Raw genomic sequence first — 55,058 nt, forward strand, 5'->3', positions numbered from 1 at the left:
GAAGATGCCGGGACCGGCGCGTTTCATCATCGTCACCGGCCGCCGTCCGGTCTCGACGCTCAGCTCTTCCTCCTTGACCTGCGGCTCATAGGCGAAGCCTGCTGCCGCCTTTGGCGGACGCAAGCCGGCTTCGATCCGGTAGCGGAACGTGATGGCCCGCTCCTCGTCCATCAGTTCCGTCTCGAGCCGGATGCGCGCCGGCTTGTCGGCACGTCGTCGACCGCTCCAGAGCGCCGAAGACATGCCGCCTTCCCTGGCGATCTCATGGGCAAGACTGCCGCGCACGGCGGCCTGCACCAGCTGCAGCGCGCGGTAGAGGTTGGATTTGCCCACCCCGTTTTCGCCGATGAACAGGTTGACACCGGTCAGATCCATACGGATCGATTTCAGGGAACGGTAATTTTCGGCGAACATCGAACGAAGCAGCATGGTTCTGCTTTAGCTCATTCCCGCCATCACATGAAGGGATCAGCAGGCAACGGCAGCGCGCAAAGCCGGCCGAAACACCGCATCGGCGTCGCGCGCCAGGTCGAGCACCGTGTGGCGTTCCAATGCCTTCGTCACATCGACAGCGTCACCGTCCAGAGCCTCCGGCGCAATGAGATTGCCGATGCGGAAATCGAAGAGATCGCCCTTCTTGTTGAGCAGTTCGTGGAACACCGTCATGTCGCGCAGCTCGGTCGACCATTTGGCAAACCAGTAGAACAGGCCAGAGTTGCGCGCGCTCATGTGCACCGGCAGGATCGGCAGGCCGTATTTGCGCGCAAAGCCGACCGCCGACGTCTTCCATGGCCGCTCGTTGAGACGGCCGTCGGCCCAGTAGGCGATGCGGCCGGAGGGAAACAGCACCGTCGCCTTGCCCTCGCCGATCGCCCGGTTGGTCACCTGCAGCGTCTCGCGGGCCTTGAGCTTGCTCTTGTGCTCCTCGCGCCATTCGACCGGGATGACCATCTCGACGAAGCGCGGGTTGACGCGGATCGCGTCGCGGTTGGCGAAGAACATCATGTCCGGCCGCCGGTCTTTTAGGAGATCGAAGACGGCAATGCCGTCGGCAATCCCGGTCGGGTGATTGCTCACCAGCAGGAACCCGCCCTTATCAGGAATGCGCTCCGCCCTGTCGACCCTCACGTCGAGCGACAGAAGCGAGCTCAGATGCTCGAAGGCCTGGAAGCCCGGCACGTTGGCCACGGCGTCTGCGAACTCCAGCGCCTTTCGATAGTTCAGAAGCGTGTAGAGAAAGGGCCGGATAACGGGCCACATCGGGCTCCTGACGATCCTCTGGCCGCGTTCGGCAATGAGTGTATCGACGATGTGGCCGGGCTGCCCTTGCGAGACCAGGGCGATTACTTCAGCAAAATGCGCGAATCCGTTCACCGAATCCCGTCCCGCCATGGCTTCATCCGATTCTTTACGGCTGAACATCGCAACTCAATATGATCGAAGGATGACAAATTCCAAGGGTACGTTAGCAAAAACATAAGAGACGTCAGGGCATTGTCGATGACCGACCACCTTGGAAAGCGACAATGAACGAGCTGCTCGTCATCGGCCATCCAGACCTGCTTGCGGAGCGCCAGAGATGGCTGCAAGGGCTCTTGCAGGAGCGCCGCCTGTCCGACAATACCGTCGATGCCTATGAGCGCGACACACGGCAATTCCTCACATTCCTCACCGGCCATCTCGCCGGACCGCCTCGTCTTTCAGACATCAGCACATTGCGGCCCGCCGACCTTCGCGGCTTTCTCGCCCAGCGTCGCAAGGGCGGTGCAGGCGCGCGCACGCTCGGCCGGGGCCTTGCCGGGCTGCGTTCGTTCCTGCGCTATCTCGAACGCAGCGGGCTTGCCAATGCCGCCGGTGCAGCCGCCGTCCGTTCACCGAAGCAGCCGAAATCCTTGCCGAAGCCGCTGACGGACCGCGAGGCGCTCAATGTCGTGACGACGGACGCACAGCTTGCCGAAGAGCCGTGGGTGGCTGCGCGCAACGCGGCCGTGCTGACGCTGCTCTACGGCTGCGGCTTGCGCATTTCCGAAGCGCTCGATCTGACGCCGGACGATTTCGCCGGCGCGCCCTCCTCCCTGCGCATCACCGGCAAGGGCGGCAAGACCCGCATCGTACCGCTGATGACTGTGGCGCGCGAGGCGGTTGCTACCTATCTCAAGCTCTGCCCCTACCATGCCGGCGCCGACGAGCCGATGTTCCGCGGCACCCGCGGGGCGAAGCTTCAGCCGGCGATCATCCAGCGCGAGATGCAGAAGCTGCGCGGCGCCCTCGGCCTGCCCGATACGGCCACGCCGCATGCGCTGCGCCACTCCTTCGCCACGCATCTGCTGGCCGGTGGCGGCGATCTCAGAACCATCCAGGAGCTGCTCGGCCATGCCAGCCTGTCAACGACCCAGGTCTATACCGGCGTCGACTCGACACGGCTTCTGGAGATCTATGACCGGGCACATCCGCGCGCCTGATTTTGGGCCGATCGGCAGATTAACCATATCCATTAAGGAAGCCGTGACCGACGAAGCGTAGGGTCCGCTAAACTCGGCAGAATATTAGGAAGTGATCATGTATTCGATCGCCAAGCCCGTCCGTAACCTCGCGGCCAGGGCCGCCGATATGGCCCTCTGGCTGATCGCGCTCATCCATCTTCTGCTCGCGGCAAGCCTCATTGCCGCGGTCGTCTCGATCTCGGATGCGAAGGCTGCAAGCGAAGCCGTCTGCGGCGGAAAAAACATCATCGCCGGCTTCGAGAAAACCGATCCCGCGAAACTCGCCAGGTTGAAAGCGGAAGCCGACGCTATCCCGAACGGCAAGGGCATTTTCTGGAGGATCGAGAAGGACGGCATCGCTCCCTCCTGGCTTCTCGGCACCATGCATGTCACCGATCCGCGCGTGCTCGCCATGCCAGCGGGTGCGTCCGATGCCTTCTCAAAGGCGTCGACCGTCATCGTCGAATCGGACGAGATCATCGACGAGAAGAAGTCGGCCGCCGCCATCCTGATGCGTCCCGACCTCACCATGTTTGCCGACAACAAGACCATCATCGATTTCCTCACCCCTGAAGACCGCGAGCGGCTCGAACGCGGCCTCAAGGAGCGCGGCATACCGCTGACGCTGGTCGCCAAGATGAAGCCGTGGATGATTGCGAGCTTCGTCGCGCTGCCCGCCTGCGAGATGACGCGCAAGGCCGCCGGCGCATCCTTCCTCGACAAGAAGCTCGCCGAAGACGCCGTCAGCCAGGGCAAGGCGCTGAAGGGGCTTGAAACCCTCATCGAGCAGCTGTCCGCCATGGATTCGCTGCCGACGGAACTGCACCTGCGCGCCCTCATCGAAACGCTCGCCCTTGGCAAGACGATCGACGACGTGCTCGCCACCACCACCGATCTCTATCTCTCCGGCGACACCGGCATGATCATGCCGATGATGAAGGCCGTGTCCGAAGACGTGGCAAGCGAAGACGCCAGCTACGCCGACTTCGAACAGCGCATCATCATCGACCGCAACAAGACGATGGCGACGCGCGCCGAGCCGATCCTTGCCAACGGTAACGCCTTCATGGCGGTCGGTGCCCTGCATCTTGCCGGCGACGAAGGCCTGGTCGAACTGCTCAAGCGTCAGGGCTTCTCCGTCACCCGCGCCAACTGAGGGGGGCAGAGCGTGCCGGCCATTGGCATTTGCCGCTCTCAGGCGCGTACGCTGGCGCGGAGATCCGCTTCGACGCCAGCCTCTTCGGCATGAGCGGCCTCGATCCTCGACAGGCGGCGATAGCCGGAAAGCGCAGCGACAAGGATCAAGACACCCGCTGCAACGGCGATGGCAAAGCCGGCCTGCACCCCGAAGCGCGCGACCACGCCCCCTGCCGCAGCCGCGCCGGCCGCCGCCCCGATCCCGAGACCGGTCGTCAGCCAAGTCAGCCCCTCCGTGAGTTTGGCCGGCGGCACGACGATCTCGCCCATGCTCAGAGCGACGATCATCGTCGGCGCGAAGAACACGCCCGACAGGAACATCATCGCGGCGAGACTGGTCACCCCACCGACCAGCAGCAGCGGCAATGTGCTGGCTGCCGTCATCCCCGCCCCGATCAGGAACAGCTTCGGCAGCGGCAAGCCGATCTTGATGGCACCGAATGTCAGGCCGGCGATGCAGGAGCCGAGCGCATAGAGGGAAAGAACCACGCTTGCTGCAGCCGGCTGACCTTCCGCCTCGGCAAAGGCTACACTGACGACGTCGATCGTGCCGACGATCACACCCATGCCGGCAAGCGCGAGAATCAGCACGTGCAAGGCCGGATAACGAAGTGCCGAGCCCGAGACGATGGTTTCGGGCGGTCGCACCGGCGGCTCGGTGCCTTTCTGCAGCACGAACGCGGTAACGCCAATGGCAAGAAATACCGCTGCGGCAAGGGGTCCTGCCTCGGGAAACAACCCGACGCTCAGGCCCACCGCAATGGGCGGCCCGACGATGAAGCAGACTTCGTCGAACACCGATTCCAATGAGAAGGCCGTCTTGAGTTCGGGGCGGCCGCGGTAGATCTCCGTCCATCGCGCCCTGGTCATGGCCGACATGCTCGGCGCAGAACCGGCGATGAGCGCAAAGGCGAACAGTGTCCAGTCCAGCGCTTGCCAGTGGGTCGAGATCAAAAGGCCCGTCGTGCCGATGATGCTGAGGGCGGCGGCAATCGGCAGGACGCGACCCTGGCCAAAACGATCGACAAGGCGCGAAACCTGCGGCGCCACGAGTGCCAAGGCAAGCGTAAAGGCCGCCGCAACGCCGCCGGCGAGGCCATAGGAGCCGCGCGACTGGGCCAGCATGGTGATGATGCCGATAGCCATCATCGACAGCGGCAGGCGCGAAACCAAGCCCGCCAGCGTGAAGCCTACCGTGCCGGGAACGGCGAAAATCTGTCCGTAAGGGTTTGCCATGAAAACTCCAGTGATACGCCCGACAGGCGCCAGTATTGACATACGCAATGTATGCGAGAGATATTCGCATACGCTCCGCATGTCAATTAACATACGAGGCGTATGCAAATCGGAGAACCATCGATGGCACGACGGGCGCGCAGCGAAATGATCGAGGAAACGACGGGTAAGCTTGTTGCCGCCGCGCGAGACGCCTTTGGTCGCTTGGGCTATGCCGAAACCTCGATGGACGACCTGACCGCCGCTGCAGGCCTGACGCGCGGCGCGCTCTACCACCACTTCGGCGACAAAAGAGGCCTGCTGCGCGCGGTGGTTACGGCAATGGATGCCGAGATAGATGCAAGGCTCAACGCCGTATCCGCGACGCCGGACCTTTGGGCGGGTTTCGTGGGTCGGTGCCGGCTCTATCTGGAGACCGCGCTCGACCCGGAGATCCAGCGGATCGTCCTAAAGGACGCGCCGACATTCCTCGGGCCGGACTATCTGGAAACGAGCAGGCATGCGTGCCACACGTCGCTGACCGCAAGGCTTTCAATGATGATGGCAAAGGGCGTAGTTCACCAAGGGGACGCCGAGACGCTGGCGCATCTGATCAATGGCGCGCTTGTGGATGCGGCGCTGTGGATTGCTGAGGCGGACGATCCGACCCCGCGCCTCGCCAATGCCATCGGCAATCTCGACCTGCTGTTGTCCGGGTTGAGGGTGCCGGATCGAAAGTGATGCAGTTCAGCGAGGCGGGCCCGCAGCGCCCGCCAGAAGCGTCGGCACGATGACCTTGTGAAACGGCATGACCGCCGCCAGGTAAACGCGCCCGAGCGTATTGTGGCGCCGGATCAGCGTCGTCATGCCGATGATCTGGTTGACGGCCGACCCCGCCCTGACGTCGACGACGATGCGAAAATCGAGATGAGCATCGTTAAAACCGAGCACGACCTCGTCGTCACTTCGAGACAGCACCGGAAACGGACCGATCAGGCCAAACTTGCCCGGTGAAGGCGCCTCGGACTTGAGGCCGACCACCGATACCATCCGGTTACGGAGTTGCAGCAAGGTGCGAACCCAGGCCGGCGAATTTCCGAGCGAGCGTTCGGCCGCCTCGACCGCCGTCAGCCCCTTTCCGTTCAGGGCAAGCTCGAAGCGATCAGCCCAATCGGCATCCGGCAGATGCGGGCTCGGCAGAAGAACGGTGACAGGTCTGGGTTTCATGATCCCTCGTGGCGGCAGCGAGAGCAAATCCAGGAAACGTGTGAAACGGTTTTCCGACTGGAAATGCTAAGAGCGACGGTTCTCCGTCGCAAGCCCATGGGGTCGATGATCGCGCCGAATGAAGGCGCGGAACAGGGGGCCGCTTGTCGCAGCCCCCTGCCAAATCGTCACATATGGATCGGCTTGAAGAAGGTCGACAGCGCCGCTTCCTTGACCGCTTCCGACATGGTCGGATGCGCGTGGCAGGTGCGGCCGAGATCCTCCGACGAGCCGCCGAATTCCATCAGCACGGCAATCTCGTGGATCATCTCGCCGGCGCCGAAGCCGACGATGTGGCCGCCGAGAACCCGGTCGGTTTCCTTGTCGGCGAGGATCTTGACGAAACCATCGGTCGCCTGCATCGCACGCGCGCGGCCGTTTGCCGTGAACGGGAACTTGCCGACCTTGTAGGCGATGCCGGCAGCCTTCAGCTCTTCCTCGGTCTTCCCGACGGAGGCGACTTCCGGCTGGGTGTAGACGACGCTTGGGATGACGTCGTAGTTTACGTGACCGGCTTGGCCTGCGAGAATTTCAGCGACAGCAACACCCTCATCTTCTGCCTTGTGCGCCAGCATCGGGCCGCGCACGACGTCGCCGATGGCATAGATGCCGACAACGCTCGTCTGGAAGTGATTGTCGATCTCGACGCGACCGCGCTGGTCCATGACGACGCCGGCTTCGGCAAGACCAAGACCATCGGTGTAGGGCTTGCGGCCGGTAGCGATCAGAACGACATCGGTATCGAGTGTGACGGCGTCACCGCCCTTGACCGGCTCGAAGGTCACCTTGGCACCCTTGCCGTCCTTGACGACGCCGGTCACCTTGGCGCCGAGCTTGAACTCGATGCCCTGTTTGGCCAGCATGCGCTGGAACTGCTTGGAGACTTCGCCGTCCATGCCGCCGAGGATGACGTCAAGATATTCGACAACGGTTACCTTGGCGCCGAGACGGGCCCAGACCGACCCGATCTCGAGGCCGATGACGCCGCCGCCGACCACGATCATGTTCGCCGGCACCTTCTCCAATGCAATGCCGCCGGTGGACGAGATGATCACCTTCTCGTCGATCTCGACCGACACGCCGGGAATGCCGGCAACGTCGGAGCCGGTGGCGATGACGATGTTCTTCGTTTCCAGAACCTGCTCTTCGCCCTTGTCGTTGGTGACGGAAACCTTGCCCTGGCCGAGCACCTTGCCCGTGCCCTGGATGCCGTCGATCTTGTTCTTCTTGAACAGGAAGGAAACACCCTCGACGTTCGACTTAACGGTCGCATCCTTGTGCGCCATCATCTTTTCGAGATTGAGCTTCGGCGCGCCGACTTCGACGCCGAGCGCATCCAGGCCGTGACCGGCCTGGTGGAACATTTCCGAAGCGTGCAGCAGGGCCTTCGACGGGATGCAGCCGATGTTGAGGCAGGTGCCGCCATAGGTGGCGCGCTTTTCGACGACGCCAACCTTCAGGCCGAGCTGTGCCGCCTTGATAGCGCAGACATAGCCGCCCGGGCCGCTGCCGATAACGATGAGATCATAAGCCATTGGATTATCCTTCCTTCAGGACGGTTACCGTCCGCCGCTGACATTGAGAATGGCTCCCGTCACGTAAGTCGCCTTATCGGACAGGAGGTAAAGAACCGCATCCGCCACTTCCTCGGCCGTGCCGGGTCGCTGGACGGGGATGGTTGACGCGAGATCGCGTGCCCGGTCCGGCAGGCCGCCGGACGCATGGATTTCGGTGTCGATGATGCCGGGGCGAACCGCGTTGACACGCACGCCTTCGGTGGCGACTTCACGCGCAAGACCGATCGTGAACGTGTCGATTGCGCCCTTCGAGGCGGCATAGTCGACATATTGCGCCGGCGAGCCGAGTTCGGCCGCAACGGACGAGATATTGACGATGACGCCGCCCTTGCCGCCATGGCGCGTCGACATGCGGCGAACCGCTTCGCCCGCGCACAGGATGGAGCCCGTCACATTGATGCGGAACATCCGTTCGAGCCGCTCGACCGACATTTCGTCGACGCGCTGGGTCGGGCCGACGATGCCGGCATTGTTGACCAGCCCGTCGAGCCGGCCGAAGGCCTCATCGACGGCGGCAAAGATCGACTTGATATCCGTGTCGGACCCGACGTCGCCCCTGACCGCGATCGCCGAACCGCCGCCTTGCCGGATCGCGGCAACAACCGCATCGGCTGCCTCGGCGTTCGATGCGTAGTTGACGGCGACGAACCAACCGGCCCTGGCGGCGCCAAGGCAGACGGCCGCCCCGATGCCACGGCTGCCGCCGGTGACGAGAACAACGGGCGCTTGCCTCATGCGGCGCACCCCTTGAGGGTGAAGGCATCCCAGCTGTCGACCTCGGCCTTGCCCTTGCCCCAGGCGCTCGATGCACGAAGGGCGGGGCCGAAATCGGGCAGCAGGATCTGGTGCGCAGCCGGCGCATCTTCGGCCGGAATTTCGGCGATCGCCCCCGTCTTGTCGACGGAATAGACCGGCCCCTGCCAGACAGTGCATTTCCGAAGCTCCTCGCCGGTGACGTCACCGGTAGGGCAATTGTGCATGATGATGCCGGTCGCACGCTCCGGCTCGCCCGTGGGCATAACGACGCCGTCGAGCAGCAGGTCCGGCTTCAATACCGCGACCTTGAAGTGATTGCTCGTCACCGCACTTTCCGATCCCACCGGTTCGAAGCGCAGCTCATAGGCGCCGTCGCGGTCGCCGTAGATGGCACGCGCCTGGCTGCATTCCTGGCCAAGCGCCGGCGTGACAGCCACGGTGCCGAGTGCAGCGACGAGCAGGGAGCGCGCAATGACCATCAGGCGGCCTTCTCGGTGGCGAGCTTCAGCCCGAGCGCGATGAACACCAGGCCGCTGGCGCGGTCGATCCACTTGCTGGCTCGGGTGAAGGCAGCGCGCATGCGCGGTGTGGTCATGAACAGGCTGACGCCGACGAACCACAGGATGAGGCAGGTTGCCATCACCAGGCCGTAGCCGAACTTGATCATGATCGGGGTGTGGGCGTGAACGACCGTCGAGAAGATCGACAGGAAGAAGAATACCGGCTTCGGATTGAGCGCATTGGCGGCAAAACCGAGGCCGAATGCCTTGACCGCGGACTGGCTCTTTGCCGGATCGCCTGATGGTGTCGCGTCGACCGAAATCTCCGTCTGGCCGGCCCGCAGCGCCTTGATCCCGATGTAGATCAGGTAAGCCACGCCGCACCATTTGACGATGTTGAACAGATAGATCGACTGCGAAATGATCAGCCCGAGACCGAGGATCGTATAGGTCACGTGGAACATCAGCGAGGTGCCGATGCCGAAGGACGTGATGATCGCCGGGCGGCGGCCATGGACAATCGACTGGCGCATGACCATCGCCAGATCGGCGCCGGGCGACACGATGGCAAAGGCGAAGATCGCCATCAGCGATGCAAGTTCGAGAAGATATTGGCTCATGATTGTGCGACCGGTGCGTTGAAGGCCCAGACGTGGCCGAAGGGATCCTTGATGCGCGCATAACGCGCCTGCCAGAACGTATCCTGCGGCTCCAGAACTGTCGATGCCCCGGCCGCCACGGCTCGGGCATAGGCAGCATCGACATCGGCCGCCTGAGGCAGGTTGATGCTGATCGCCACGCCGGTGCCGCCGACGGTCAGCGGCGACAGCACGCTGCCGCCGAACTCCGGAAACTCGTCATGCATCATGACCTCGCCGCCGAACAGCGCGAGGTTGGCATGCATCACCCGTTTGCCGTCTTCCGCCATCTGATGGAACGTGTTCACCGCGCCGAATGCCTTCTCGTAGAAGGCGATGGCCGCCAACCCGTCCCTGACGCAGATGTGTGCCTGAATAGGCGGTACGTCGGACCCGAATGCCATACCAGTCTCCTCTTGCTTGACCGCAGGGATGCTATGCCAAAAGCCGGACGACCATCAGCAGCAGAGCGATGATCGAGACGAACCAGACGATGGTGCGCAACACGGGAACGCCGGCCACGTAGAGCGCGGTGTAGACCATACGCGCAATCAGCCAGGTCACCGCCCCCAAGGCGCCAAGGCCGCCGGTCTTGCCGGTAACCGCTAGCGCAATGGCAAGAGCGACGAAGGCCGGATAGGTCTCCAGCATGTTGTTAAGCGACCGCAGCAGCCGTCCCGCCACAATACTCTTCGATACGCGCTGCTCGTCGCGCGGGCCGAGCAGGTACTTGATGCCGAGATCGCCGGAAAGGTCGAACGACAACGCCTGTACCAGAATGTGCGCGATCAACAGCACGACACTCCAGCCAAGCACCCAGATTTCAGTCGATACTGCCGCGGCTTCCATCACCCCTCGCAATCTCAGGCACAGTCAGGTCTGTGTGACGTCCCAGCTGGGGCGCGTTTCCTCGGCAAGACGATAATACCAGCGACGGCGGCTCATCAATGCCGCCGGCTGAACCGAGGACCGACGGATGCCCGCGGAAGCGGCCACCCGTCTTCATCAGGATTAGAGATCGAGAACGAGACGTTCCGGATCCTCGAGGCTGTCCTTGACGCGGACGAGGAAGGTAACCGCTTCCTTGCCGTCGACCATGCGGTGATCGTAGGACAGCGCCAGGTACATCATCGGACGGATGACGATCTGACCGCCGACCACGACCGGACGGTCCTGGATCTTGTGCATGCCGAGGATGCCCGACTGCGGAGCATTCAGGATCGGCGAAGACATCAGCGAACCGTAGACGCCACCGTTGGAGATGGTGAAGGTGCCACCCTGCATGTCAGCCATGGAGAGCTGGCCGTCACGGGCAAGCTTGCCCAGGCGGCCGATGTCCTTCTCGATCTCGGCGATCGACATCTGGTCGGCATCGCGAACGACCGGAACGACAAGACCCTTGTCGGTGCCGACGGCGACGCCGATGTGGCAGAAGTTCTTGTAGATGACGTCGGTGCCGTCGATTTCGGCGTTGACGGCCGGGATTTCCTTCAGCGCATGGGTGACGGCCTTGGTGAAGAAGCCCATGAAGCCGAGCTTCACGCCATGCTTCTTCTCGAAGATGTCCTTGTACTTGTTGCGCAGGCTCATGACCGCGCTCATATCCACCTCGTTATAGGTGGTGAGCATGGCGGCGGTGTTCTGCGCGTCCTTGAGGCGACGGGCGATCGTCTGGCGCAGACGGGTCATCTTGACACGCTCTTCGCGAACGACGTCCTCGGTGGTCGACGGCGCACGGGCCTGAACCTTGACCGGCTCGGAAGCGGCAGGTGCCGAAATGCCCTTGGCGACAGCGGCAAGCACGTCACCCTTCAGAACCTGGCCGCGCTTGCCCGAACCGTCGACCTGGTCGGCCGAGAGGTTGTTTTCAGCAAGCAGCTTGCCGGCGGACGGTGCCGGCGGCATCGACGATGCGGCGGGGGTTGCAGCGGCAACGGCGGGCTGGGCGGCCGGTGCGGCAGCAGCCGGCTCGGCCTTCTTCTCGGCAGCAGCCGGAGCGGCGGCAGCACCCGAACCGGCACCGATCTGGCCGAGCAGCGCGCCGAGACCGACGGTTTCGCCGGCCTGGGCAACGATTTCGGAGAGAACGCCGGCCGAGGGAGCCGGAACTTCGATCGTCACCTTGTCGGTTTCTAGTTCGAGCAGCGGCTCGTCTGCCTTGATGGCATCGCCGACCTTCTTGAACCAGGTGCCGACGGTCGCTTCACTGACGGATTCGCCAAGGGTGGGAACGCGGATTTCTGTTGCCATGATTTTTGTTCCGTTGATCAGATATCTGTTTCTATCGATTGGCTTGGCGCCAAGGGGGCAGGATCAGCCCCCCAGCGCGTCCTCGAGGAAGGCGGCCAGCTGCGCCATGTGCTTCGACATCAGGCCCGTTGCCGGCGATGCGGCAGCCGGACGGCCGGTGTAGCGCACGCGCTGATACTTGGCGTCGATATGGGCGAGCACCCATTCCAGGTACGGGTCGATGAACGACCAGGCGCCCATGTTCTTCGGCTCTTCCTGGCACCAGACCATCTCCGCATTGCGGAAGCGGCTGAGCTCGTTGATCAGCGCCTTGGCCGGGAACGGATAGAGCTGTTCGACGCGCAGCAGGTAGACGTCGTCGATGCCGCGCTTTTCGCGCTCTTCGAGCAGATCGTAGTAGACCTTGCCGGAGCAGAGCACGACGCGACGGATCTTGGAGTCTTTCTGCAGCTTGATCGGGCCGTCCTTGATGACCTCGGCGTCATCCCACAGCAGGCGGTGGAACGAGCTTTCGCCGGCCATTTCCGAAAGGCTCGAAACCGCACGCTTGTGACGCAGCAGCGACTTCGGCGTCATCAGGATCAGCGGCTTGCGGAAGTCACGCTTCACCTGGCGGCGCAGGATGTGGAAGTAGTTCGCCGGCGTCGTGACGTTGGCGACCTGCATGTTGTCTTCCGCGCAGAGCTGCAGGAAGCGTTCGAGGCGGGCGGAGGAGTGCTCCGGACCCTGACCTTCATAGCCGTGCGGCAGCAGGCAGACGAGGCCCGACATGCGCAGCCACTTGCGTTCGCCCGACGAGACGAACTGGTCGAAGACGACCTGTGCGCCGTTGGCGAAGTCGCCGAACTGTGCTTCCCACAGCGTCAGCGCGTTCGGACGGGCCAGCGAATAGCCGTATTCGAAGCCGAGCACGGCCTCTTCCGAAAGCATCGAGTTGATGACTTCGTAGCGTGCCTGGGTCGCAGCCAGGTTGGCAAGCGGGATGTAGCGGTCTTCGGTCTGCTGATCGTAGAGAACCGAGTGGCGCTGCGAGAAGGTGCCGCGTTCGCAGTCCTGGCCGGACAGTCGGATCTTCGTGCCTTCCGTGACGAGCGTGCCGAACGCCAGCGCTTCGGCCATCGCCCAGTCGATCCCCTCGCCGGTCGAAACCATGTTGGCGCGGTTTTCCATGAAGCGCTGGATCGTGCGGTGGGCGTTGAAGCCCGCCGGGATCTCGGCGATCTTGCGGCCGATTTCCTTGAGCTGCTTCATCGGCACGGAGGTCTTGCCGCGACGCTGTTCGTCCTGGTTGTCTGCCGAGCGCAGGCCCGACCAGACACCATCCAGCCAGTCGGCCTTGTTGGGCTTGTAGGACTGGCCAGCCTCGAACTCCTGCTCGAGATGGGCGCGCCAATCGGCCTTCATCTTCTCGACTTCGCCTTCGCTCATCAGGCCTTCGGCGACCAGGCGGTCGGAGTAGAGCTGGACGACGGTCTTGTGGGCGCGGATGACCTTGTACATCTTCGGCTGCGTGAACGCAGGCTCGTCGCCTTCGTTGTGACCGAAGCGGCGGTAGCAGAACATGTCGATGACGACCGGCTTGTGGAACTTCATCCGGAATTCGGTGGCGATCTTGGCAGCATAGACGGCCGCTTCCGGATCGTCGCCGTTGACGTGGAAGATCGGCGCCTCGATCATCTTGGCCACATCCGACGGATAGGGCGACGAGCGCGAGAAGGCCGGGTTCGTGGTGAAGCCGATCTGGTTGTTGATGATGAAGTGGACCGTGCCGGCAACGCGGTGACCGCGCAGGCCGGACAGGCCGAGGATTTCGGCAATCACGCCCTGGCCGGCAAAGGCCGCGTCGCCGTGCAGCAGGAGCGGCATGACCTTTGAGCGTTCGCGCAGCGGAATGATGTCGCCTTCGAACACGGTCGCCATCTGGTCCTGCTTGGCGCGGGCCTTGCCCATGACGACAGGGTTGACGATTTCCAGGTGCGACGGGTTTGCCGTCAGCGACAGGTGAACTTTGTTGCCGTCGAATTCGCGGTCGGAGGAAGCACCGAGATGGTACTTCACGTCGCCCGATCCTTCGACGTCGTCAGGGGCATAGGAGCCGCCCTTGAATTCGTGGAAGATGGCGCGGTGCGGCTTGGCCATGACCTGGGACAGCACGTTCAGGCGGCCGCGGTGGGCCATGCCGAGAACGATTTCCTTCAGGCCTTCCTGGCCGCCGCGCTTGATGATCTGCTCAAGCGCCGGGATCAGCGATTCGCCGCCGTCGAGACCGAAGCGCTTGGTGCCCTTGTACTTGACGTCGATGAACTGCTCGAAGCCTTCCGACTCGATCAGCTTCTGCAGGATCGCCTTCTTGCCCTCGGGCGTAAACTCGACACCCTTGTCCGGGCCTTCGATGCGTTCCTGAATCCAGGCCTTCTCTTCCGGGTTGGACATGTGCATGAATTCGACGCCGATCGTCGAGCAGTAGGTCCGCTCAAGGATTTCGACCATTTCGCGAATGCTCGCGTATTCGAGGCCGAGCACGTTGTCGATGAAGATCTTGCGGTCGAGATCCTTCTCCTCAAACCCGTAGTTCGAGGGTGAAAGCTCGTTGTAGTCATCGACCGGGGCAGCAAGGCCGAGCGGGTCGAGCTTGGCATGCAGGTGGCCACGCGCACGATAGGCACGGATCATCATGATGGCGCGAACGGAATCGCGCGTCGCCTGAAGGATATCCGCCGCGCTCACGGCTGTGCCGGTGACGGCGGCGGCTTCTTCCGCCTTCGCCTTCACCTTCTTCTCAATGACCTTTTCGACCGTGCCCCAATCGCCGTCGAGCGCAGAGACGAGTTCGCCGTTGGCGACGATCGGCCAGTTGGGCTTCTTCCAGGAGGCGCCCTTGGCTGCCTTCACCACATCTTCCGGCTTGTCGGCCAGCGCCTTGAAAAAGGCCTGCCATTCAGCCGAGACGGACGACGGATCCGTTTCGTAGCGTGCATAGAGCTGCTCGATATAGGCGGCGTTCGCGCCGTCCAGAAACGATGTGAGCTGGAATTGCTCGTTGGCCTCTTGCCTTGCCATGGGTTCTCGCGGACGTTTTGGTCCGCCTCCTGACTTAAGTTGGGATGCCGGGTTTTCCCGGTCGTTCATCATTGTCAGGCGCATCCTGTGCGCCCTGCTTTGCGTCATTGCAGCGCCGTGCGTCGAACATGACGCGCAAAGGACGCTGTAACACTTTCAACCTGCTGCATAATCTTGTCCTTAAATCGATGCCGACCGAAGGAATTGTGCAGGCAGTGCGCTCGTCGGGGCCGGCTCTGACGCCCAGCCCCGACGACACTATTCTGCGGTCAGCCCTTGAGGACTTCGACCAGCGTCTTGCCGAGGCGCGCCGGCGACGGCGAGACGCGGATGCCGGCCGATTCCATGGCGGCGATCTTGTCTTCCGCGCCACCCTTGCCGCCGGAAATGACGGCGCCCGCATGGCCCATGGTGCGGCCGGGAGGAGCCGTGCGGCCGGCGATGAAGCCGACCATCGGCTTCTTGCGGCCACGCTTGGCTTCGTCCTTCAGGAACTGAGCCGCTTCTTCTTCGGCCGAGCCGCCGATTTCACCGATCATGATGATCGACTTGGTCTCGTCGTCGGCGAGGAACATCTCCAGCATGTCAATGAACTCGGTGCCCTTGACCGGGTCGCCGCCGATGCCGACAGCCGTCGTCTGGCCGAGACCTTCGTTCGAGGTCTGGAATACGGCTTCATAGGTGAGCGTGCCCGAGCGCGAGAGAACGCCGACCGAACCCTTGCGGAAGATGTTGCCCGGCATGATGCCGATCTTGCACTCGTTCGGGGTGAGCACGCCCGGGCAGTTCGGGCCGATCAGGCGCGACGACGACTTGTCGAGGCGAGCCTTGACCTTGACCATGTCGGCAACCGGGATGCCTTCGGTGATGCAGACGATCAGCGGGATCTCGGCGTCGATGGCTTCGATGATCGCAGCCGCGGCACCTGCCGGCGGAACGTAAATCACCGAGGCGTTGGCGCCGGTGACGTCACGGCCTTCGGCAACCGAAGCGAAGATCGGCAGGCTTTCGCCCTTGGAGCCGGTCCAAGTCTCGCCGCCCTTCTTCGGGTGGATACCGCCGACCATCTGGGTGCCGTGGTAGGCAAGCGCCTGCTCGGTGTGGAAGGTGCCGGTCTTGCCGGTCAGGCCCTGTACGAGAACCTTCGTGTCTTTGTTGATCAGAATGGACATGGATCAGCTTTCCTCTTCCTCGATATCGAGGGAATCGAATTCCTCAAAAGCATCGCGCGACCAGCGGTAGCCTTTGCCAGACGTTTCCTGCTCAACGAGATGGCTTCGTAGATTTTTGGACCAGTTCGTATGGAACCAGTCGAACTGGCTATCCACCTTGGAGATCCCGAGTTCACCCTTCCAGACAAACAAGGTTTCGTCTTTCGACTTTTCCTTGAAGTAGGCCACGGCGTCTTCGTTGTCGGTGAAGTGCGCCCAACGCTCGGCAACCCCGTCTTCAGGTTCAGGAGACCTGTCCCAGCAAACGAAATAGCACAGATCGAGGTCGGTCTGGCTCGGGCCAAACGGTTGGCGCGCGATAGGCTTGCCCTGATCGGTCACGATGTCAGGCTCCCTTAACCGCTGCGACGATTTTCTGGGCGGCGTCGTCCAGATCATCAGCCGAAACCGTGTTCAGGCCGCTTTCATTGATGATTTTCTTGCCGAGCTCGGCGTTGGTGCCTTCGAGGCGAACGACGAGCGGAACCTTGAGGCCGACTTCCTTGACGGCGGCGATCACGCCCTCGGCAATGACGTCGCACTTCATGATGCCGCCGAAGATGTTGACCAGGATGCCTTCGACAGCCGGGTCGGCAGTGATGATCTTGAAGGCCGCAGTGACCTTTTCCTTGGAGGCGCCGCCACCGACATCGAGGAAGTTCGCCGGCTCAGCACCGTAGAGCTTGATGATATCCATGGTCGCCATGGCAAGGCCGGCGCCGTTGACCATGCAGCCGATGTTGCCGTCGAGCGCGACATAGGCGAGGTCGAACTTCGACGCTTCGATTTCCTTCGCGTCTTCCTCGGTCGTGTCGCGCAGTGCAACGACGTCCTCGTGGCGGAACAGTGCGTTGCCGTCGAACGAGACCTTGGCATCGAGAACGCGCAGGCGGCCGTTGGTCATGACGATCAGCGGGTTCACTTCCAGAAGGCTCATGTCCTTCTCGACGAAGGCCTTGTAGAGGATCGGGAACAGCGTCTCGGAATCCTTGCGGGCTTCGCCTTCGAGCTTCAGCGCGTCGGCAAGCGTCTTCAGGTTTTCGGCGGTAACGCCTGCTTCCGGGTCGATTGCGACGGTCACGATCTTTTCAGGCGTGTGTTCGGCAACGGCTTCGATGTCCATGCCGCCTTCGGTCGAAACGACGAAGGCAACCTGGCCGACGGCGCGGTCGACGAGGATCGAGAGATAGAGTTCGCGGTCGATGTCGGCGCCATCTTCGATGTACAGGCGGTTGACCTGCTTGCCGGCCGGGCCGGTCTGCTTGGTCACCAGCGTGTTGCCGAGCATGTCCTTGACGTTGGCGACAACGTCTTCGATCGACTTCGCCAGGCGAACGCCACCCTTGGCGTCGGCGCTGAGCTCCTTGAACTTGCCCTTGCCGCGGCCGCCGGCATGGATCTGGCTCTTGACGACGTAGAGCGGGCCCGGGAGCTTCTTGGCAGCGGCTTCGGCTTCGGCGGCGGAGAAGATCGCGACACCTTCCGCGACCGGCGCACCGTAGCTCTTCAGGAGAGCCTTGGCCTGATATTCATGAATGTTCATGGTGTTTTTCCTGTCTGGAGCATTTTGCGGGCAGGTGGCACACCTGTCCCAAAAAATGCGGCAAAAACAAAAGGTTGAGCGGATGCAACCATCCGCTCAACAGGACGCGATTACTGCTTCAGGCTCGGCGCGATGCCGATGCAGGCTTCGCAAAGGCCGGCGACCGAAGCAACCGACTTGTCGAAAGCTTCCTTCTCGGCCTTGTTGAGGTCGATTTCGATGATGCGCTCGACGCCGCCGGCGCCGATGACGGTGGGAACGCCGACATACATGTCCTTGACGCCATACTGGCCGGTCAGGTGTGCCGCGCAAGGCAGAACGCGCTTCTTGTCCTTGAGGAAGGCTTCGGCCATTTCGATCGCGGAAGCGGCCGGTGCGTAGTAGGCAGAGCCGGTCTTGAGCAGGCCGACGATTTCGGCGCCGCCGTCACGGGTGCGCTGGATGATTTCTTCGAGGCGTTCCTTGGTGACCCAGCCCATCTGGATGAGGTCGGTCAGCGGAATGCCGGCAACGGTCGAGTAGCGGGCGAGCGGCACCATGGTGTCGCCGTGGCCGCCGAGAACGAACGCGGTGACGTCCTGAACCGAAACGTTGAATTCCTGGGAGAGGAACAGGCGGAAGCGCGCGCTGTCGAGAACGCCGGCCATGCCGACGACCTTGTTCTTCGGCAGGCCGGAGAACTTCTGCAGCGCCCAGACCATAGCGTCGAGCGGGTTGGTGATGCAGATGACGAAGGCGTTCGGGGCGTACTTCTTGATGCCGGCGCCGACCTGTTCCATGACCTTGAGGTTGATGCCGAGAAGATCGTCGCGGCTCATGCCCGGCTTGCGGGCTACACCGGCGGTGACGATGCACACGTCAGCACCTTCGATGGCGGAATAGTCGCTGGCACCTGTCAGGTTCACGTCGAAGCCTTCGACCGGGGAGGACTGGCCGATGTCGAGGCCCTTGCCCTGGGGGATGCCGTCGGCAATGTCGAAGAGGACGATGTCGCCCAGTTCCTTCAGGCCGGCGAGATGCGCCAGCGTGCCACCAATCATCCCTGAACCGATAAGTGCGATCTTGTTGCGCGCCATGAAAGTGCTTCCTTTGTGATCCCAAACTGATCGAGGCCTGAAACGCCGCAAACGCCAAACCTTCGCCGGAAGCCATTAAACGGCAATCGTTAAAATATCAATCGATACTTTTGGATAGAGCAATTTCAATCGGTTAGATCATAAAATTCTTACGTAAACGTAAGAGTATCCGTCATTTGATCGTCATGAAATCGCAATATTTGCGGGATGCTCGGCAGCATATTCCTCGCTCTGCATCTCGATCAACCGCGAAACGGTCCGGTCGAACTCGAAGCCTTCCGTGCCCTTCTTCAGCGTCAGCAGGTTCTGCGGTTCGGCAGCAGCCGACGCAAAGAGCCGGGCTCCGCTGTCGTAGAGTGTGTCGACGAGCAGGATGAAGCGCTTGGTTTCGTTGCGCACATGCGGCCCGAGATGCGGCACATGATCGACGAAGAGGGTCGTATAACGCTCGAGGATCGCCAGATAGTCGGCAGCACCGAGCGGCTGCTGGCAGAGATCGGTGAAGGTGAAACGGGCAACCTTTCCGGCTGCGGCCGGCACGGGGATCTTGCGGCCCTTGCGTGGCACTTCGGCGGGAGCGACTGCAGTGCCTGCCGTTTCCCGGCTCCAGGCCTGCGCCATGGCGGCGTCGGCCTCGGGCCCGAGCGGTGAAATCCACACCGGGCTGCCGTCCGTCTTCATCAGGCGATAGTCGGTTTCGGTGTCGAGCGAAATGATCTCGGCGTTTGCCTTCAAGAGGTCGATGAACGGCAGGAAGAGCCCGCGATTGAGGCCATCGCGATAGAGATTGTCGGGCGCCACGTTCGAGGTTGCCACCAGCACGCAGCCCTTGGCGAAGAGTTCGCTGAAAAGCCGGGCGAGGATCATCGCATCGGCAATATCCGTCACGGTGAATTCGTCGAAGCAGAGCAGCCGCGCCTCGCCGAACAGCTCGGAGGCAACCGGCGGGATCGGATCGGCCTGTTTCGTCTCGCCGTTCTTCAGTTTCTGGCGGTGCTTGTAGATCCGCTCGTGCACATCGGCCATGAATTCGTGAAAATGCGCCCGGCGCTTGCGCTGGATCGGCACCGCCTCGAAGAACATGTCCATAAGCATGGTCTTGCCGCGGCCGACGCCGCCATGGATGTAGAGCCCCTTGACCGGCGGATGATCCTTCTTGCGCGAGGCAAAGAGCCAGCCGAGCGCATTGGTCTTGCGCGACGGCCTGCTTGCCAGCAGCTCGGCCGAAAGATGATCGAATCGCCGGGCGATCGCGAACTGGGCCGGATCGCGTTTTCGCTCGCCGCTCTGAACGAGTGTTTCGAGCTTGCGGTAGATGCTGTCGTCAGGATTGAGCACGTCTCACCCGAGGTGGACCGGAAAACAAGAAGCCCGGCGGTTAGCCGGGCTGAACCAGGTCATTAACGGCTGAGGCTGACCGGCTGGCCGCCATTGGTCGAGCCGTCGAAGCGCGCATCGGCCGTCTTGTAAAGGCGGGCGATGGCGTTGCCGGTGCGGTCCTTCAGCACGACCTGCTTGCCGGCCACTTCCCAGGAGCCCATAGCCGTCAGTTCGCCGGCGCAGCCACGCGTGCCGCCGCGCGAACCGCTGCCGAGGTTGGTGAGCGTCAGGAACATGTCGCAGGAGCTGCCGGCGCTCGAAACGCGCCAGTTACCGACCATCGATTCCTTGGTTACGTCGAGCGCATTGGTGGCCGCGGCCACCTGGGCGCCGGGCTGCTGCGCACCACCGGCTACCGCCGCTCCAGCCGTCGGTGCAGCCGGAAATTGTGACGTGTTGCCAGTGGGATCAGGGAGCTGGTTCGACGAGACCGACGGTACGGGCTGGGCCTGGAGGGGAGCAGGTGAAGAATCCTGGGAGCTGAAGCCACCCATGGATGTCCGCTGGCATCCGGTCAGCGCAAGCACAACCGCCAGCCCCGCCGCCGCATGAATAACCCGCATATCTTTACTCCCGATGTGTTCCGCGAACCATGATGCAACGCGATAATATAGGCCGAAATACAGCAAATCCACCTGTCAAATCAAGGGACGACGATTCGATGGCACCTGTTGCAGGATTGAAACGTCTGCGGGAACGGGACAATCGCGACTTCGAGACCCGTACCGTCTTGCTTCGGGTGAGCGAAATGACTGCCTTGCGCCGGCACAATCAACGATTGCCGACGGCAGACATGGCCGTCCCGTACCGCCTTCCCTTACCTGGCGGAGAGGAAACGCAAACGGCGGGCACAAGGCCCGCCGCAACATGCAATAGCGTTTGAAATGCCTCGGATCAGACCCGACGCTCGACCAGCATCTTCTTGATCTCGCCGATTGCCTTGGCCGGGTTGAGGCCCTTCGGACAGGCCTGGGCGCAGTTCATGATCGTGTGGCAGCGATAGAGGCGGAACGGATCCTCGAGATTGTCGAGACGTTCGCCGGTCGCTTCATCGCGGCTGTCGATCAGCCAGCGATAGGCCTGCAGCAGAACAGCCGGACCGAGGTAACGGTCACCGTTCCACCAATAGCTCGGACAGGAGGTCGAGCAGCAGGCGCAGAGAATGCACTCGTAGAGACCGTCGAGCTTCAGGCGGTCCTCATGGCTCTGCTTCCATTCCTTGGCGGGCGTCGGCGTCACCGTCTTCAGCCAAGGCTCGATCGAGCGGTGCTGGGCGTAGAAGTGGGTCAGATCCGGCACCAGGTCCTTGACGACGGGCATATGCGGCAACGGATAGACCTTCACCGTGCCGTTGACCTCATCCATGCCCTTGGTGCAGGCAAGGGTGTTGGTGCCGTCGATGTTCATCGCGCAGGAGCCGCAGATGCCTTCGCGGCAGGAGCGGCGCAGCGTCAGCGTCGGGTCGATCTTGTTCTTGATGTAGAGCAGGCCGTCGAGCACCATTGGGCCACAGTCGTCGATATCGATATAGAAGGTGTCGATACGCGGATTGTTGCCGTCGTCGGGGTTCCAGCGGTAGATGCGGTATTCGCGGACATTGGTCGCGCCTTCCGGCTTCGGCCAGACCTTGCCTTCGGTCATCTGCGAGTTCTTGGGGAGAGCGAGTTCAACCATGTGCCTAATTCCTCAAGATCAGTAGACGCGGGCCTTGGGCTCGATCTTTTTCGGATCGATGCCTTCGGCGATCAGGTCGGTATGAACAGGGCGATAGTCGAGCTTGACGTCGCCAGCCTCGTTGACCCAAGCGAGCGTGTGTTTGCGCCAGTTGACGTCGTCACGGCCGCCAAGGGCGCCGCCGGTATAGTCTTCGCGGGCGTGCGAGCCACGGCTCTCCTTGCGCGCTTCGGCGCCGTAGATCGTGGTGATGGCGTTGGCCATCAGGTTCTGCAGTTCCAGCGTCTCGACGAGATCGGAGTTCCAGATCATCGACCGGTCCGTGACCTTGACGTCGGGCAGTTCCTTCCAGATCGCCGAGATGCGCTTGCAGCCCGATTCCAGCGATTCCTGCGTGCGGAACACGGCGGCGTCCTCCTGCATGGCGCGCTGCATTTTTTCGCGCAGCACCGCCGTCGGCGTCGAGCCGTTGGCATGACGCTGGGCGTCGAAGCGGGCCATGATCTTGTCGCAGGCGGCAACATTGATCGCCGGTACCGCCTCGTTGCGGTCGATGACCTGACCGGCGCGGATGGCGGCGGCGCGGCCGAAGACCACCAGGTCGATCAGCGAGTTGGAGCCGAGACGGTTGGCGCCGTGCACCGAGGCGCAGCCGGCTTCGCCCACCGCCATCAGGCCGGGCGCGATGCGCTCGGGGTTCTGGCTGTCGGCATTCAAGACTTCGCCCCAGTAGTTGGTCGGCACGCCGCCCATATTGTAGTGCACGGTCGGCAGGACCGGGATCGGCTCGCGGGTCACGTCGACGCCGGCGAAGATCTTCGCCGATTCCGAGATACCGGGCAGCCGTTCGTGCAGCACGGCCGGATCAAGATGGTCGAGATGCAGGAAGATGTGATCCTTGTTCTTGCCGACGCCGCGGCCTTCACGGATTTCCATCGTCATACAGCGCGAAACGACGTCGCGCGAAGCGAGATCCTTGGCCGACGGTGCATAGCGCTCCATGAAGCGCTCGCCTTCGGAGTTGACAAGATAGCCGCCTTCGCCGCGTGCACCCTCGGTGATCAGGCAGCCTGCGCCGTAGATGCCGGTCGGGTGGAACTGGACGAATTCCATGTCCTGCAGCGGCAGGCCGGCGCGTGCGATCATGCCGCCGCCGTCGCCGGTACAGGTGTGCGCCGAGGTTGCCGAAAAGTAGGCGCGGCCGTAGCCACCGGTTGCCAGCACCACCATCTTGGCGGAGAAGCGGTGGATCGTACCGTCGTCGAGGTTCCAGGCAACGACGCCGGTGCAGCGGCCGTCATCCGACATGATCAGGTCGAGCGCGAAATACTCGATGAAGAATTCGGCGTTGTTGCGCAGCGCCTGACCGTAAAGCGTGTGCAGGATGGCGTGACCGGTGCGGTCGGCGGCAGCGCAGGTGCGCTGTACCGGCGGGCCTTCGCCATAGTTCTGCATGTGGCCGCCGAACGGCCGCTGGTAGATCTTGCCTTCCTCGTTGCGCGAGAACGGGACGCCGTAATGCTCGAGCTCATAGACCGCCTTCGGCGCTTCCATGGCGAGATACTGCATGGCGTCGACGTCGCCGAGCCAGTCGGAGCCCTTGACGGTGTCGTAAAGGTGCCACTGCCAGCTGTCCGGCGTCATGTTCTGCAGCGAGGCGGCGATGCCGCCCTGAGCCGCGACGGTGTGCGAGCGCGTTGGGAAGACCTTGGTGATGCAGGCCGTCTTCAGGCCCTGCTCCGCCATGCCCAGTGTTGCGCGCAGACCGGCGCCGCCGGCGCCGACGACGACAACATCGAAGGCGTGATCGACATACTGGTAGGCCTTGCCGTTTGCAGCGGGTGAACTGTTCGATGCCATGACGAAATTACCCTGCAAAAGCGATCTTCAGGATGGCGAAAAGACAGAGCCCGCCAACCGCGATCGTGAAAAATGTGTTGAGCATGAGAAGGGCGATCTTGGCGCCTTCGCCGTGCACGTAGTCCTCGATGATCACCTGCATGCCGAGCTTCATGTGGATCAGGCCCGAAAGCAGGACCAGCCCCATGACGACGGCGACGAAGGGGTTCGAAAGAGCCGAAACGACCTCCGCATAGGGAGCACCGGCATAACGAGCGAGGAAGATGACGAAGAAAATCAGCAGCGGAACGTTGGCGACCGCCGTGACGCGCTGGCGCCAGAAGTGATCGGTGCCTTCCTTGGCGGAGCCGTAGCCGCGGACCTTGCTGAGAGGTGTGCGCATGTTCATGGTCTTGTCCCCTCAGTACCGCACGAGATAGCCGACGACCCAGATCAGCACGGTGAGCGCCACCGAGCCGACGATCGTCGCCTTGGCCACCTTGGTGGCAAAGTGCTTCTCGTAGCCATAGCCGAGATCCCACATGAAGTGGCGCAGGCCACCGAGCATGTGGTGCACCAGCGCCCAGGTGTAGCCGAAGAGCACCAGCTTGCCGATGAGCGTGCCGAACAGCCAGCTGACCCAGTCATAGTACGCTTGCCCGGACGCGGCGGCGATCAACCACCAGGCAACGAGGATGGTGCCGAAATAGAGCGCGCCGCCGGTAATGCGGTGCACAATGGACATCACCATTGTCGGGATAGGCTTATAGATTTGAAGATGCGGCGACAGCGGCCGGCTTCTTGTGACATCCGTCATCGGAACCTCACGGAAATGCCCGGATTTACGCCCAAAAAAGTGGACGATTTTAGTCCGGTATCGCACCTGATTGTGCGCAATTCAGTCCTTCGGACCTTTAATCACCATATTGCTTAACGACAAGTGTGTTTGCAGTGCAAAATCAATTTAATCGATTAGACGAAAAGCGGCATTTTCAGGTCCGACCGAGACGTGGCGCCCAATTAACGATACGTGCGAAAACCATAACCAAATCCGTGACTTTCCCGCGGAACTGCCCCAAAGTGCACCTAACGATTTGTTAAGCGTTTTGCGGAGGGCGGGCAGAATGACTCTGTTGCGAGCAATCCATGCGACCAAAGTTTTAGCACTTGCGGGCCTGCTTGTCGCGACTGCCTGCCTGCCGGTCCGGGCTGGCGACTGGGGCGGACCACCGGAAGTGCAGACGCGCACCCGACACATCAGGCTGCATTCGCATCGTTCCTTTAGTCGCCACGAATTCGACCGCATGGGCTACCGCGAAGCTCATAGCCGCAATCGTCTGCCACGCAACGACTGGACCGCCGAGAACGGGCCGCCCGAAGTAAACACCCGGACCCGGCATATCCGCCTTCCCCGATACCGTCCTTTTGACAGGCACTATACCGAGCGCCTGCGCTATCGCGACGGCTGGGGGCGAGACCAGGCAGTGCGCAACATCTGGACATCAGGCGACCGCTACGATCATCGCCCGGATATCTACGGCGGCGATGGCTTCCCCGACACGATCGGCGGCATCGGCACCTATGCCGGCGGGATTTCAGCCTATAGGGATCCCGGCAACGGCATCTACTTCAGCCAGGAAGGCAACTACCGCTATTATGACGACGCGCAGTTTGCGCCGCCGCCGCAGGTGAAGCGCGCAAAGATCATCGTCGTGTCGCCGAGAACGCTCACGCGCGCTTGCGCCTGGGAGCACGGCGTCTGCGTGATCCGGCGATAACGGCGACGGCTCCTCATCGGAAAGCCGCGCAGGCCGACGCGCCGTCAGACGCCCATGGCGCCGATGATGGCACCCATCGCCGTCAGCACCAGCAGCCAGTGCATGCCGTCAATCAGCGACAGGCTCCAGCCGAATCCCTGATAGCGGTGATTGACGACCATGCTGGTTGCGACGAAACCGAGCCACAGGAAGAACGCCGAGACAATCCCGTTGAAAGCGGTGACCTGGCCCGGCCCCAGATGGCCGACGACACCGGCGACCATCGTTGCCATCACCAGTTCCGAGACAAAGGAAATCGCGAAAAGAACCGGCGACATCTGCGCCGTCGCGGGGTCGATGCGCGCCGCCTTCATCCAGGGTTTGCCGAGAACACCGTAATAGCCGGCGCCAATGACGAAGGCCGCAATGGCGGCAATCAACACCGCCAGATAGTTCATACCCGCAAAAGCCATCTTCGTTCCCCTCATCCCTTTATCGTTTTCAGGAAGTTGGAAGCGAATGCGTTGCCGCTGTCAATCGGGCACAGCAACAGCCCCTGATGCGCTGAATTGCCAGACCGTCGTGCGCTTGACCTCGCTGTCTTCAAGCGCCCTTGTGACCGGCACTTCGTAGGTCGCCAGCGCCGTCATCCTGTCGCGCGGACAATAGGAGCGGCCGGGATCGCCGACGATGACGGTCGCGCCGCCGGAACTGAGCGCCGTGAACCACGGCAGCAGGCGCTCGGCAAAGGACTTGTCGTAGAAGACATCGCCGGCAAGGTAGAGATCGGCGGCGAGATCGCGGCCGGTGATATCCTCTGCCGTGTAGGCAATCTCGACGCCGTTCAGTTCGGCATTGAGCCGCACCGCCGTTTCGGCCCAGGGATCGATGTCGGCGGCAAGAACCGAAGCCGCCCCCGCCTTCATCGCGGCGATCGCGACCAGCCCGGAGCCCGAGGCAAAGTCGACGACACGCCGGCCGCGCACGACCTCCGGGTGATCGATAACATAGCGCGCGAGCCCCTGCCCGCCGGCCCAGGCAAAGGCCCAGAACGGCGGCGGCAGGCCGATTTCCTCCAGCTCCTCCTCCGTTTTCAGCCAGAGTTCGTGCGCTTCCGTCGCCAGATGCAACCGGATTTCCGGTACATGCGGCGGCGACAGAACGCCGGTGTTGGCGCGGATGAAGCTTTCGGGATCGGTCTTCAAGAAACGCTCCGAGCGTGATCCGAAAAGTGGGAACCGGGTTTCTGACAAATCACGCGGAAAACAAAGCTACCGTGGCGGATTGTCGAACCCGGCCATGCGGCAGACCTCGATCCACTCGTCTTCGGTGACCGGCTGCACCGAAAGGCGCATGCTGGTGACCAGCGCCATGTTGGCGAGCTTGGGGTTATCCTTGATCTCCTTCAGCGTCACCGGACGCGGCACGTCGCGGACGGCGCGGATATCGACGCAGTCCCAGCGGGCATCGCCCTCGGCGGTTGAATCCGGATGCGACAGCGCGCAGACCTCGGTGATGCCGACGATTTCGAGCCCTTCGTTGGAGTGGTAGAAGAAACCCTTGTCGCCGATCTGCATCGCCCGCATGTTGTTGCGTGCGAGGTAATTGCGAACACCGGTCCATTCGGTGCCCTTCGCGCCAGCGTCCTTCTGCATCTGCCAGGACCACTTGAAGGGTTCGGATTTGTAAAGCCAGAACGCCATTCGTGTCTCAAGCCTCCGGGTTGTTGAAGACCCAGTTGAAGGCCTTGATTTCGACGTTGGAGAACAGGCCGGCCTTGGCATAGGGATCGGCTTCGGCGATGGCGCGTGCATCGTCGATCGTCTCGGCCTTGACGATCACCAGACTGCCGGTCGGCTTGCCATCGTCGCCGAGGAAGGGGCCGGCCATCTTCAGAACGCCCTTGGCATTGAGGTCGTTGAGATAGGCGACATGATCCGGACGCGTATCGAGCCGAAGCTGCAGCGCGCCTGGTTTGTCGGTGCATTGAAGTGCGAAGAGCATGGTTCCTCCTGAGTTTTCGTTTGGCGCGGGATGCGGGCGGAAAACCGCTTGGCACTTTTCCTCATCCCGCCGACCAGTTCATTCCTGGGTGATCGGACGGGACATCAATTGTTCAAGGGCGGTGCGCACATCGAGCTTGCCGTCGATGATGGCGGCGACCGCCTCGGTGATCGGCATCTCGACACCGAGATCGCGGGCGACGCGGGCGGCGACCGAGGCGGCAAAGGCACCCTCGACGAGTTCGCCCTGGCGTCCGTTGGCGCGGCCGTCCGTGCCAAGCGCAATGCCGAAGCGCAGGTTGCGCGACTGGTGGCTGGTTGCCGTCAGCACGAGATCGCCGAGCCCCGAGAGACCGCGAACGGTATCGGCATCGCCGCCTTCGGCGACCACGAAGCGAGACATCTCCGCAAGGCCACGCGAGATCAGCGCCGCCCGGGCGCTATCGCCGAGGCCGGCGCCCTCGACGATGCCGCAGGCGATGGCAAGCACGTTTTTCAACGCGCCGCCCAGTTGCACGCCGATGCGATCCTCTGAAGGGTAGAGACGGAAGGTCGGGCCGGACAGCGCCCCGGCAAGCAGCGTCGCCGTGTCGTTATCGCCAGCGGCAACCACCATCGCCGTCGGCAGCCCCTTGGCGATGTCGGCCGCAAAGCCGGGGCCGGAGAGCACACCGATGCCATGGCCCGGTAATTCTTCCGCCAGCACGTCTGTCAGGAGACGGCCCGTCGCCTGCTCCATACCCTTGGCGCAGGTGACGATCGTCGCCGCGGCATTGATCGACGGGCCATATTGCCGCGCGGCCTCCCTGTGCGCCTGTGAAGGCATCACGAACAGCACGATCTCAGCATCGCCGAGCACCGCGACATCAGAGCTGTGCTTGAGCCCCGCGGGCAGGTCGATACCCGGAAGCGCCTGTTCGTTGCGACCGGTTCGCCGGCATCCATCCGCAGTCTCCTCACGCCTGGCGAGAAGGGTCACGTCGCTGCCGGTGGCCGACGCGGCGACGGCTGCAAGCGCCGTGCCGAAGGCACCCGCACCGACCACCACGATCTTCGGGTTTGTGTTCATATCCTGTCCATCATGCCCTGGCTGATTTCCGTCATGCCTTGGCGCCGCGTTTGCCCGAACCGAGCAAGGTCTGTGCCTGTTGGTCGAGCGGCCAGCGAGAGCGCGGCGCGACGTCGAGACCATCCGCCGGCAAACCGGCGGCAAACCGTTCAGCCCCCGCCCAGGCGATCATCGCGGCATTGTCGGTGCACAGTTGCAGCGGCGGCGCGATGAAATCGAACCCGTTCTTGTCGCAGAGTTCCTGGAGCGTTGCCCGCAGCACCTGATTGGCGGCAACCCCGCCGGCAACGACCAGCGCCGGCTTTGCGACAGAGGCGTGATCCGCCTTGAACCGCTTCAATCCGCGCCCGATCCGATCCTTCAGCGTGCGCGAGATCGCGCGCTGGAAGGAGGCACAGATGTCGGCGATATCCTGTTCCGTCACCGGCTCCAGCGATTGCGCCGCCTGACGCACCGCCGTCTTCAGCCCCGAGAACGAGAAATCGAGCCTGGCGTCGCCGACCAGCGGGCGGGGAAAGTCGAAGCGCTCGGCATTGCCGCTCAGCGCAGCGCGCTCGACGGCCGGGCCGCCGGGATAGGGAAGACCGAGGAGCTTCGCCGTCTTGTCGAAGGCTTCGCCGAGCGCATCGTCGATCGTCGTGCCCCAGCGCTCGTAGTCGCCGACGCCCTTGACCAGGATCAGCTGCGTGTGGCCGCCAGAGACAAGCAGCATCAGATAGGGAAAGGTTAGACCGTCGGTGAGCCGTGCAGTCAGCGCGTGGCCCTCGAGGTGGTTGACGGCATAGAGCGGCTTGCCGGTTGCCCGCGCGATCGCCTTGCCGGTCATCAGCCCGACGATGAGGCCGCCGATCAGACCGGGACCACTTGTCGCAGCTATCGCATCGATGTCGTTAAGCGTCACGCCTGCGCGCAGCAGCGCCTCCTCGATCAGGGTATCGAGTGCTTCGACATGGGCGCGCGCGGCGATCTCCGGAACCACGCCGCCATAGGCGCTATGCTCTTCCAGCTGGCTCAAGACGACGTCGCCGAGGATGCTTCCGCGGCCGTTTTCGTCGCGCAACACGACGGAAGCGGCGGTTTCATCGCAGCTTGTTTCAATGCCGAGGATGCGCAAGGGTGGGGACATCAGGAACTACTCAAAGATTGCGGTCGCACCGAAAGGTGGGTACACGGAACTCCGGTAACAATGGATAGCCTTTGATGCAAACGAAACCTTTCCGGATCGGCACGCGCGGCAGCCCGCTGGCGCTCGCTCAAGCCCATGAAACGCGCGATCGCCTTGTCGCCGCGCATGGCCTGTCACCGGAAATGTTCGAGGTCGTCATTCTTTCCACCAAGGGCGACCGCATCACCGATCGGTCGCTGGCCGAGATCGGCGGCAAGGGCCTGTTCACCGAGGAAATCGAGCAGCAGCTCCTGTCGGGCGAGCTCGATTTCGCCGTGCATTCGTCGAAGGACATGCCGACCAAGCTTCCCGCTGGCCTGTTTCTTTCCGCCTTCCTGCCGCGTGAAGACATCCGTGACGCCTTTATCGGCCGCACCGCACCAAAACTCATGGAATTGCCTGAGGGCGCGACTGTCGGCTCGTCGTCGCTGCGCCGCCAGGCGCTGATCCGGAGGCTGCGGCCCGACATCAATGTCATCACCTATCGCGGCCAGGTCGAGACGCGGCTGCGCAAGCTCGCCGAGGGCCAGGTCGATGCGACCTTGCTTGCCTATGCCGGATTGAAGCGGCTCGGCATGACCGACGTGCCGACCGAACTGCTCGATCCGGAAGAATTTCCGCCGGCACCGGCCCAGGGCGCGATCTGTATCGAGAGCAGGACCGGCGACAAACGCGTCAACGACCTGCTCGCCGCCATCGACGATGCCAGAACCCATGAAGCGGTCGCCTGCGAGCGCGGCTTCCTGGCGACGCTCGATGGCTCCTGTCGCACCCCGATTGCCGGCCTGGCGGTCTCGGACGGCACGCATCTGCGTTTCTCCGGCATGATCCTGACGCCTGATGGTCGCACCCACCACCGCATCGCGGTCGAAGGCAAGGCTGCCGACGCCGAAGCCCTTGGGCAAAAGGCCGGCGAAGACATCCGCGCTGAGGCGGGACCGGGCTTCTTTTCGAGCTGGACGTGAACCATGCGGCTGCTTGTGACCCGGCCGCAGCCCGCCGCCGAGGCGACGGCCCGCCGTCTGGAGGTCATGGGCCATCAGCCGCTGCTGCTGCCACTGGCGCGAGCAGAACATTTGCCCCAGGCGGTGCGGAAAGCGCTCGAAGAACCGCATGCCGCGATTGCGCTGACCAGTGCCGAAGCCGTTCGGGTGCTGGCCGATCTTGGGGCGGATCTCGAGCCCCATAAAGCCGAACCTTGCTTCTGCGTCGGCGAGGCGACCGCCCGTGCGGCCCGCGATCTTGGCTTTATTTCTGTTTACCCGGCAGCAGGGACCGGCAGAAGCCTTGCCGAACTGATCGCCGCCACGCTTTCTGCATCGCAAACGCCCCTGCTCTATCTCGCCGGATCGCCCCGCTCCGACGGACTTGAAGCCACGCTGCAGCAGCTTCGCATCGTGCATGTCACGGTCGAATGCTACCGGATGCAGCCGATCGCCCATCCGCCGGGCATCTTGGCGCGCCTGACGGCGGCCGGCCAACTGGACGCCGTGCTGCTCTATTCCCACGACACTGCGCGACGCTTCGCCGCGCTGCTTGTCGAAGCCGGCCTTGAGCCCGCCGCCTTCTCGCCGCGCTACCTCTGCCTCAGCGCCGTCGTTGCCGAAGCGCTGCCGGATGGGACACCGGTCGAGGTCGCCACAAGACCCGACGAAGAAAGCCTTTTCAGCCTTCTCTAATGCTATTTCGATCAAAAACGGAACCAAGGGGGCTTTCCCTCACCGGCCAGCCTGACTAGGTTTGTTGCAAGAACCGACAGGCAACAACGGTAAGAGGTCACCATGGTATCGGAAAACCCGCCGCGCCGCTCGAAAGCCGAGAAAGAGCCGCTGACGATCGACCTTGAAGCGGAAAAGGCCGTAACGGAAAATGCCGAAGCAACGGCGAGCCCCGCGACAACCGCCGATGAACCGGCTGAAGCCCCTGAAGCCGATGGCGCGGCAGAAGCCCGCGTCGAAGAGGAGCTCGAAGAACAGCGCGCCGATGCGGCAGCCGCCGCCTTCACCGACGAGCCGCCACATGTCAGCCGCGAGCCTGATGCGACTGCCGTGCAGAAACCGCCGTCCAACTCCGGTTCACTGGCAGCCGGGATCCTCGGCGGCCTGGTCACGCTGCTCGGTTTCGGCGTGCTGCAATATGCCGGCTATATCCCGGCGCTGGGACCCGACCGTGGCGCATCGACCACGGAAGTGACGCTTTCGAGCGAGGTCCAGGCCCTGCGCGATCAGGTGGCCGGCATCCAGGCGCCAGCGGCTACCATCGATATCGCACCACTCGAGAACCGCCTCGCCGCGCTGGAACAGACGGCGGGCCAACCGAGTGCCGGCGAAGCGCCAGTTGCCGAGGTGACGGCTCTGCAAGCCGAAGTGACGAACCTGATGAAGGAGATCGCGGCACTGAAATCAGGCCTTGCCGAAGCGCAGCAATCGGCAACGGCGGCAAGAGCCGAACTGGCAAGCCGCATTGATAGCGCCGAGCAGAAGCTCAACGAGCCGGCCAACGATATCCAGGTTGCCAAAGCCGTTGCCGTCACCGCGCTCAAGACCGCGATCGATCGCGGCGGGCCGTTCCTGGCTGAACTCGATGCGCTTCGCAGCATCGCGCCTGACGAGACGGCCGTCGCCGGCCTCGCCCAGGATGCGACGACGGGCGTGGCAACACGCGCCGACCTTCGCCGCGACTTTACGACGGTAGCGGACAGCATGCTCGACACACTCAATCAGCCGGACCCGAACGAGGGCATCTTCGACCGCCTCGTCTCCAGCGCCATGTCAGGCATCCGCGTGCGCCCCGTCGGCAGCGTCGAAGGCGACATGCCGGAGGCCGTCGTCGCCCGCATCGAGGACAAGCTGAACAACGGCGACCTCAAGGGCGCGGCGTTGGAATGGGACGGCCTACCGGCTGCGGCAAAAACCGCCGGCGAAGCCTTCAAGCTCAAGCTTGACCAGCGTCTCCGGGTCGAAGGCATCATCGATGCGGCCGTCGCGGCGACGATGAACAAGTCCGGCACCCAGGGCTGAGGAAGACAGATATGATCCGCATTTTGATCTTCATCCTGATCGTGCTCGGTCTCGGCCTCGGCTTTGCGTGGCTCGCGGATCGGCCGGGCGAACTGTCGCTCGTCTGGCAGGGCCAGCTCATCGAAATGAGCCTGATGCGTGCCGCATCGCTGCTGATCTCGCTGGTCGCCGCCGTGCTGATCGCCATCTGGCTGGTGCGCACCATCTGGCTGTCGCCGCACACCGTCACCCGCTATTTCCGCGCCCGAAAGCGCGACAGGGGCTACCAGGCGCTGTCGACCGGTCTGATTGCCGCCGGCGCCGGCGACGCCAACCAGGCGCGCAAGATGACCGCCCGCACCCGCGGCCTGATCAACGCCGACCAGGAACCGCTGATTCATCTGCTTGAGGCACAGACCTTCCTGATCGAGGGCAAATACGACGACGCGCGCAAGAAATTCGAACTGATGGCCGACGATCCGGAGACGCGCGAACTTGGCCTGCGCGGCCTCTATCTCGAAGCCAAGCGTCTGGGCGCGCACGAAGCAGCGCGCCAATATGCCGAGCGGGCCGCCGAGAAGGCGCCGCACCTGCCCTGGGCGACGCTGGCGACGCTCGACAGCCAGAGCCAGGCCGGGCAATGGGATGATGCGCTTCGTCTGCTCGACCAGAGCCGCACGGCCCATGTGCTCGAACGCAAGGAGGCCGACCGCAAAAAGGCGGTGCTCCTCACCGCCCGCGCCATGACCCGCCTCGACGGCGATACCAAAGCTGCCCGCGACGATGCGCTGGCGGCGCTCAAGCTCGACGAACACCTCGTGCCGGCCGCGCTCATCGCGGCGAAGGCGCTGTTTCGCGAAGACAACCTGCGCAAGGGTGCGTCGATCCTCGAAAAGGCCTGGAAGCACGAGCCGCATCCCGATGTCGCCCGTCTCTACGTGCGGGCGCGCGGCGGCGACACGGCGGTCGACCGGCTGAAGCGTGCGAGAAAGCTCGAATCGCTGCGCCCGAACAATGCGGTGGCGATGACCGCCGTTGCCGAGGTGGCGCTCGAAGCGCGCGAGCTACTGCTTGCCCGCACCAAGGCGGAGGCCGCGGCCCGTCTGGAGCCGACCGAAGGCATCTTTCTGCTGCTTGCCGACATTGAGGAGGCCGATACCGGTGACGAAGGTCGCATCCGTCACTGGATGGCGCAGGCCCTGAAGAGCCCGCGCGATCCCGCCTGGACGGCCGATGGCGTGACCTCGCCGACGTGGCTGCCGGTCTCGCCGGTGAGCGGGCGGCTCGACGCTTTCGAATGGAAGGCGCCGGCCCTTCAGCTTGCAGCGCAGATCGAGGACGGCCATCTGAGCGCCGATCAGGCAATCCGCAGCCTGCCGCCTGTCGTGGCCGAGCACCATCCCGTCGCCCATGGCACGGCGCCGGCAAGAGAGGTCGTCGATACGCCTGTTATCATCGAGGCCGCACCCGAAACGCCGCGCGAGCGGGCCGAGCCGATCAAGGTGGCGGAACCCAAAAAACCGGTCCCGATCGCCGAGAAGACGCGCGAAAAGGACGGCACATCCAATGGCGAACAGGTCGCCGACCCGTTCTTCGGCCGTCCTCCTGATGATCCTGGCGTGCGGGAACCGGCTGCCGGCGAAAAAGTGGCGGAAAAGACCAGTTTCCGACTGTTCTGAGTTTGTGAGGGACTATGGGCGAAAACATGTTTGAACGGTTCCGGACGTTTCTCGAGGGCCTGACCGGCCCGACGACGCGGATCGAGAGGGGTGATCCGCGCGTTGCGGTCATCGCGCTCTGCATTCAGGTGATGGAGGCGGACGGCAAGATCCTTGCCTCCGAGCAGCGCAAGATGCGCGCCATCATCAAACAGCACTATGACCTCGACGATGCAGCACTCGGCGCGCTGGTCGAGGCCGGCAAGTCCGCCGAAAGCGACGCCATCGACTTCTATCAGTTCACCGCCGAAGTGAAGCGACACCTTTCCGAGGAGCAGCGTATCGAGCTGATCGGTATGCTCTGGGAAATCGTCTATGCCGATGGCGAGCGCAGCGAGATGGAAGACCACGTGATATGGCGGATCGCCGATCTTCTCGGCGTCTCCGGACGGGATCGGGTTTTGCAGCGACGGGAGGTCGCGGCAAGGATCGATGTGGCGGGAGAAGGCAAACCGCAACAGGAAAGCTGAAATGCCGATAGCCGCCGAGACCGACAGGAAGCCGATCCTCATCATCCTGCACCAGGAGCGATCGAGCGCCGGCCGCGTCGGCCAGATCCTCACGCAGAAGGGTTTTTCCCTCGACATCCGTCGTCCGGCGCTTGGTGACGAACTTCCGCCGACGCTGGAACACCACGGCGGCACGATCATCTTCGGTGGGCCGATGAGCGCCAACGACGAGGAGGACTTTGTCCGCCGCGAGATCGACTGGCTGTCGGTGCCGCTGCGCGAAAACAAACCCTACCTCGGCATCTGCCTCGGCGCGCAGATGCTGGCGCGCAATCTCGGCGGCAAGGTCGCGCCGCATCATGAAGGCATGACGGAAATCGGCTGGTACCCGCTTGTCGCCACCGACGCCGGGCGGTCGCTGATGAACTGGCCGGCCATGGTCTATCATTTCCACCGCGAGGGCTTCGATCTGCCTGCAGGCGCCGAGCTACTGGCAACCGGCGAAACCTACCCCAACCAGGCCTTCCGCTATGGCGAAAACGCCTGGGGCATCCAGTTTCACGGCGAACTGACGCGCGCGATGATGCATCGCTGGGTGGTGCACGGCGCCCATCGCTTTGAAATGCCGGGGGCGCAGATCGGCAAAGCCCATCTCGACGGGCGCATGCAGCATGACGGGCCGTTGCGCACCTGGATGGAGAATTTCCTCGATCTGATCTTCCTGCAGGCAGGCGCCAGGAAGGCGGCATAGCGGCGAACGTCACCGCTATCGGCGATGCTCCGGCACATCGAGCGTGTCGATCTTGCGCAGCTGAGGGAATCCGAGCGCCCAGAGCACCGACACAAGCAGCGTGCCGGCACCGCCGAAAGCGACGGCAAAGACCGCGCCAAAGCCGGAAGCCATCATGCCGGCCCGGAATTCGCCAAGCTCGTTGGAGGCGCCGACAAACACCATGTTGACCGCATTGACGCGGCCGCGCAGCTCGTCCGGCGTCCAGAGCGTGATCAGAATCTCGCGCACATAGACCGAGATCATGTCGGCAGCGCCCATGACCACGAGCGCTGCGATCGAAATCCACGGCGTTGCCGACAGGCCGAAGACGACGGTGCCGAGACCGAAAAGCGCGACGCCGGTGAACATCAGGAAACCGGCGCGGTGACGGATGGGGTGGGCGGCAAGCCAGATCGCCATGCCGACGGCGCCAACGCCTGGGGCTGCACGCAGCAAGCCCAGGCCCCATGGACCCAAATCAAGGATATCGCGGGCGAATACCGGCATCAGCGCCACGGCGCCACCCAGCAGCACCGCGAAGAGGTCGAGCGAGATCGCACCCAGCACCACCTTCTCAGCCTTGATATAGCGGAAACCGGCGGTGATCGTCTCCCAGCTCTGCACCGATGCCTTGGAGCGTGCCGCAGGCTTCGGGATGGCAAACACCATCAGCGCCGCAGCGGCGAAGAAGCAGACGCCGACGGCATAGGGTGCAACCGAGCCGAAGCCGTAGATCAGGCCGCCTGCGACAGGGCCGACGATCATCGCCGTCTGCCACGACGTCGAATTCCAGGCGATCGCATTGGGTAGGTCCTCGGGGGGAACGAGATTAGGCGCCAGCGACTGCGAGGCGGGGGCGAGAAACGCCCGCTCGATGCCGAAGACGATCAGGACCGCATAGACGGGCCAGGGCGAGAAAAGCCCTGTGACCGTCAGCGTGAGCAGCGCCACGGCGCAAAGCGTGCTGACGGCCATGCAGATGCCCATGATCATGCGCCGGTTGTAGCGATCGGCAACCGACCCCGTTACCAGGATCAGCACCAGCGACGGCAGGAACTGGAACAGCCCGATAAGCCCGAGATCGAACGGATCGCGCGTCAGGTCGTAGATCTGCCAGCCGACCGCAACGGAGATGATCTGGATGGCAAAGTAGGCAAGGAAGCGTGAGAAGAAATAACGGCGATAACCGACATGCCGGAAGGCGGCGAAACGGTGCGTGGTATGAACGGCAGACATAGGGGAAACGCTCCTCGATGGTACCGATCTTTGACCGACCCGTGTTAAACATGATCGCGCACGGCAAATCGGCGTACTTGCTCGTTTAGGTCTCAATGTCTACATGTCTGTCAATAACGATTTGGAGACCGGCATGATTGCTGTCATCGGCACCTTGAACTTTATTATCAACATCGCGTGGTTTCTGATCATCGCGTCCGCCATCTTTTCATGGCTCTATGCGTTCAACGTCATCAACGTGAACAACCAGGCGATCAACATGATCGGCCGCTCGCTCTACCAGCTGACCGAGCCGCTCTATCGTCCGATCCGCCGGGTCCTGCCCAACATGGGCGGCGTCGACCTTTCGCCGCTGGTGGTGCTGGTGATCCTCTATTTCATCCAGCTGTTCCTGAACACGACGATCGCGCCGGCGCTCCTGCGCTGATCCATTGACGAGCCAAGCGTTCACCGCCCACGGCGATCACGTGCGCGTCACCGTTCGACTGACACCGAACGGCGGACGCGACGGGATCGATGGGGTGGAGAGCGGCGCCGACGGGCAGGACCACCTCAAGGTCCGCGTGCGCGCCGTTCCGGAAAAGGGCAAGGCCAACCAGGCCTTGATCGCCGTTCTCGCCAAAAAGATCGGCATCGCGAAGAACCGTATTTCCTTCATTTCAGGCGAAACACAGCGCAAAAAAATCCTCCGGATCGACGCCGACCCGGAGGATGTTTTGAAGCGGCTTGCCGAACTGGTCGGCAAACAAACCTAATTACTTCTTTTCGCCCTTGGCGCGCTCGACAGCTTCCTTGATCAGCTGCTTGGCGACGGCGGCATCCTTCCAGCCAAAAATCTTGACCCACTTGCCGGGCTCCAGATCCTTGTAGTGCTCGAAGAAGTGCTCGATCTGCTTGAGCGTGATTTCCGGCAGGTCGGTGTATTCATGGACCTTGTCGTAGCGCTGCGTCAGGTGGCCCGACGGAACCGCGATGATCTTTTCGTCCTTGCCGGAGTTGTCTTCCATCATCATCACGCCGATCGGGCGGACGTTGATGACGCAGCCCGGAACGAGCGGACGGGTGTTGCAGATCAGAACGTCGATCGGATCGCCATCGTCGGAAAGCGTGTGCGGCACGAAGCCGTAGTTCCCCGGATAGTGCATCGGCGTGTAGAGGAAACGGTCGACGACGAGGGTACCGGCTTCCTTGTCCATCTCATACTTGATGGGATGGCCGCCAACGGGAACCTCAACGATCACGTTGACATCTTCTGGTGGATTCTTTCCGATGGAAATCGCGTCAATGCGCATGGACTACTCCAGGGTCAGTTGGGACGTTTGCCCGTCGGATAAAGGGAAACATGCCGCGATGCAATATAACTTTCGTCCGCAGCGCAGATTCAAGCGGTCGTTTTGTCGTGGTCGAATGGCCGGGACAGGTCGACAAATCCTGTCGAAGGGAGGTCATGATGAACGGAAAGGTTGCGTGCCTGTCGCTGATCCTGCTGTCTGCCGGATCAGCCATTGCCAATGACAGCGTCTATGTCGACGTCAGCCGCAACAAGTGCAAGACGATTGCCGACGAGCCGGGCATGTATGCCCTGATGAGCTGCCCCGGTTACGGCGACTATCCCGTCCATTTCAAAGAGATCGATGTTCGCCAGAGCTTCTCCTTCGGACACATCGACAAGCGCTATCTCGACGGGGCGTTCGAGAGCTTCATCCCCTTCAACCACGCGGGCAACATGGTGGAATGGCGCGTCGCCAAGGGCGGCACTCCGGTTGCGACAATCCTGCGCTGGTTCATCGAGAACCCCGATCCGAAGACCGGTGAATCGGTCCCGGCGCTCGAGGGGCAGGTTCTCGTCGTCTCCAAGGTGGCCGAGAAGAATGACGGCAAGGGCTGCGTCGCCGGCTATGTCGATGCGCTTGCCAACCCTGATCCCAACGCGGTCGCCCGCAAGGTCGCCGACGAGGTGGCACCGACATTTCGCTGCGGCGTCGACCAGGCGGCATTCCACGGCAAACGCGGCGAAAAGGCCGCCGAATCCAACAACGAACTGCCGGAGTGATTTCGGAAAGAGCGGCTACCGCAAGAGCCAGCGAGGCCTTGCACGGCAGGCGTCAGTTCCAGGCAAAGCCGATCTTCTTGAGGTGCTTGTCGCCGAAATCTTCCATGCCTTCGGCAATGTCGCTGCCGCCGGCTCCCTGGAAGAACTGATAGGCGTGATCGCTGTCTTCGAGGCACCAGACGACGAGCCCTCTGCAGCCGAGCGACCGCAGCAGGCTCTTGGCTTCGCCGAAGAGAACCCGTCCAAGGCCGATGCCCTGGTATTCCGGACGCAGGTAGATCTCGTAGATTTCGCCTTCCTGCGGCAGCGCCTTGGCGCGGCTGAGGCCGAGGGTCGCGTAGCCGGCAATCGTTCCCGCCACGTCGACGACCAGCAAGGTCGCAGGCCCCCGCGTCGCCTTGCGCCACCAGACCTCGTCTCGACGATTGACCATCTGGACCAGGGGGCGGTGCGGAATGATGCCGCCATAGGCCTGCAGCCATGAAACGCGATGCACGTCGGCAATCGCCGACGCCTCTTGCGGTTCTCCAGGTCTGACCTCGATCGAAACAGTCTTCATGACTCACGACTCTAAACGCACACAGGGCGAACAGGAATCCCGCCCGGGAGCCGCGTCGCGTTAACCCACAGGCAACTTTAACGGCATCCTGTGGAAGGTTAACGCCTTTTTAACTTTATCCGCAAGCCGCCCCCCGCTGGCACACACAGCAAAAAACCCCGGATTGCTCCGGGGTTTTAAAAATTGCCGATTATTCTCGGAATGGCTTAAGCGGCGCCGGCCGTACGCGACTTCTCGAAGCGCTTACGGTCGTTCGAGTCGAGATACATCTTGCGAAGACGGATCGACTTCGGCGTGACTTCGACCAGCTCGTCGTCCTGGATCCAGGACAGCGCGCGCTCGAGCGTCATGCGGATCGGCGGCGTCAGCTTGACGGCTTCATCCTTGCCGGAGGCGCGCATGTTGGTGAGCTTCTTGCCCTTCAACACGTTGACTTCGAGGTCGTTGTCGCGCGTGTGGATGCCGATGATCATACCGGCATAGACCTTCTCGCCGGCGTCGATGATCATCGGGCCACGGTCTTCCAGGTTGAACATCGCATAGGCAACCGATTCGCCGGCGTCGTTGGAGAGCAGCACGCCGTTGACGCGGCCGCCGATCTCGCCCTTGTACGGCTGGTAGGCGTGGAACAGACGGTTCATGACCGCCGTGCCGCGCGTATCCGTCAGCAGTTCCGACTGGTAGCCGATCAGGCCGCGGGTCGGCGCGAAGAATACCAGACGGACGCGATTGCCGCCCGACGGACGCAGCTCGACCATCTCGGCCTTGCGTTCGGACATCTTCTGAACGACGACGCCGGAATGCTCTTCGTCGACGTCGATGACGACTTCTTCGATCGGCTCGAGAAGCTGGCCGTTCTCATCCTTGTGCATGACAACGCGCGGACGCGAGACCGCAAGTTCGAAGCCTTCGCGGCGCATGGTTTCGATCAGAACCGCGAGCTGCAATTCGCCACGACCGGATACGAAGAACGAATCCTTCTCGGAAGATTCTTCGATCTTCAGCGCGACGTTGCCTTCGGCTTCCTTGAACAGACGGTCGCGAATGACGCGGCTCGTCACCTTGTCGCCTTCGGTGCCGGCAAGCGGGCTGTCGTTGACGATGAAGGACATGGTGACGGTCGGCGGGTCGATCGGCTGTGCGGTCAGCGCTTCGGAGACCGACGGGTCACAGAAGGTGTCGGCGACGGTGCCCTTGGTCAGACCGGCGATCGCGACGATGTCGCCTGCATGGGCTTCTTCGATCGGCTGACGCTCGATACCGCGGAATGCGAGGATCTTCGAGATACGGCCGTTTTCGAGCAGCTTGCCGTCCTGGCCGAGAACCTTGACCGGCTGGTTCGGCTTCAGCGAACCCGAATGGATGCGGCCGGTGATGATGCGGCCGAGGAAGGGGTTTGCTTCCAGGATCGTACCAATCATGCGGAACGGGCCTTCGGCGACCGTCGGCTCGGGAACGTGCTTCAGCACGAGGTCGAGAAGCGGTGCCATGCCCTGGTCCTTCGGACCTTCAGGCGCGACGTTCATCCAGCCCTCACGGCCCGAACCGTAGAGGATCGGGAAGTCGAGCTGTTCGTCGGTGGCGTCGAGGTTTGCAAAGAGGTCGAAGACTTCGTTGATGACTTCTTCGTGCCGGCCGTCCGGGCGATCGATCTTGTTGATCGCGACGATCGGCTTCAGGCCGACCTTCAGCGCCTTGCCGACGACGAACTTTGTCTGCGGCATCGGGCCTTCGGAGGCATCGACGAGAACGATGGCGCCGTCCACCATCGACAGGATGCGCTCGACTTCACCGCCGAAGTCGGCGTGGCCGGGGGTGTCGACGATGTTGATGCGCACGCCCTTCCACTCGACCGACGTCGCCTTGGCAAGAATGGTGATGCCGCGCTCTTTTTCGATGTCGTTGGAGTCCATGACGCGTTCGGCAACGCGCTGGTTTTCGCGGAACGAGCCCGACTGCTTCAGAAGCTCGTCGACAAGGGTCGTTTTCCCATGGTCGACGTGCGCGATAATCGCGATGTTACGAATGCTCATTTTTCGTCTCGGAAGGTTTAGGGCACGCCCCAATGGGCCACGCCGCTTTTTCAATGGTCGGGCTCATACAGGTTTTTTTGCGATTGCGAAAGGGGGGCGCGCGCAAGAGCCCGACGCCAAAGTCCCGACAGGCCATGGGTTTGCAACCGGGAAGGGTCCCGCCAACCGGCTCTGGCAAGGTATCGGCCACGGCCAAAATGCTCATGCGATTGCGGCCGGATCGAGTGTCACGCGCCACAGTTCCTGGTCCTGCCGATCCAATAGCCGTACCGTCATCTGCTTCGTCTGACCGTTGATATCGACGATGCCGAAGAACTGCAGCCCGGCGGAAGGCGGCAGGTTGCTGTCGATGCCGCCGCCGGATGCCTTGATGAAGCGCACGTCCGGGCCGAACGTCATGTCCAGCTCCTTCGGACCATAGGTGCCGGAATGCAATGGCCCGGAAACGAACTCCCAGAACGGCAGGAAATCCTTGAAGGCCGCCCGCGACGGGTCGTAGTGGTGCGCCGCCGTGTAATGCACATCCGCCGTCAGCCAGACGAGGTTCTCGATGGCGTTATCCTTGATGAAGCGGAGCAGGTCGGCAAATTCCGTCTCGCGGCCGGTCGGCAGACCATTGTCGCCATTGGCGATCGCGTCCGAGCCACGCCTGTTGGTATAGTCGTCCCAGACGACGAGACCGATCGGCATGTCGCAGGCGATCACCTTCCACACCGCGCGCGAGGCGGCAAGCTCCCGCTTCAACCAATCCGCCTGGCGCCAGCCGAACAGGCCGTCATCGCCCTCCCCCTGGTTGGGCCCGCGATAGGAGCGGAGGTCGACGAAGAAGACATCGAGCAGGGGACCGTAGGCGATCTTGCGGAAGATCCGGCCGGGCTGGGTTGGCGGCATGCGGATCGGCGTCATCTCGTGAAACGCCCGGGCGGCGCGGGCGGCATAGACGGCAACGTCCTTTTCCGGATAACGCGGGTCGTCGCGAAGGTCCGTCGAGGCCGACCAATTGTTCAGAACCTCGTGATCATCCCATTGATAGAAGGTCGGGCAGACCGCGTTGAGGTCACGGACGTGGCTGTCGAGCAGATTGTACTTCCATTGGCCGCGATATTCCTCGAGCGTGCGCGCGACATCGCACTTCTCATGCGTCACCACCCGGTTCTTCCAGATGCCGCCGTCGCGCAGGGGTATCTCGTCGGGAATGGGGTTGTCGGCATAGATCGTGTCGCCGGAATGAATGAAGAAGTCCGGTTCGTGCAGGCGCATGGTGGAATAGGTCTTCATGCCGACATCGTCGATGCCCCAGCCCTGGCCGGCCGTGTCGCCGGACCAGACGAAGCGGATCGAGCGCTTGCGCAACGGCGCGGTGCGAAATCGGCCGATGACAGGTTCGGACACCCGGTTGACGTCGTAAAGGTCGGTCGCGGTGAAGCGATAGAAGATGTCCTGGTCCGGCAGCAGATCCTCAAGCGCGCATTTCACCGCACAGTCCGTCTGCGGTGTCGCGGTGAGATCGGCGAGACGCACCGGATTGGAAAAACTCTCGGTCGTCGAGTACTCCAGTGTCACTCGTGACGGACTGTCGACCCGTGTCCACACCATGCCGGAGCTTGTGTCGACATCGCCCGACTGCACACCATGGATGAATTCCGGCCGGCCGTAGCCTCGGGCATAGAACGGCGTTGCAAGACCGGAGGACGCCACAAGACCGGCAGCGCCGGCGGACAGAAGAAAGGAACGGCGGGACAGCGTGGTGAGGATTTCGGCCAAACAAGCCTCCGGTTCGAGCCCTGCGAAAGCGGGATTTCGCGTGCCGGACCTTTGGCTGTTCGCATGTCAGCGAGTTAACAGCGGCATGAAACAATTTGAACGGTTTCGCGACAATTCGGCGAATGCGGGGCCTTGCCACGCTTTACGGTAAGCCGCCCCAAGGTGATCGGCCCATCACTGTTTCCGCCACCTGTCGGCTTGACGCCAGGCGGACCGGAACACTAAGGGTACCGCCGACGGTTCCCCGAAGGATGACTTCGACGGGGATTAATAGGGAACACGGTGAGGACGACCCAAAAGGGACCGAGACCGTGGCTGCCCCCGCAACTGTAAGCGGAATGCCGGACACCCAAGTGGCGCGACAGCGCGCCATGCCACTGCGATTGCGCCAGGCGCGTTGCGGGAAGGCAGGTGGAAGGCGCTTGATCCGCGAGCCAGGAGACCTGCCGTCAAGCAGAAGATCCAGCGTCACGGGCGGGGTTGCCCGGAACAGGAGTTGTCCATGATCCGCATATCCGGCGGCTTTGCGCCCTCTTTTCCCGTCCTTCTCGACGTCAGCGATCGTTTGTCTCCCGAAATTCGACCGGCCAGCTGTCGCCGCTTCGGCTGACCTTCGCAGCTCACGAGAAGAAAGAATTCCCTTGAAAGCCATTTTGAATGCCGTCGGGCGTCATTGCCCATCCCTGGCCGTTTCCGTGTCCCTCCTTCTGACCGTCGCTCCCTCGACCGCTCTCGCGGCCGCGACGAGCTACCCCCTGACCTTAAAGAATTGCGGCCAGGAGGTTACCTTTAAGGCGGCGCCGACGCGCACCGCCTCGATCGGTCAGAGCACCACGGAAATCCTTTATCTTCTTGGCCTCGCAGACAAGGTCGTCGGCACTGCCGTGTGGATCGGCCCGGTCATCGATGGCTACGAGGACGTCAACAACAAGGTGCCGCGGCTTGCCGACAACGACCCGAGCTTCGAAAGCGTCGTTGCCACCAAGCCGGATCTGGTAACCGCACAGTTCCAGTGGCATGTCGGCCCGGAAGGCATCGTCGCCACACCCAAGCAGTTCGCCGAACTCTCGATCCCCGTCTATGTCTCGCCTGCCGATTGCGCCGCCAAGGACAATTCGGCCGGCGGCGATGGCGTGCGCCACAATGCCTTCTCGATGGACCTGATCTACCAGGAGGTCACCGAACTCGCTGAAATCTTCGACGTGCAGGACCGCGGGCAAGCGCTGATCGCCAAGCTGAAGGCGCGCGAAGAAGCCGCTCGCAGCAAGATCGCCAATGCCGATGGCAAGCTGTCGGCGGTCTTCTGGTTCTCCAGCGCAGAGATGGACATCGATCCCTATGTCGCCGGCACCAATGGCGCGCCCGGCTACATCATGTCGGCGCTCGGCATCAAGAATGTCGTCTCGACCGAAGAGGAATGGCCGACCATCGGCTGGGAGACCATAGCCAAGGCCGATCCGAAGATCGTCGTGATCGGCAAGATGGACCGTCGCCGCTTCCCGGCCGACGACTGGGAACTGAAGATGAAGTTCCTGAAGTCCGACCCGGTCACCAGCCTGATGCCGGCGGTCAAGGCCGACCATATCGTCATCATGGACGCACAGGCGATGAACCCGACGATCCGCACGATCGAGGGCATCGAGGTGCTGGCCGACGCGGTCGAAAAAGCCGGCCTGGCGAAGTGAGGTCAATACCTCCAACGATCAACCGCACGAGCGCCGTCCTGACGGCGCTCGCACTGCTTTTCCTGGCGCTGGCCCTTGGTGCCGCCATCGGCGAGACCGCCATTCCGCTCGACGTCGTCGGCAAGACCGTCGCCAACCGCCTGTGGGGCGCGGGATACCCGCTCGATGCCATCGACGAGGGCATCATCTGGAATTATCGCCTCAGCCGTGCGGTGGTGGCTGCCTGCTGCGGGGCGGCGCTTTCGCTCTGCGGAGTGGTACTGCAAGCATTGCTCCGGAACGCTCTGGCCGATCCTTATATTCTCGGCATCTCCGCCGGTGCATCGACCGGCGCCGTGGCCGTCGCCATTCTCGGTATCGGCGCCGGCATGCTGACGCTTTCTCTCGGCGCCTTCTTCGGCGCGGTCTTCGCCTTCGCGCTGGTCTCCCTCTTGGCGCTCAGGGCAGGCCGCGGCACCGGTGCCATCATTCTTGCCGGGGTCGCCGGCTCACAGCTGTTCAACGCGCTCACCTCCTTCATCGTCACCAAATCGGCCAATGCCGAGCAGGCCCGCGGCATCATGTTCTGGCTGCTCGGCAATCTCTCGGGCGTGCGTTGGCCGGATGTGGCGCTGGCCCTGCCGGTGGCGCTCGGCGGCCTTCTCATTTGCCTCTGGCACGCCCGCGCGCTCGACGCCTTCACCTTCGGAGCGGAATCGGCCGCCTCGCTCGGCATTCCGGTGAAGCGGGTCTACGCGACCCTGATTTCGGCAACCGCGCTGATGACGGCGGTGATGGTCAGCATCGTCGGCTCCATCGGTTTCGTCGGCCTGGTCATCCCACATGCGGCACGCTTCCTGGTCGGCGTGCGCCACGGCCTGCTGTTGCCGGCCGCTGCGCTTACCGGCGCGATCTTCATGATATCGGCCGATATATTGTCGAGGGTCATCATTCCCGGCCAGGTGCTGCCGATCGGCGTGATCACCGCCCTCGTCGGTGCCCCAGCCTTCGCGCTCATCCTCGGCCGCGGGAGGGCTGCGTCATGAGCCTCAAGGCCGAGGCCGTCTCCTGGTCGGCCGGCGGCCGGCTGATCGTCGATGCTGTCGATCTCGAGGTTATCTCGGGTGAATTTCTTGGGATTATCGGCCCGAACGGCTCCGGCAAGACCAGCCTGATTTCGCTGCTGGCCGGCATACGCCCGCCGAAATCCGGCACCGTCAGCCTCGAAGGGCGCTCGCTCGCGAAAACGACACGGCGCGACATCGCGCAACGCGTCGCGCTGGTCGAGCAGCAGGCGGAAACCACCGAACGCATCACCGCCCGCCAGGCGGTCGAGCTTGGACGGACCCCGCATCTCGGTGCGCTTTCACCTTGGTCGAACCGCGATACCGACATTGTCGACCGGGCGCTGGACCATGTGGGCATGAGCGATTTTGCCGGTCGCATGTGGCACACGCTCTCCGGTGGCGAACGCCAGCGATTGCATATCGCACGCGCACTGGCGCAACAGCCGCAGATCCTGCTGCTCGACGAACCGACCAATCATCTCGACATCCACCACCAGATCGGTCTGCTCGAACTTGTCCGCGGGCAGCCGCTGACGGTCGTTGCCGCCCTGCACGATCTCAACCACGCCGCCGTCTTCTGCGATCGCGTTGCGGTGATGGATCGCGGCCGCATCGTGGCCCTCGGCACCCCGACGGAGATCCTGACGGAAGGCCGCATCCTCGCGGTCTTTGGCGTCGCGGCGACCGTCGAGCGAGACGAGGACGGCAGCTGCTTCGTGCGCTACCGGCGCCCGCGGCCAAAACTGCATCTGATATCCGACACCACGAAGAGACATGACCATGCGCGTTAGGCTCGCCGCCGCCCTCATTACCCTCGGGCTTACCGCCGCACCGGCCTTGGCCGAGACCATCGAAGTGAAGATGCTCAATCGCGGCGAGAACGGCTCGATGGTGTTCGAGCCCGATTATGTCGAGCTGAAGCCCGGCGACAGCGTCAAGTTCCGTGCCGGGCACAGGAGCCACAACGCCACCTCGATCGACGGCATGGTTCCCGCGGACTATGCCGGCTTCAAGGGCCAGATCAACGAGGAGATCGAGGTCACCTTCGACACATCAGGCTTATACGGCATCAAGTGCTCGCCGCATTTCGCCATGGGCATGGTGATGCTGATCAAGGTCGGCGAGGCCGAACTGACCGATGCCTTACGCAAGGCCGAAGTACCAGGACGCGCGCGCGGCCGCTTCGACGCGATCTTCGCGCGCATCGATCAGACAAAGGCGGCGCAATGAGCGAGCTGGCTGAAAGCGCCGGGCCGGACATCCGGGCAAATTTCGACCTCAAGGACGAGATCCGCGACTACTGGTCGAAGCGCTCCGAAACCTTCGACCTCGCCTTCGGCCACCGCATCCCGCCCGGCCCGGAGTTCGATGCCTGGCAAAAGCCGGTACGCGACTTTCTCGGGGCCGAGCCGCTGCGCGTGCTCGAACTTGCCTGCGGTACCGGCGAAGTGACGCGATTGATCCACGACCTTGGTCACGACGTCACCGCGCTTGATTTCTCCGAGGCGATGCTTGCCGTCGCCAAGAAGAAACACGCCGGCAAACCGCGCCTGCGCTTTCTGCTCGCCGATGCCGAAAACACCATGGAACCGGACGCAAGCTATGACGCCATCGTCTGCCGTCATCTCGTCTGGACATTGACGCAACCGCAGGCGACGCTTGCGGAATGGTTCCGGCTGCTAAAACCCGGTGGCAGGCTGCTCGTCTTTGACGGCGACTGGGCGAGGCCGACGGCGGTAGGACGCCTCGCGACCTGGGCGATCCGCCAGATCGACCGGGTGATCGGGCCCGACAATCACTACGACGGCGCGCTCAGCGATCGCCATGCAACGATCATGCGAAATCTCCCCTTCGGCGACGGCCTGACCGTCGAAACATTGCTGCCGATGCTGAAGGCTGCCGGCTTCCTGACCATCGAACACGCGTCCCACCAGCCGATTGCCGCTGCACAGCGCAAGACGGCAAATCTGCGCAACCGCCTGCGCACCTTCGTCTATCGCCGCTTCATTCTCTGCGCGCACAAGCCCAGCTGAATGTCCGTGTTACCGGGGTGAATAACCGGATCCGCCCTCATGGCATTTGCCGAAAGCCCTGCTATGAAGATTGTCGTCCGTGACCGTTACATCCTCCGTGTCGGGTAATGGACGAAAGGCCTCACCGTCCGGCACCATCAGATATCGCAGGTTCCTCATCGTGTCCCAATCGAACACTTCCGTACGCGATCATCTCGAACAGATCCTGGCGAGGCTCGATGCCCGACGGGACAGTGAAAAAGCCTATGTCAAACTCTACGCCGAGAGTGCACGCGCCGAGGCCGATGCCGCCGATCGCCGCCGGCAGACCGGCGCCACGCTCGGGCCGCTCGACGGCAAGATCGTTTCGATCAAGGATCTCTTCGACGTTGCCGGAGAACCGACGCTCGCCGGCTCGATCATCAAGCGCACGGCACCCGCGCCGCGACAGGACGCCGTTGTCGTTGAGCGTTTGCGCGCCGCTGGCGCCGTGATCGTCGGCAAGACCCACATGACCGAATTCGCCTTCACCGCGGTCGGCCTTAATCCCCATTATCCGGTGCCCGGCAACGCCACAGATGAAAGCCTGATCCCCGGCGGCTCGTCCTCGGGCGCGGCCGTGTCGGCGGCGGAGGGGACCTGCGACATCGCCATCGGCTCCGACACCGGCGGTTCGGTGCGCATCCCGGCGGCGCTGAACGGTCTTGTCGGCTTCAAGCCGACCGCCAGCCGTGTGTCCCTGGTCGGCGCCTTCCCGCTGGCCCCGAGCCTCGATTCGATCGGGCCGCTCGCCCACACGGTCAGCGACTGCGCAGCCGCCGATGCCGTCATGGCCGGCGAGCCGGTAACAGCCGTTGTGCCCCGGCCGATTTCCGGCCTGCGGATCGGCGTGCCACGCGGCGAGCTTCTGTCCGGCCTGTCTACCGAAATTGCGGGAGCGTTTGCGGCCAACCTCGAGCGCCTCACGGTTGCCGGTGCCGACCTTGTCGATTGTAACATCGACGATCTGATCGACCGCTTGAGGCAAGCGACCGCGATCGGCTCGATCGCCGGCCTGGAAGCAAGCCGGCTGCATGCCGACTGGCTTTCGGATCAGGACGCACCGGTCGATGTCAGGGTTTCGTCGACGCTCAGACGTCGCATGCTCACGCCGCAATCGGCGCTCGACGCGCTGCTGGAGACCAGAGCAGGCTTGGCACGTGCCATGGACGAACGGCTCTCCGCCTACGATCTCATCGTCTTGCCGACGACGCCGATCGCCGCAGTGTCGATCGCCTCCGTTGAGGCGGACAAAGCGGAATATGATCGTGTCGAAGGATTGCTCTTGCGCAATTGCCAGGTCGCAAACCAGTTCGACCTCACCGCTATCACCCTGCCGATGCCGGAGCTGACCCGCCCGGCGGGACTGATGCTATTGGGCAGAAACGGAACGGACAGGGCAGTGTTGGCAATCGCCGCTTGCGTGGAAGCGCTGTTGCAGCCTCTGCAAGCGCCGCCCCCACTCGCGGTCTCGTAGGCCGGGCATTGTCGAAGCCGTTGTGCCGAAACCAGGCTCCGCCGGACAGCGCGCAAACACCAAACAGCTGGCCGCCAAAATCATGCGAGCCAACGGCGTCAGGCCTGAATGATGCCGAGAAGTGCAAAGTTATCTGCCGGTGCGAACCGCACCCGTATGGCGACTTTGCGTTCCATCTTGCTCACCGGCCGATGGGAGTGCCTACCGAGAACAGCAAACCATTCGAAGAATCGAATGCCAAACTCATTTGCCCGCGGTCATCAGCGGCGTCTGAAGAGACGCCCATGTGGTCACTTGGAACGTCGAGTCATCCGCACAATAAGCGCAATAATGCCGCCAAAAAGGAGAAACATCATAAGCCAGTGCCAGACGGAAATCGTCATCATTGCCCCCAGGTGATTTGCAACTCCCGGCAAGCTACGTCACCCGCTGTAATTGTGCAACTCCTGGCAATTTGAACCGTCGGCCCAACCCGCATGGTGATCGCCGACGCTATCTCAATGTTGTCGAACAACGGCATAGGGACGGCAATTCGCGGCCGGAGGCAAAACGTTCAACCGATGCGGGCCACGCCGTCGCCGTTCAGTGCATCGTTTCGCCGGAAACCTCGTCGCGAAGGATACGGAACGCATCTTCGAGTGCTGCGACCAGCACATTGGTCAGCTCTTCGCCGTCGTTGTTCGTGAGGAAGAGAGCAACGGCCGAATCCTGCGGATCGGTATAGTGCTCGACATCGTTTGACATATCATCGTCCTTTGTTCGCCGTGTCACATCCCGGCTGTTGGCGCGATGGTATAAAGGCCGACTTGTGCAAAGCTGGACGGACAGAGCGGTGCATGACGCTCTGGTCGCGACTTGCGCCAACGCGTCCCGACCGCCTTCCGCTTCATTCAGGCCCGGCCTTTCGAACAGGCCGCGCGACATGGCGTCACCGCCCCTTTTTGCTCGCCCTCGCCCGCTCGGCGCGCTAGAGGACGCAGGAGATGAACGTCGGAACTGAAAATGTCGAAGAAGCCGAAGCGCGATAACGCCCACTACGAGCAGCGATTGAAGGCGGAGTTCCCGGACATCTACGGCGATGTGCTCGCGGGCAGGATCTCCTCCCTGCGCAAGGCTCTCGTCATCGCCGGCCTGAAACCGCAGCGGACCCGCTTGGAGAAACTCAAGAATTCCTGGGCAAAAGCCACGCCCGGCGAGCGCGACGGTTTCCTGACCTGGCTGGCGATATCAGGCGTCCTGCCTGTCGTCGCTCCAGTTTCGACCACGGCCGCCGTGCCTTATCCCATACCCGCAGGTGCCCCCATCGCCAGCGGACGTTATCTGCTTCCTTCCACGATCACCCGGATCAAAGCGATCATGGCAAAGCATCGACAGAAGCCCGATGATGTCATGCGCGAGATGGGTTTTTTGTCCGATGGACAGTCCCTCGCCCGGGCACTTGCCAAAAACGCAAGCCTGAGGCTCGCGGTGATTGCCGGGCTGGAGGCGTGGCTGCGCACGCATGAAGACTGACTGCGGTTTCGCAGCCTACTCATGGATTTGAACCTCGGTGGGCTGATGCCTGCCAAGGCGCGGGCACGCCGAGACCGGCGCCGCACCCTTGTTTCCGAAGGTTGCCAAGAACTGGCGCAATACACCCACAGGTGCTAATATTTTTGCGCCTAGGGTTCCTGGCGAACAAATCTCGCCGTCGATATTCAGATAAACGCGAATTGCTTGCAGCCAATTGCCGCGCCACCGAGCCCCGCTCGATGAGCAGAGTCGTTTTTCGACGACATCAACGTGGAGGAAAAGCCAATGGCCAGCAATCTTGTTTCCTACTTCGCGCAGATGCTTACCCCTGACATGATCGCACGCATCGCCTCGGCCCTCGGCCTGGATAGCAGCAAGGTGCAGAACGCTGCCGCCGCCGCCGTGCCGGCGGTGCTCGCGGGCCTGAGCGGCATTGCCGCGCAACCGGGCGGCGCGCAAAGGATCGCCGACACCGCCAGACAACAGAGCGGATCACTCGACAATCTCATGGGAATGCTGGCGGGTGGCGACCAGGCATCGCTTGCCCAGAACGGGTCACAGATCATTTCGTCGCTGTTTGGAGCCAAGGACAGCAGTGCGCTGGCAAATGCCATAGGCGGGGTTTCCGGCATGGATCAGAGGGCGAGCGGCTCTCTGCTTGCAACGCTTGCTCCCCTTGTCATGGGCGGTCTCGCCCAGCAGAGTGGAGGGGACCTGAGCGCCAACGGCATCGCTGGATTGCTCGCCAGCCAGAAGGACAATATTGCCGCCGCATTGCCGTCGGGCGTCAGAGACTTGCTCGGCGGCACCGGCCTGCTCGGCTCGTTTGGCGCGTCCGCTCAAACCGCCGCGGCCTCCGCCGGTCAGGCCGCCACCCAGGCGGCCAGCCAGGCCGCGCGCGGCGCTGCCGCCTCTGCCTCTGCAGTCAGCGGTGCCGGCCAGCGCGCAGCGGCGGCCGCCGCGCCGGCCTCGTCGCGCAACTGGCTTTATTGGGTGATTGCTGCCCTGGTGCTTGCAGGCGTGCTTTTCTACCTGTTCGGCAGGCAGAACGAGCCGGTCGCACCCCAGGCCGGAACGGCGGAACAGAGCTTGACGGTTGGCGGGCTCGATGTCGGCCAGCAGGTCAAGGATGGCATGGCCAGCCTGCAGACAACGCTGACCGGTATCACCGATGCCGCCTCCGCCACGGCCGCCTTGCCGAAGCTCGAAGAGGTCTCCGGCCAACTCGACAAGGTCAGCGGCGTCGCCGGGCAACTCTCAGCCGAGCAGAAAGCAGCCCTTACAGCCCTGATCACGCCGATGATGCCGACGCTCAATGGGTTGTTCGACAAGGTCCTGGCCATTCCCGGCGTTTCGGAAATCCTCAAGCCCACGATCGATCCGCTGAAGACGAAGCTGACGGCCCTGTCGACCTGATGTCTCAGGAGACGAGCGGCACCCGGCGCGCCGCGTGGATCGGCAACAGCGGTCACGAACACAAAATCGAACGAAGGAGGGTCAGCCATGGCTGACAAATCGACATTCACCGCAGATGAATGGACGCTGCTTTTGGAAAGCGTGATGATGGCGGGCATTGCCGTAACCGCGGCGGAGCCGAGCGGCCTGTGGGGCATGCTGAAGGAGGGCCTCGCCAACAGCAGCGCCCTTCTGCAGGCAAAAACCGATGCCGCTGCAAATCCGCTTGTCAAAGCGCTCGTCGGCGACTTCGAAACCTCGGAAGGGCGAACAACTGCGCGCGACGGCCTGCAGGCGAAACTGAAAGGGTCCAAACCTGAGGACATGAAAGCCAGATGCATCGAAACCCTGCAGCAGGCCCGAACGGTCGTCGAGACCAAGGCGCCGGACGCCGCCGGCGCCTTCGCCGCATGGCTGTACCAGATCAGCCAGCGCGTAGCGGAAGCTGCCAAGGAAGGTGGATTCATGGGTTTCGGCGGCGTCGCCGTCAGCGACGCGGAGAAGGCGACCTTGTCGGAAGTATCGGCAGCTTTGAAAGTCGCTTAGCGCAGCGCTGCCGCACCACTGGTACGAGACGCACCTTCAAACCGGCCTTTGACGCCACTGCGAAATTCGCAATGTCGTCTTTGGCCCGTTTGACGAACCGCTATCGATGGCAACTATCGCGGCAACGAGACGCCATGGTGGAGAGGTCAGCTACCCGCCGAGTGGCAGGCAGCTCATTTGTTCCCGTATCGCCGTACCTCAATCTCCATTCATGGAAAGGCAACGGGATGAGCCGGCCTAGCACCGGAATGCTCAGCCGAAGCGAGACGATGAATGTGCCTATCGTGGCTTGCTGCGAATTAGAACGTCTCTGGCGTTATGTTGCCGGGGATCTCATTAAGGGGCCTTCCGCAATCAGGTGCCACAAATCTCTGAATTGACGAGGACTTCGCCGATAGGGGCGCTGGCCTCTGTAGAATAAACGCCTCGTATATTGAGATCGAATGCCATCATTTGCTTGAATTGATCGGCCTGGCACCATCTGTTCTTCATATACGCTTTCCAGCCGTCATTCGAAGGCATCGTCGCGAACGTGTAGTAATAGGTAAAGGTGCCGTCCTTATAGTCCGCGCCATTCAAGGTGGTCACCTCATCCAGCCTCGTCGGTCCCTTTATGGCGTTGGCAGCGTCCTGCATCGTCTTGTCGAATTGCAATCGCCATTGGTCGCAAAGCGCTGGATTGACCTTCAACTCGGCAAGCTGTTGCCCCTCCTGCGAGACGTATTTTCCTTCAACCGTCGCGCCCACATCCGTCATGAACTTGAAATCCAGCGACTTGCACCACCGGTTCATCATCACGTCCTGCCAATTTCTGGAAAAATTGGCATTCTTGTCCGAAATCTCGTAGACGTAGCGAAATGTCTCCTTGTCGATCTCGACGGCCTTCAACGTCGTGATTCCATCAAGTTTCGCCGGCACGGAGACGGCTTTCACCGTTTCCTTCAGAAATGCCTCCAGGCCGAAATTCTGCACTTCATACCGGGTCAGCTTTTTTTGCAGCAACGCATCGTTCTGCGCAGTCTCGTTTGCCTGATTGGCCTGCCCTTCCACCCACCGGTTCAAGCCTCCCCCAGCTCCTATCAGGCCGAAACCCAGAACGACCAACACGATGCTTCTTGCAGTGCGCACGGGGCTTGGCTTCCGCTGTTCCTGTGGCGGCGCGAACAGCAGCACCAGGTTCGCGACCGGGATGAAGGACAGGAACCATCTGTCCCGTGTGCCGAAGGCATCTCGCGAGCGAGCTGCAGCGCAGATGCCCGTGAAAATGCCAATCGGAATGAGAGACCCAATGATGAGGGCGACGATAACTGTGAGGTAGTCATTCTTTACGGCGTCGTGAAGACCAAGAACAAAGAGTGAGGTCATTCCGGTGAACAGGAAAGACAGACCCATCGTCAGGAAATACGCTGCCCGGCCCAGCTTGAATGCGTGCCCGGTGAAGGCCAAGCCAACCACGGCCGAGCCAAACAGGACGCCCCAAGATAACAGGAGGGAACCAAACTTCCCGAACTGAAGAATTTGATAGGCCCAGGCTTCCATGAGATCCCCTCTCCTGCCGATTGCGGGACCACTACCATGGCGTGAACAAAAGGGGAACTAACAATCGCTCTCTTCGACAAAAAACGTTGTAATTATCAACATCTGCAACCACTGCCAACGCGCTGAGCATCATGGGCAAGTGATCTGCATTGATGCCATGGACAAAAGCCGATCTTCAAGCTCGTGGCTGGCCTTTCCGCTTGTGCCGATTGTCCGATTGGAATGAAAGGCCGCCATCGTAGCCTGACGCCCTCATCTCCGCGTCAAAAGACAATCTCCCGGAAACAGAAATCGAGAAGCTGAAGCGCCCCCAACGATTTTGCCGCCTACATCCGAGGATCAGCTCGATGTGGCTGTCTCGTTTTGTAGAGACGGGGGAAATCTTCCGGGCCGGCAGCCGCAAATTGCGGCTGACCCGCGACTTCATACAGTTGTGAAGTAGAAAGAAAGGATATGGCGGAGAGGGTGGGATTTGAACCCACGATACCCTTGCAGGTATGCCGCA

The 55,058-nt window shown here is 62.6% G+C and carries 57 protein-coding genes, 1 tRNA gene and 1 riboswitch (2 of these 59 cut by a window edge); of the genes, 22 read left to right on the top strand and 36 right to left on the bottom strand.

From position 1 onward, the window contains the following. A protein-coding gene (locus ABIE33_RS07445) for an AAA family ATPase (protein ID WP_429123434.1) crosses the window boundary here: on the bottom strand, nucleotides 1-429 show its 5' portion. 708 nt of this gene lie to the left of the window's left edge; only the first 429 of its 1,137 coding nucleotides appear in the window; the start codon lies at nucleotides 427-429; its stop codon lies beyond the left edge, outside the window. A 39-nt stretch (nucleotides 430-468) separates the two neighbouring features. Continuing rightward, a complete protein-coding gene (locus ABIE33_RS07450; protein ID WP_429123437.1) occupies nucleotides 469-1,392 on the bottom strand; it encodes a GNAT family N-acetyltransferase in 924 nt (307 codons plus the stop codon). Nucleotides 1,393-1,526: 134 nt separating this feature from the next. On the opposite strand from ABIE33_RS07450, the gene ABIE33_RS07455 reads away from it, so the two are divergent. Both ABIE33_RS07455 and ABIE33_RS07460 read left to right on the top strand, forming a co-directional pair. After that, entirely contained in the window at nucleotides 1,527-2,462 is a 936-nt protein-coding gene (locus ABIE33_RS07455; RefSeq protein ID WP_429123440.1) for a tyrosine recombinase XerC, read from the top strand. Between the two features lie 97 nt (nucleotides 2,463-2,559). Beyond that, a complete protein-coding gene (locus ABIE33_RS07460; protein WP_429123443.1) occupies nucleotides 2,560-3,639 on the top strand; it encodes a TraB/GumN family protein in 1,080 nt (359 codons plus the stop codon). 38 nt (nucleotides 3,640-3,677) lie between these two features. On the opposite strand, the gene ABIE33_RS07465 is transcribed toward ABIE33_RS07460, so the two are convergent. Further along, nucleotides 3,678-4,916: an MFS transporter gene (locus ABIE33_RS07465; protein ID WP_429123445.1), complete on the bottom strand. Its 1,239-nt coding sequence runs from the start codon at nucleotides 4,914-4,916 to the stop codon at nucleotides 3,678-3,680. Between the two features lie 123 nt (nucleotides 4,917-5,039). Between ABIE33_RS07465 and ABIE33_RS07470 the strand changes: the two genes are divergently transcribed. Continuing rightward, nucleotides 5,040-5,636, top strand: coding sequence for a TetR/AcrR family transcriptional regulator (locus tag ABIE33_RS07470; RefSeq protein ID WP_429123448.1), 597 nt, complete (start codon nucleotides 5,040-5,042; stop codon nucleotides 5,634-5,636). Nucleotides 5,637-5,642: 6 nt separating this feature from the next. Here the strand turns inward: ABIE33_RS07470 and ABIE33_RS07475 are convergent, their stop codons facing one another. The 19 genes from ABIE33_RS07475 to sdhC all read right to left on the bottom strand — a co-directional run bounded on the left by ABIE33_RS07475 (nucleotide 5,643) and on the right by sdhC (nucleotide 24,482). Then, a complete protein-coding gene (locus tag ABIE33_RS07475; RefSeq protein ID WP_429123451.1) occupies nucleotides 5,643-6,122 on the bottom strand; it encodes a DUF2867 domain-containing protein in 480 nt (159 codons plus the stop codon). Between the two features lie 167 nt (nucleotides 6,123-6,289). After that, nucleotides 6,290-7,696 (bottom strand): dihydrolipoyl dehydrogenase, encoded by a 1,407-nt coding sequence (gene lpdA, locus ABIE33_RS07480; protein ID WP_429123453.1) that lies wholly within the window; start codon nucleotides 7,694-7,696, stop codon nucleotides 6,290-6,292. Between the two features lie 24 nt (nucleotides 7,697-7,720). After that, nucleotides 7,721-8,473 (bottom strand): SDR family oxidoreductase, encoded by a 753-nt coding sequence (locus ABIE33_RS07485; protein ID WP_429123456.1) that lies wholly within the window; start codon nucleotides 8,471-8,473, stop codon nucleotides 7,721-7,723. Continuing rightward, nucleotides 8,470-8,973, bottom strand: coding sequence for a hypothetical protein (locus ABIE33_RS07490; protein WP_429123459.1), 504 nt, complete (start codon nucleotides 8,971-8,973; stop codon nucleotides 8,470-8,472). The genes ABIE33_RS07485 and ABIE33_RS07490 overlap by 4 nt, the downstream gene beginning before the upstream one ends. Next, complete coding sequence (locus ABIE33_RS07495) at nucleotides 8,973-9,614, bottom strand: LysE family translocator (RefSeq protein WP_429123461.1); 642 nt, start codon at nucleotides 9,612-9,614, stop codon at nucleotides 8,973-8,975. Before ABIE33_RS07495 ends, ABIE33_RS07490 begins: the two co-directional genes overlap by 1 nt. Continuing rightward, nucleotides 9,611-10,036: a VOC family protein gene (locus ABIE33_RS07500; RefSeq protein ID WP_429123464.1), complete on the bottom strand. Its 426-nt coding sequence runs from the start codon at nucleotides 10,034-10,036 to the stop codon at nucleotides 9,611-9,613. Before ABIE33_RS07500 ends, ABIE33_RS07495 begins: the two co-directional genes overlap by 4 nt. A gap of 31 nt (nucleotides 10,037-10,067) precedes the next feature. Next, nucleotides 10,068-10,481 (bottom strand): MAPEG family protein, encoded by a 414-nt coding sequence (locus tag ABIE33_RS07505; protein WP_429123466.1) that lies wholly within the window; start codon nucleotides 10,479-10,481, stop codon nucleotides 10,068-10,070. 162 nt (nucleotides 10,482-10,643) lie between these two features. Next, the gene (gene odhB, locus ABIE33_RS07510; protein WP_429123467.1) at nucleotides 10,644-11,882 is read right to left on the bottom strand and encodes a 2-oxoglutarate dehydrogenase complex dihydrolipoyllysine-residue succinyltransferase; all 1,239 of its coding nucleotides are present in this window, start codon (nucleotides 11,880-11,882) and stop codon (nucleotides 10,644-10,646) included. 63 nt (nucleotides 11,883-11,945) lie between these two features. After that, complete coding sequence (locus tag ABIE33_RS07515) at nucleotides 11,946-14,942, bottom strand: 2-oxoglutarate dehydrogenase E1 component (RefSeq protein ID WP_429123469.1); 2,997 nt, start codon at nucleotides 14,940-14,942, stop codon at nucleotides 11,946-11,948. A 269-nt stretch (nucleotides 14,943-15,211) separates the two neighbouring features. Continuing rightward, nucleotides 15,212-16,114 (bottom strand): succinate--CoA ligase subunit alpha, encoded by a 903-nt coding sequence (gene sucD, locus ABIE33_RS07520; RefSeq protein ID WP_065780694.1) that lies wholly within the window; start codon nucleotides 16,112-16,114, stop codon nucleotides 15,212-15,214. 3 nt (nucleotides 16,115-16,117) lie between these two features. Then, nucleotides 16,118-16,495, bottom strand: a complete 378-nt coding sequence (locus ABIE33_RS07525; RefSeq protein WP_429123471.1) for a hypothetical protein — start codon at nucleotides 16,493-16,495, stop codon at nucleotides 16,118-16,120. A 4-nt stretch (nucleotides 16,496-16,499) separates the two neighbouring features. Then, nucleotides 16,500-17,696: an ADP-forming succinate--CoA ligase subunit beta gene (gene sucC / locus ABIE33_RS07530; protein ID WP_429123474.1), complete on the bottom strand. Its 1,197-nt coding sequence runs from the start codon at nucleotides 17,694-17,696 to the stop codon at nucleotides 16,500-16,502. Between the two features lie 110 nt (nucleotides 17,697-17,806). Next, nucleotides 17,807-18,772: a malate dehydrogenase gene (mdh, locus tag ABIE33_RS07535; protein ID WP_429123476.1), complete on the bottom strand. Its 966-nt coding sequence runs from the start codon at nucleotides 18,770-18,772 to the stop codon at nucleotides 17,807-17,809. A 183-nt stretch (nucleotides 18,773-18,955) separates the two neighbouring features. Beyond that, nucleotides 18,956-20,110, bottom strand: coding sequence for a cell division protein ZapE (gene zapE, locus ABIE33_RS07540; RefSeq protein WP_429123479.1), 1,155 nt, complete (start codon nucleotides 20,108-20,110; stop codon nucleotides 18,956-18,958). A gap of 62 nt (nucleotides 20,111-20,172) precedes the next feature. After that, complete coding sequence (locus tag ABIE33_RS07545) at nucleotides 20,173-20,715, bottom strand: protease inhibitor Inh/omp19 family protein (protein WP_429123482.1); 543 nt, start codon at nucleotides 20,713-20,715, stop codon at nucleotides 20,173-20,175. A 331-nt stretch (nucleotides 20,716-21,046) separates the two neighbouring features. Continuing rightward, nucleotides 21,047-21,826 carry a succinate dehydrogenase iron-sulfur subunit gene (locus ABIE33_RS07550; protein WP_429123484.1) on the bottom strand — a complete coding sequence of 260 codons (780 nt, stop codon included), beginning with the start codon at nucleotides 21,824-21,826 and terminating at the stop codon, nucleotides 21,047-21,049. 18 nt (nucleotides 21,827-21,844) lie between these two features. Beyond that, nucleotides 21,845-23,686 carry a succinate dehydrogenase flavoprotein subunit gene (gene sdhA / locus ABIE33_RS07555; RefSeq protein ID WP_429123487.1) on the bottom strand — a complete coding sequence of 614 codons (1,842 nt, stop codon included), beginning with the start codon at nucleotides 23,684-23,686 and terminating at the stop codon, nucleotides 21,845-21,847. 7 nt (nucleotides 23,687-23,693) lie between these two features. Next, the gene (sdhD, locus tag ABIE33_RS07560; protein WP_429123490.1) at nucleotides 23,694-24,074 is read right to left on the bottom strand and encodes a succinate dehydrogenase, hydrophobic membrane anchor protein; all 381 of its coding nucleotides are present in this window, start codon (nucleotides 24,072-24,074) and stop codon (nucleotides 23,694-23,696) included. A gap of 12 nt (nucleotides 24,075-24,086) precedes the next feature. Beyond that, on the bottom strand, nucleotides 24,087-24,482 hold the full coding sequence (sdhC, locus tag ABIE33_RS07565; RefSeq protein WP_429123493.1) for a succinate dehydrogenase, cytochrome b556 subunit: 396 nt from the start codon (nucleotides 24,480-24,482) through the stop codon (nucleotides 24,087-24,089). Nucleotides 24,483-24,789: 307 nt separating this feature from the next. Here sdhC and ABIE33_RS07570 point away from each other — a divergent pair, with 307 nt between their 5' ends. Continuing rightward, on the top strand, nucleotides 24,790-25,443 hold the full coding sequence (locus ABIE33_RS07570) for a hypothetical protein (RefSeq protein ID WP_429123496.1): 654 nt from the start codon (nucleotides 24,790-24,792) through the stop codon (nucleotides 25,441-25,443). A gap of 44 nt (nucleotides 25,444-25,487) precedes the next feature. On the opposite strand, the gene ABIE33_RS07575 is transcribed toward ABIE33_RS07570, so the two are convergent. The 6 genes from ABIE33_RS07575 to tsaD all read right to left on the bottom strand — a co-directional run bounded on the left by ABIE33_RS07575 (nucleotide 25,488) and on the right by tsaD (nucleotide 29,620). After that, a complete protein-coding gene (locus ABIE33_RS07575; protein ID WP_429123499.1) occupies nucleotides 25,488-25,895 on the bottom strand; it encodes a DUF1761 domain-containing protein in 408 nt (135 codons plus the stop codon). Nucleotides 25,896-25,955: 60 nt separating this feature from the next. Continuing rightward, entirely contained in the window at nucleotides 25,956-26,627 is a 672-nt protein-coding gene (locus ABIE33_RS07580) for a class I SAM-dependent methyltransferase (RefSeq protein ID WP_429123502.1), read from the bottom strand. A gap of 66 nt (nucleotides 26,628-26,693) precedes the next feature. Further along, the gene (locus ABIE33_RS07585) at nucleotides 26,694-27,125 is read right to left on the bottom strand and encodes an EVE domain-containing protein (RefSeq protein ID WP_429123505.1); all 432 of its coding nucleotides are present in this window, start codon (nucleotides 27,123-27,125) and stop codon (nucleotides 26,694-26,696) included. A gap of 7 nt (nucleotides 27,126-27,132) precedes the next feature. Continuing rightward, on the bottom strand, nucleotides 27,133-27,426 hold the full coding sequence (locus tag ABIE33_RS07590; RefSeq protein ID WP_429123508.1) for a YciI-like protein: 294 nt from the start codon (nucleotides 27,424-27,426) through the stop codon (nucleotides 27,133-27,135). Nucleotides 27,427-27,504: 78 nt separating this feature from the next. Beyond that, nucleotides 27,505-28,494 (bottom strand): NAD(P)H-dependent glycerol-3-phosphate dehydrogenase, encoded by a 990-nt coding sequence (locus ABIE33_RS07595; RefSeq protein WP_429123511.1) that lies wholly within the window; start codon nucleotides 28,492-28,494, stop codon nucleotides 27,505-27,507. 31 nt (nucleotides 28,495-28,525) lie between these two features. Next, nucleotides 28,526-29,620 carry a tRNA (adenosine(37)-N6)-threonylcarbamoyltransferase complex transferase subunit TsaD gene (gene tsaD / locus ABIE33_RS07600; protein ID WP_429123514.1) on the bottom strand — a complete coding sequence of 365 codons (1,095 nt, stop codon included), beginning with the start codon at nucleotides 29,618-29,620 and terminating at the stop codon, nucleotides 28,526-28,528. Between the two features lie 74 nt (nucleotides 29,621-29,694). On the opposite strand from tsaD, the gene hemC reads away from it, so the two are divergent. The 6 genes from hemC to ABIE33_RS07630 all read left to right on the top strand — a co-directional run bounded on the left by hemC (nucleotide 29,695) and on the right by ABIE33_RS07630 (nucleotide 35,576). Beyond that, on the top strand, nucleotides 29,695-30,624 hold the full coding sequence (gene hemC, locus ABIE33_RS07605; protein WP_429123517.1) for a hydroxymethylbilane synthase: 930 nt from the start codon (nucleotides 29,695-29,697) through the stop codon (nucleotides 30,622-30,624). A gap of 3 nt (nucleotides 30,625-30,627) precedes the next feature. Continuing rightward, the gene (locus ABIE33_RS07610) at nucleotides 30,628-31,338 is read left to right on the top strand and encodes a uroporphyrinogen-III synthase (RefSeq protein ID WP_429123520.1); all 711 of its coding nucleotides are present in this window, start codon (nucleotides 30,628-30,630) and stop codon (nucleotides 31,336-31,338) included. Nucleotides 31,339-31,440: 102 nt separating this feature from the next. After that, complete coding sequence (locus ABIE33_RS07615; protein ID WP_429123522.1) at nucleotides 31,441-32,679, top strand: COG4223 family protein; 1,239 nt, start codon at nucleotides 31,441-31,443, stop codon at nucleotides 32,677-32,679. An 11-nt stretch (nucleotides 32,680-32,690) separates the two neighbouring features. Continuing rightward, nucleotides 32,691-34,337 carry a heme biosynthesis protein HemY gene (locus ABIE33_RS07620; protein WP_429123525.1) on the top strand — a complete coding sequence of 549 codons (1,647 nt, stop codon included), beginning with the start codon at nucleotides 32,691-32,693 and terminating at the stop codon, nucleotides 34,335-34,337. 26 nt (nucleotides 34,338-34,363) lie between these two features. Next, nucleotides 34,364-34,846, top strand: a complete 483-nt coding sequence (locus ABIE33_RS07625) for a TerB family tellurite resistance protein (RefSeq protein ID WP_429123528.1) — start codon at nucleotides 34,364-34,366, stop codon at nucleotides 34,844-34,846. Between the two features lies 1 nt (nucleotide 34,847). Continuing rightward, nucleotides 34,848-35,576: a glutamine amidotransferase gene (locus tag ABIE33_RS07630; protein ID WP_429123531.1), complete on the top strand. Its 729-nt coding sequence runs from the start codon at nucleotides 34,848-34,850 to the stop codon at nucleotides 35,574-35,576. 15 nt (nucleotides 35,577-35,591) lie between these two features. Here the strand turns inward: ABIE33_RS07630 and ABIE33_RS07635 are convergent, their stop codons facing one another. Next, nucleotides 35,592-36,833: an MFS transporter gene (locus ABIE33_RS07635; RefSeq protein WP_429123534.1), complete on the bottom strand. Its 1,242-nt coding sequence runs from the start codon at nucleotides 36,831-36,833 to the stop codon at nucleotides 35,592-35,594. A 133-nt stretch (nucleotides 36,834-36,966) separates the two neighbouring features. Here ABIE33_RS07635 and ABIE33_RS07640 point away from each other — a divergent pair, with 133 nt between their 5' ends. Then, entirely contained in the window at nucleotides 36,967-37,260 is a 294-nt protein-coding gene (locus tag ABIE33_RS07640; protein WP_025425107.1) for a YggT family protein, read from the top strand. Nucleotides 37,261-37,264: 4 nt separating this feature from the next. Continuing rightward, nucleotides 37,265-37,588 (top strand): DUF167 domain-containing protein, encoded by a 324-nt coding sequence (locus ABIE33_RS07645; RefSeq protein WP_429123537.1) that lies wholly within the window; start codon nucleotides 37,265-37,267, stop codon nucleotides 37,586-37,588. On the opposite strand, the gene ppa is transcribed toward ABIE33_RS07645, so the two are convergent. Further along, nucleotides 37,589-38,125 (bottom strand): inorganic diphosphatase, encoded by a 537-nt coding sequence (gene ppa, locus ABIE33_RS07650; RefSeq protein WP_429123539.1) that lies wholly within the window; start codon nucleotides 38,123-38,125, stop codon nucleotides 37,589-37,591. A 158-nt stretch (nucleotides 38,126-38,283) separates the two neighbouring features. Between ppa and ABIE33_RS07655 the strand changes: the two genes are divergently transcribed. Then, entirely contained in the window at nucleotides 38,284-38,886 is a 603-nt protein-coding gene (locus ABIE33_RS07655) for a hypothetical protein (protein ID WP_429123541.1), read from the top strand. A 52-nt stretch (nucleotides 38,887-38,938) separates the two neighbouring features. On the opposite strand, the gene ABIE33_RS07660 is transcribed toward ABIE33_RS07655, so the two are convergent. The 3 genes from ABIE33_RS07660 to ABIE33_RS07670 all read right to left on the bottom strand — a co-directional run bounded on the left by ABIE33_RS07660 (nucleotide 38,939) and on the right by ABIE33_RS07670 (nucleotide 43,242). Next, nucleotides 38,939-39,445: an N-acetyltransferase family protein gene (locus ABIE33_RS07660; protein WP_429123544.1), complete on the bottom strand. Its 507-nt coding sequence runs from the start codon at nucleotides 39,443-39,445 to the stop codon at nucleotides 38,939-38,941. A gap of 206 nt (nucleotides 39,446-39,651) precedes the next feature. Next, entirely contained in the window at nucleotides 39,652-41,478 is a 1,827-nt protein-coding gene (gene typA, locus ABIE33_RS07665; protein ID WP_429123547.1) for a translational GTPase TypA, read from the bottom strand. Between the two features lie 201 nt (nucleotides 41,479-41,679). Next, complete coding sequence (locus ABIE33_RS07670) at nucleotides 41,680-43,242, bottom strand: alkaline phosphatase D family protein (protein WP_429123550.1); 1,563 nt, start codon at nucleotides 43,240-43,242, stop codon at nucleotides 41,680-41,682. Nucleotides 43,243-43,462: 220 nt separating this feature from the next. Then, a riboswitch (cobalamin riboswitch) is annotated at nucleotides 43,463-43,707 on the top strand. Between the two features lie 218 nt (nucleotides 43,708-43,925). Between ABIE33_RS07670 and ABIE33_RS07675 the strand changes: the two genes are divergently transcribed. The 6 genes from ABIE33_RS07675 to ABIE33_RS07700 all read left to right on the top strand — a co-directional run bounded on the left by ABIE33_RS07675 (nucleotide 43,926) and on the right by ABIE33_RS07700 (nucleotide 49,501). Then, on the top strand, nucleotides 43,926-44,927 hold the full coding sequence (locus ABIE33_RS07675) for an ABC transporter substrate-binding protein (RefSeq protein ID WP_429124031.1): 1,002 nt from the start codon (nucleotides 43,926-43,928) through the stop codon (nucleotides 44,925-44,927). After that, complete coding sequence (locus tag ABIE33_RS07680; protein ID WP_429123553.1) at nucleotides 44,924-45,952, top strand: FecCD family ABC transporter permease; 1,029 nt, start codon at nucleotides 44,924-44,926, stop codon at nucleotides 45,950-45,952. Before ABIE33_RS07675 ends, ABIE33_RS07680 begins: the two co-directional genes overlap by 4 nt. Next, nucleotides 45,949-46,764 carry an ABC transporter ATP-binding protein gene (locus ABIE33_RS07685; RefSeq protein ID WP_429123556.1) on the top strand — a complete coding sequence of 272 codons (816 nt, stop codon included), beginning with the start codon at nucleotides 45,949-45,951 and terminating at the stop codon, nucleotides 46,762-46,764. Before ABIE33_RS07680 ends, ABIE33_RS07685 begins: the two co-directional genes overlap by 4 nt. Then, nucleotides 46,748-47,203, top strand: a complete 456-nt coding sequence (locus ABIE33_RS07690) for a pseudoazurin (RefSeq protein WP_429123559.1) — start codon at nucleotides 46,748-46,750, stop codon at nucleotides 47,201-47,203. Before ABIE33_RS07685 ends, ABIE33_RS07690 begins: the two co-directional genes overlap by 17 nt. Next, nucleotides 47,200-48,006 (top strand): class I SAM-dependent methyltransferase, encoded by an 807-nt coding sequence (locus ABIE33_RS07695; RefSeq protein WP_429123562.1) that lies wholly within the window; start codon nucleotides 47,200-47,202, stop codon nucleotides 48,004-48,006. The genes ABIE33_RS07690 and ABIE33_RS07695 overlap by 4 nt, the downstream gene beginning before the upstream one ends. Nucleotides 48,007-48,166: 160 nt before the next feature. Continuing rightward, nucleotides 48,167-49,501: an amidase gene (locus tag ABIE33_RS07700; protein ID WP_429123565.1), complete on the top strand. Its 1,335-nt coding sequence runs from the start codon at nucleotides 48,167-48,169 to the stop codon at nucleotides 49,499-49,501. 582 nt (nucleotides 49,502-50,083) lie between these two features. On the opposite strand, the gene ABIE33_RS07705 is transcribed toward ABIE33_RS07700, so the two are convergent. Then, nucleotides 50,084-50,245, bottom strand: coding sequence for a hypothetical protein (locus tag ABIE33_RS07705; protein WP_429123567.1), 162 nt, complete (start codon nucleotides 50,243-50,245; stop codon nucleotides 50,084-50,086). A gap of 258 nt (nucleotides 50,246-50,503) precedes the next feature. Here ABIE33_RS07705 and ABIE33_RS07710 point away from each other — a divergent pair, with 258 nt between their 5' ends. From ABIE33_RS07710 to ABIE33_RS07720, 3 genes are all read left to right on the top strand, one after another. Continuing rightward, the gene (locus ABIE33_RS07710) at nucleotides 50,504-51,013 is read left to right on the top strand and encodes a hypothetical protein (RefSeq protein ID WP_429123570.1); all 510 of its coding nucleotides are present in this window, start codon (nucleotides 50,504-50,506) and stop codon (nucleotides 51,011-51,013) included. A 285-nt stretch (nucleotides 51,014-51,298) separates the two neighbouring features. After that, nucleotides 51,299-52,429: a DUF937 domain-containing protein gene (locus ABIE33_RS07715; protein ID WP_429123573.1), complete on the top strand. Its 1,131-nt coding sequence runs from the start codon at nucleotides 51,299-51,301 to the stop codon at nucleotides 52,427-52,429. 87 nt (nucleotides 52,430-52,516) lie between these two features. Then, entirely contained in the window at nucleotides 52,517-53,014 is a 498-nt protein-coding gene (locus tag ABIE33_RS07720) for a hypothetical protein (RefSeq protein WP_429123576.1), read from the top strand. A gap of 354 nt (nucleotides 53,015-53,368) precedes the next feature. Here ABIE33_RS07720 and ABIE33_RS07725 read toward each other — a convergent pair whose 3' ends face one another. Together ABIE33_RS07725 and ABIE33_RS07730 are read right to left on the bottom strand one after the other, a co-directional pair. Next, entirely contained in the window at nucleotides 53,369-54,553 is a 1,185-nt protein-coding gene (locus tag ABIE33_RS07725) for a hypothetical protein (RefSeq protein WP_429123579.1), read from the bottom strand. A 454-nt stretch (nucleotides 54,554-55,007) separates the two neighbouring features. After that, nucleotides 55,008-55,058: transfer RNA gene (locus tag ABIE33_RS07730), tRNA-Ser, on the bottom strand; it runs 39 nt beyond the window's last position.

The organism is Ensifer sp. 4252 (assembly GCF_050434565.1).
Taxonomy (GTDB): domain Bacteria; phylum Pseudomonadota; class Alphaproteobacteria; order Rhizobiales; family Rhizobiaceae; genus Ensifer.

What these genes read in the sequence shown, in the direction of transcription:
- ABIE33_RS07685 (WP_429123556.1), top strand. Translation starts at nt 45,949, where the DNA reads ATGAGCCTCAAGGCCGAGGCCGTCTCCTGGTCGGCCGGCGGCCGGCTG.
- sucC (WP_429123474.1), bottom strand. Translation starts at nt 17,696, where the DNA reads ATGAACATTCATGAATATCAGGCCAAGGCTCTCCTGAAGAGCTACGGT.
- sucD (WP_065780694.1), bottom strand. Translation starts at nt 16,114, where the DNA reads ATGTCCATTCTGATCAACAAAGACACGAAGGTTCTCGTACAGGGCCTG.
- ABIE33_RS07450 (WP_429123437.1), bottom strand. Translation starts at nt 1,392, where the DNA reads ATGGCGGGACGGGATTCGGTGAACGGATTCGCGCATTTTGCTGAAGTA.
- ABIE33_RS07545 (WP_429123482.1), bottom strand. Translation starts at nt 20,715, where the DNA reads ATGCGGGTTATTCATGCGGCGGCGGGGCTGGCGGTTGTGCTTGCGCTG.
- ABIE33_RS07475 (WP_429123451.1), bottom strand. Translation starts at nt 6,122, where the DNA reads ATGAAACCCAGACCTGTCACCGTTCTTCTGCCGAGCCCGCATCTGCCG.
- mdh (WP_429123476.1), bottom strand. Translation starts at nt 18,772, where the DNA reads ATGGCGCGCAACAAGATCGCACTTATCGGTTCAGGGATGATTGGTGGC.
- ABIE33_RS07705 (WP_429123567.1), bottom strand. Translation starts at nt 50,245, where the DNA reads ATGTCAAACGATGTCGAGCACTATACCGATCCGCAGGATTCGGCCGTT.
- ABIE33_RS07505 (WP_429123466.1), bottom strand. Translation starts at nt 10,481, where the DNA reads ATGGAAGCCGCGGCAGTATCGACTGAAATCTGGGTGCTTGGCTGGAGT.
- ABIE33_RS07725 (WP_429123579.1), bottom strand. Translation starts at nt 54,553, where the DNA reads ATGGAAGCCTGGGCCTATCAAATTCTTCAGTTCGGGAAGTTTGGTTCC.
- ABIE33_RS07485 (WP_429123456.1), bottom strand. Translation starts at nt 8,473, where the DNA reads ATGAGGCAAGCGCCCGTTGTTCTCGTCACCGGCGGCAGCCGTGGCATC.
- ABIE33_RS07455 (WP_429123440.1), top strand. Translation starts at nt 1,527, where the DNA reads ATGAACGAGCTGCTCGTCATCGGCCATCCAGACCTGCTTGCGGAGCGC.
- ABIE33_RS07495 (WP_429123461.1), bottom strand. Translation starts at nt 9,614, where the DNA reads ATGAGCCAATATCTTCTCGAACTTGCATCGCTGATGGCGATCTTCGCC.
- ABIE33_RS07470 (WP_429123448.1), top strand. Translation starts at nt 5,040, where the DNA reads ATGGCACGACGGGCGCGCAGCGAAATGATCGAGGAAACGACGGGTAAG.
- sdhC (WP_429123493.1), bottom strand. Translation starts at nt 24,482, where the DNA reads ATGACGGATGTCACAAGAAGCCGGCCGCTGTCGCCGCATCTTCAAATC.
- ABIE33_RS07590 (WP_429123508.1), bottom strand. Translation starts at nt 27,426, where the DNA reads ATGCTCTTCGCACTTCAATGCACCGACAAACCAGGCGCGCTGCAGCTT.
- ABIE33_RS07615 (WP_429123522.1), top strand. Translation starts at nt 31,441, where the DNA reads ATGGTATCGGAAAACCCGCCGCGCCGCTCGAAAGCCGAGAAAGAGCCG.
- ABIE33_RS07695 (WP_429123562.1), top strand. Translation starts at nt 47,200, where the DNA reads ATGAGCGAGCTGGCTGAAAGCGCCGGGCCGGACATCCGGGCAAATTTC.
- ABIE33_RS07500 (WP_429123464.1), bottom strand. Translation starts at nt 10,036, where the DNA reads ATGGCATTCGGGTCCGACGTACCGCCTATTCAGGCACACATCTGCGTC.
- ABIE33_RS07595 (WP_429123511.1), bottom strand. Translation starts at nt 28,494, where the DNA reads ATGAACACAAACCCGAAGATCGTGGTGGTCGGTGCGGGTGCCTTCGGC.
- sdhD (WP_429123490.1), bottom strand. Translation starts at nt 24,074, where the DNA reads ATGAACATGCGCACACCTCTCAGCAAGGTCCGCGGCTACGGCTCCGCC.
- ABIE33_RS07515 (WP_429123469.1), bottom strand. Translation starts at nt 14,942, where the DNA reads ATGGCAAGGCAAGAGGCCAACGAGCAATTCCAGCTCACATCGTTTCTG.
- ABIE33_RS07720 (WP_429123576.1), top strand. Translation starts at nt 52,517, where the DNA reads ATGGCTGACAAATCGACATTCACCGCAGATGAATGGACGCTGCTTTTG.
- ABIE33_RS07690 (WP_429123559.1), top strand. Translation starts at nt 46,748, where the DNA reads ATGACCATGCGCGTTAGGCTCGCCGCCGCCCTCATTACCCTCGGGCTT.
- lpdA (WP_429123453.1), bottom strand. Translation starts at nt 7,696, where the DNA reads ATGGCTTATGATCTCATCGTTATCGGCAGCGGCCCGGGCGGCTATGTC.
- ABIE33_RS07460 (WP_429123443.1), top strand. Translation starts at nt 2,560, where the DNA reads ATGTATTCGATCGCCAAGCCCGTCCGTAACCTCGCGGCCAGGGCCGCC.
- ABIE33_RS07640 (WP_025425107.1), top strand. Translation starts at nt 36,967, where the DNA reads ATGATTGCTGTCATCGGCACCTTGAACTTTATTATCAACATCGCGTGG.
- ABIE33_RS07635 (WP_429123534.1), bottom strand. Translation starts at nt 36,833, where the DNA reads ATGTCTGCCGTTCATACCACGCACCGTTTCGCCGCCTTCCGGCATGTC.
- ABIE33_RS07490 (WP_429123459.1), bottom strand. Translation starts at nt 8,973, where the DNA reads ATGGTCATTGCGCGCTCCCTGCTCGTCGCTGCACTCGGCACCGTGGCT.
- odhB (WP_429123467.1), bottom strand. Translation starts at nt 11,882, where the DNA reads ATGGCAACAGAAATCCGCGTTCCCACCCTTGGCGAATCCGTCAGTGAA.
- ABIE33_RS07630 (WP_429123531.1), top strand. Translation starts at nt 34,848, where the DNA reads ATGCCGATAGCCGCCGAGACCGACAGGAAGCCGATCCTCATCATCCTG.
- ABIE33_RS07660 (WP_429123544.1), bottom strand. Translation starts at nt 39,445, where the DNA reads ATGAAGACTGTTTCGATCGAGGTCAGACCTGGAGAACCGCAAGAGGCG.
- typA (WP_429123547.1), bottom strand. Translation starts at nt 41,478, where the DNA reads ATGAGCATTCGTAACATCGCGATTATCGCGCACGTCGACCATGGGAAA.
- ABIE33_RS07610 (WP_429123520.1), top strand. Translation starts at nt 30,628, where the DNA reads ATGCGGCTGCTTGTGACCCGGCCGCAGCCCGCCGCCGAGGCGACGGCC.
- ABIE33_RS07715 (WP_429123573.1), top strand. Translation starts at nt 51,299, where the DNA reads ATGGCCAGCAATCTTGTTTCCTACTTCGCGCAGATGCTTACCCCTGAC.
- sdhA (WP_429123487.1), bottom strand. Translation starts at nt 23,686, where the DNA reads ATGGCATCGAACAGTTCACCCGCTGCAAACGGCAAGGCCTACCAGTAT.
- ABIE33_RS07550 (WP_429123484.1), bottom strand. Translation starts at nt 21,826, where the DNA reads ATGGTTGAACTCGCTCTCCCCAAGAACTCGCAGATGACCGAAGGCAAG.
- ABIE33_RS07585 (WP_429123505.1), bottom strand. Translation starts at nt 27,125, where the DNA reads ATGGCGTTCTGGCTTTACAAATCCGAACCCTTCAAGTGGTCCTGGCAG.
- ABIE33_RS07465 (WP_429123445.1), bottom strand. Translation starts at nt 4,916, where the DNA reads ATGGCAAACCCTTACGGACAGATTTTCGCCGTTCCCGGCACGGTAGGC.
- ABIE33_RS07570 (WP_429123496.1), top strand. Translation starts at nt 24,790, where the DNA reads ATGACTCTGTTGCGAGCAATCCATGCGACCAAAGTTTTAGCACTTGCG.
- tsaD (WP_429123514.1), bottom strand. Translation starts at nt 29,620, where the DNA reads ATGTCCCCACCCTTGCGCATCCTCGGCATTGAAACAAGCTGCGATGAA.
- ABIE33_RS07620 (WP_429123525.1), top strand. Translation starts at nt 32,691, where the DNA reads ATGATCCGCATTTTGATCTTCATCCTGATCGTGCTCGGTCTCGGCCTC.
- hemC (WP_429123517.1), top strand. Translation starts at nt 29,695, where the DNA reads ATGCAAACGAAACCTTTCCGGATCGGCACGCGCGGCAGCCCGCTGGCG.
- ABIE33_RS07625 (WP_429123528.1), top strand. Translation starts at nt 34,364, where the DNA reads ATGTTTGAACGGTTCCGGACGTTTCTCGAGGGCCTGACCGGCCCGACG.
- ppa (WP_429123539.1), bottom strand. Translation starts at nt 38,125, where the DNA reads ATGCGCATTGACGCGATTTCCATCGGAAAGAATCCACCAGAAGATGTC.
- ABIE33_RS07710 (WP_429123570.1), top strand. Translation starts at nt 50,504, where the DNA reads ATGTCGAAGAAGCCGAAGCGCGATAACGCCCACTACGAGCAGCGATTG.
- ABIE33_RS07655 (WP_429123541.1), top strand. Translation starts at nt 38,284, where the DNA reads ATGAACGGAAAGGTTGCGTGCCTGTCGCTGATCCTGCTGTCTGCCGGA.
- ABIE33_RS07575 (WP_429123499.1), bottom strand. Translation starts at nt 25,895, where the DNA reads ATGGCTTTTGCGGGTATGAACTATCTGGCGGTGTTGATTGCCGCCATT.